This window comes from Streptomyces sp. NPDC001231 (assembly GCF_042896885.1).
GTDB lineage: Bacteria > Actinomycetota > Actinomycetes > Streptomycetales > Streptomycetaceae > Streptomyces.
On sequence record NZ_JBIAXS010000035.1, the window covers coordinates 1 to 57,042 of the forward strand.

Annotated in this window: 46 protein-coding genes and 6 pseudogenes (1 of these 52 only partly in view); 32 read left to right on the forward strand and 20 right to left on the reverse strand. The window is 70.5% G+C overall.

All coding sequences use genetic code 11. The annotated features are described in order from the left end of the window. Positions 1-410 precede the first annotated feature (410 nt). Positions 411-737 carry a GNAT family N-acetyltransferase gene (locus tag ACFY3J_RS32635; RefSeq protein ID WP_384180895.1) on the forward strand — a complete coding sequence of 109 codons (327 nt, stop codon included), beginning with the start codon at positions 411-413 and terminating at the stop codon, positions 735-737. Positions 738-1,492: 755 nt separating this feature from the next. Then, positions 1,493-1,846 (forward strand): hypothetical protein, encoded by a 354-nt coding sequence (locus ACFY3J_RS32640; RefSeq protein ID WP_390842333.1) that lies wholly within the window; start codon positions 1,493-1,495, stop codon positions 1,844-1,846. A gap of 68 nt (positions 1,847-1,914) precedes the next feature. Here ACFY3J_RS32640 and ACFY3J_RS32645 read toward each other — a convergent pair whose 3' ends face one another. Together ACFY3J_RS32645 and ACFY3J_RS32650 are read right to left on the reverse strand one after the other, a co-directional pair. Beyond that, positions 1,915-3,105, reverse strand: coding sequence for an SPFH domain-containing protein (locus ACFY3J_RS32645; RefSeq protein ID WP_384180901.1), 1,191 nt, complete (start codon positions 3,103-3,105; stop codon positions 1,915-1,917). Positions 3,106-3,146: 41 nt separating this feature from the next. Then, positions 3,147-3,374 (reverse strand): hypothetical protein, encoded by a 228-nt coding sequence (locus ACFY3J_RS32650; protein WP_100567418.1) that lies wholly within the window; start codon positions 3,372-3,374, stop codon positions 3,147-3,149. A gap of 684 nt (positions 3,375-4,058) precedes the next feature. On the opposite strand from ACFY3J_RS32650, the gene ACFY3J_RS32655 reads away from it, so the two are divergent. From ACFY3J_RS32655 to ACFY3J_RS32665, 3 genes and pseudogenes are all read left to right on the forward strand, one after another. Next, positions 4,059-6,296 carry an APC family permease gene (locus ACFY3J_RS32655; RefSeq protein ID WP_390842334.1) on the forward strand — a complete coding sequence of 746 codons (2,238 nt, stop codon included), beginning with the start codon at positions 4,059-4,061 and terminating at the stop codon, positions 6,294-6,296. 180 nt (positions 6,297-6,476) lie between these two features. Continuing rightward, a pseudogene (locus tag ACFY3J_RS32660) lies at positions 6,477-6,629 on the forward strand (serine/threonine-protein phosphatase); the annotation flags it as partial. 79 nt (positions 6,630-6,708) lie between these two features. Next, positions 6,709-7,977, forward strand: a complete 1,269-nt coding sequence (locus tag ACFY3J_RS32665) for an ATP-binding protein (protein WP_390842335.1) — start codon at positions 6,709-6,711, stop codon at positions 7,975-7,977. 51 nt (positions 7,978-8,028) lie between these two features. Here ACFY3J_RS32665 and ACFY3J_RS32670 read toward each other — a convergent pair whose 3' ends face one another. The 4 genes from ACFY3J_RS32670 to ACFY3J_RS32685 form a co-directional block, all read right to left on the reverse strand. Continuing rightward, on the reverse strand, positions 8,029-8,436 hold the full coding sequence (locus ACFY3J_RS32670; RefSeq protein WP_384183812.1) for a DUF5994 family protein: 408 nt from the start codon (positions 8,434-8,436) through the stop codon (positions 8,029-8,031). Between the two features lie 169 nt (positions 8,437-8,605). Next, positions 8,606-8,878 carry a hypothetical protein gene (locus ACFY3J_RS32675; RefSeq protein ID WP_384183809.1) on the reverse strand — a complete coding sequence of 91 codons (273 nt, stop codon included), beginning with the start codon at positions 8,876-8,878 and terminating at the stop codon, positions 8,606-8,608. Between the two features lie 143 nt (positions 8,879-9,021). Beyond that, positions 9,022-9,231: a hypothetical protein gene (locus ACFY3J_RS32680; RefSeq protein ID WP_390842336.1), complete on the reverse strand. Its 210-nt coding sequence runs from the start codon at positions 9,229-9,231 to the stop codon at positions 9,022-9,024. A 7-nt stretch (positions 9,232-9,238) separates the two neighbouring features. Continuing rightward, a complete protein-coding gene (locus ACFY3J_RS32685; RefSeq protein WP_390842337.1) occupies positions 9,239-9,850 on the reverse strand; it encodes a DUF5994 family protein in 612 nt (203 codons plus the stop codon). A gap of 279 nt (positions 9,851-10,129) precedes the next feature. Between ACFY3J_RS32685 and ACFY3J_RS32690 the strand changes: the two are divergent. Together ACFY3J_RS32690 and ACFY3J_RS32695 are read left to right on the forward strand one after the other, a co-directional pair. Continuing rightward, positions 10,130-10,363, forward strand: a pseudogene (locus tag ACFY3J_RS32690) (hydantoinase B/oxoprolinase family protein); the annotation flags it as partial. Between the two features lie 708 nt (positions 10,364-11,071). Next, positions 11,072-11,240, forward strand: a pseudogene (locus tag ACFY3J_RS32695) (acyl-CoA thioesterase); the annotation flags it as partial. A gap of 64 nt (positions 11,241-11,304) precedes the next feature. Here ACFY3J_RS32695 and ACFY3J_RS32700 read toward each other — a convergent pair. Both ACFY3J_RS32700 and ACFY3J_RS32705 read right to left on the reverse strand, forming a co-directional pair. Then, positions 11,305-12,297, reverse strand: coding sequence for a DUF6397 family protein (locus ACFY3J_RS32700; RefSeq protein WP_390842338.1), 993 nt, complete (start codon positions 12,295-12,297; stop codon positions 11,305-11,307). 139 nt (positions 12,298-12,436) lie between these two features. Continuing rightward, a complete protein-coding gene (locus ACFY3J_RS32705; protein WP_384183797.1) occupies positions 12,437-12,838 on the reverse strand; it encodes a roadblock/LC7 domain-containing protein in 402 nt (133 codons plus the stop codon). 94 nt (positions 12,839-12,932) lie between these two features. Between ACFY3J_RS32705 and ACFY3J_RS32710 the strand changes: the two genes are divergently transcribed. The 4 genes from ACFY3J_RS32710 to ACFY3J_RS32725 all read left to right on the forward strand — a co-directional run bounded on the left by ACFY3J_RS32710 (position 12,933) and on the right by ACFY3J_RS32725 (position 16,717). Further along, positions 12,933-13,361 (forward strand): PPOX class F420-dependent oxidoreductase, encoded by a 429-nt coding sequence (locus ACFY3J_RS32710; RefSeq protein WP_365429205.1) that lies wholly within the window; start codon positions 12,933-12,935, stop codon positions 13,359-13,361. A gap of 170 nt (positions 13,362-13,531) precedes the next feature. After that, entirely contained in the window at positions 13,532-14,131 is a 600-nt protein-coding gene (locus ACFY3J_RS32715) for a methyltransferase domain-containing protein (RefSeq protein ID WP_384183794.1), read from the forward strand. A 126-nt stretch (positions 14,132-14,257) separates the two neighbouring features. Further along, positions 14,258-15,142 carry a hypothetical protein gene (locus ACFY3J_RS32720; RefSeq protein WP_384183792.1) on the forward strand — a complete coding sequence of 295 codons (885 nt, stop codon included), beginning with the start codon at positions 14,258-14,260 and terminating at the stop codon, positions 15,140-15,142. A 180-nt stretch (positions 15,143-15,322) separates the two neighbouring features. Further along, complete coding sequence (locus ACFY3J_RS32725; protein ID WP_384183789.1) at positions 15,323-16,717, forward strand: tannase/feruloyl esterase family alpha/beta hydrolase; 1,395 nt, start codon at positions 15,323-15,325, stop codon at positions 16,715-16,717. A gap of 4 nt (positions 16,718-16,721) precedes the next feature. On the opposite strand, the gene ACFY3J_RS32730 is transcribed toward ACFY3J_RS32725, so the two are convergent. Further along, positions 16,722-16,904 (reverse strand): hypothetical protein, encoded by a 183-nt coding sequence (locus ACFY3J_RS32730; protein WP_141363527.1) that lies wholly within the window; start codon positions 16,902-16,904, stop codon positions 16,722-16,724. A gap of 286 nt (positions 16,905-17,190) precedes the next feature. On the opposite strand from ACFY3J_RS32730, the gene ACFY3J_RS32735 reads away from it, so the two are divergent. Together ACFY3J_RS32735 and ACFY3J_RS32740 are read left to right on the forward strand one after the other, a co-directional pair. Next, a complete protein-coding gene (locus ACFY3J_RS32735; protein ID WP_390842364.1) occupies positions 17,191-20,064 on the forward strand; it encodes a DEAD/DEAH box helicase in 2,874 nt (957 codons plus the stop codon). Continuing rightward, a complete protein-coding gene (locus ACFY3J_RS32740; RefSeq protein WP_384183786.1) occupies positions 20,061-21,326 on the forward strand; it encodes an SWF or SNF family helicase in 1,266 nt (421 codons plus the stop codon). Before ACFY3J_RS32735 ends, ACFY3J_RS32740 begins: the two co-directional genes overlap by 4 nt. Positions 21,327-21,422: 96 nt before the next feature. Here ACFY3J_RS32740 and ACFY3J_RS32745 read toward each other — a convergent pair whose 3' ends face one another. Continuing rightward, positions 21,423-21,749 (reverse strand): hypothetical protein, encoded by a 327-nt coding sequence (locus ACFY3J_RS32745; RefSeq protein ID WP_384183784.1) that lies wholly within the window; start codon positions 21,747-21,749, stop codon positions 21,423-21,425. A gap of 242 nt (positions 21,750-21,991) precedes the next feature. Further along, entirely contained in the window at positions 21,992-23,158 is a 1,167-nt protein-coding gene (gene xylA, locus ACFY3J_RS32750) for a xylose isomerase (protein WP_384183781.1), read from the reverse strand. 179 nt (positions 23,159-23,337) lie between these two features. Between xylA and xylB the strand changes: the two genes are divergently transcribed. From xylB to ACFY3J_RS32775, 5 genes are all read left to right on the forward strand, one after another. Further along, positions 23,338-24,783 carry a xylulokinase gene (xylB, locus tag ACFY3J_RS32755; protein WP_390842339.1) on the forward strand — a complete coding sequence of 482 codons (1,446 nt, stop codon included), beginning with the start codon at positions 23,338-23,340 and terminating at the stop codon, positions 24,781-24,783. 99 nt (positions 24,784-24,882) lie between these two features. Beyond that, positions 24,883-26,091, forward strand: coding sequence for an ROK family protein (locus tag ACFY3J_RS32760; RefSeq protein WP_384183775.1), 1,209 nt, complete (start codon positions 24,883-24,885; stop codon positions 26,089-26,091). A gap of 524 nt (positions 26,092-26,615) precedes the next feature. Next, positions 26,616-27,215 (forward strand): N-acetylmuramoyl-L-alanine amidase, encoded by a 600-nt coding sequence (locus ACFY3J_RS32765; RefSeq protein ID WP_390842365.1) that lies wholly within the window; start codon positions 26,616-26,618, stop codon positions 27,213-27,215. A 48-nt stretch (positions 27,216-27,263) separates the two neighbouring features. Beyond that, positions 27,264-28,577: a GAF domain-containing protein gene (locus ACFY3J_RS32770; RefSeq protein WP_390842340.1), complete on the forward strand. Its 1,314-nt coding sequence runs from the start codon at positions 27,264-27,266 to the stop codon at positions 28,575-28,577. Positions 28,578-28,701: 124 nt separating this feature from the next. After that, positions 28,702-30,225: an aldehyde dehydrogenase family protein gene (locus ACFY3J_RS32775; RefSeq protein WP_390842341.1), complete on the forward strand. Its 1,524-nt coding sequence runs from the start codon at positions 28,702-28,704 to the stop codon at positions 30,223-30,225. Positions 30,226-30,387: 162 nt separating this feature from the next. On the opposite strand, the gene ACFY3J_RS32780 is transcribed toward ACFY3J_RS32775, so the two are convergent. Beyond that, positions 30,388-30,834, reverse strand: coding sequence for a hypothetical protein (locus tag ACFY3J_RS32780; protein ID WP_390842342.1), 447 nt, complete (start codon positions 30,832-30,834; stop codon positions 30,388-30,390). A gap of 35 nt (positions 30,835-30,869) precedes the next feature. Here ACFY3J_RS32780 and ACFY3J_RS32785 point away from each other — a divergent pair. The 3 genes and pseudogenes from ACFY3J_RS32785 to ACFY3J_RS32795 form a co-directional block, all read left to right on the forward strand. Further along, positions 30,870-31,028, forward strand: a pseudogene (locus tag ACFY3J_RS32785) (2OG-Fe(II) oxygenase); the annotation flags it as partial. A 294-nt stretch (positions 31,029-31,322) separates the two neighbouring features. Continuing rightward, on the forward strand, positions 31,323-31,892 hold the full coding sequence (locus ACFY3J_RS32790; RefSeq protein ID WP_390842343.1) for a hypothetical protein: 570 nt from the start codon (positions 31,323-31,325) through the stop codon (positions 31,890-31,892). Positions 31,893-31,915: 23 nt separating this feature from the next. Further along, positions 31,916-32,407, forward strand: a pseudogene (locus ACFY3J_RS32795) (alpha-ketoglutarate-dependent dioxygenase AlkB); the annotation flags it as partial. A gap of 130 nt (positions 32,408-32,537) precedes the next feature. Here the strand turns inward: ACFY3J_RS32795 and ACFY3J_RS32800 are convergent. Then, a complete protein-coding gene (locus ACFY3J_RS32800; RefSeq protein ID WP_384183761.1) occupies positions 32,538-33,140 on the reverse strand; it encodes a TetR/AcrR family transcriptional regulator in 603 nt (200 codons plus the stop codon). 516 nt (positions 33,141-33,656) lie between these two features. On the opposite strand from ACFY3J_RS32800, the gene torT reads away from it, so the two are divergent. The 5 genes from torT (at position 33,657) to ACFY3J_RS32825 (ending at position 39,562) form a co-directional block, all read left to right on the forward strand. Next, the gene (gene torT / locus ACFY3J_RS32805; protein ID WP_384183758.1) at positions 33,657-34,883 is read left to right on the forward strand and encodes a TMAO reductase system periplasmic protein TorT; all 1,227 of its coding nucleotides are present in this window, start codon (positions 33,657-33,659) and stop codon (positions 34,881-34,883) included. Positions 34,884-34,897: 14 nt separating this feature from the next. Then, positions 34,898-36,451 carry a sugar ABC transporter ATP-binding protein gene (locus ACFY3J_RS32810; protein WP_390842344.1) on the forward strand — a complete coding sequence of 518 codons (1,554 nt, stop codon included), beginning with the start codon at positions 34,898-34,900 and terminating at the stop codon, positions 36,449-36,451. Beyond that, on the forward strand, positions 36,448-37,485 hold the full coding sequence (locus ACFY3J_RS32815; RefSeq protein ID WP_384183753.1) for an ABC transporter permease: 1,038 nt from the start codon (positions 36,448-36,450) through the stop codon (positions 37,483-37,485). The genes ACFY3J_RS32810 and ACFY3J_RS32815 overlap by 4 nt, the downstream gene beginning before the upstream one ends. Positions 37,486-37,577: 92 nt before the next feature. Next, positions 37,578-39,023, forward strand: coding sequence for an aminobutyraldehyde dehydrogenase (locus ACFY3J_RS32820; RefSeq protein ID WP_390842345.1), 1,446 nt, complete (start codon positions 37,578-37,580; stop codon positions 39,021-39,023). A gap of 53 nt (positions 39,024-39,076) precedes the next feature. After that, the gene (locus tag ACFY3J_RS32825; RefSeq protein ID WP_384183747.1) at positions 39,077-39,562 is read left to right on the forward strand and encodes a cupin domain-containing protein; all 486 of its coding nucleotides are present in this window, start codon (positions 39,077-39,079) and stop codon (positions 39,560-39,562) included. Positions 39,563-40,084: 522 nt separating this feature from the next. Here the strand turns inward: ACFY3J_RS32825 and ACFY3J_RS32830 are convergent. The 6 genes and pseudogenes from ACFY3J_RS32830 to ACFY3J_RS32855 form a co-directional block, all read right to left on the reverse strand. Next, the gene (locus ACFY3J_RS32830) at positions 40,085-40,660 is read right to left on the reverse strand and encodes a DUF6529 family protein (RefSeq protein WP_384183744.1); all 576 of its coding nucleotides are present in this window, start codon (positions 40,658-40,660) and stop codon (positions 40,085-40,087) included. Continuing rightward, on the reverse strand, positions 40,660-41,217 hold the full coding sequence (locus ACFY3J_RS32835) for a hypothetical protein (protein WP_390842346.1): 558 nt from the start codon (positions 41,215-41,217) through the stop codon (positions 40,660-40,662). Before ACFY3J_RS32835 ends, ACFY3J_RS32830 begins: the two co-directional genes overlap by 1 nt. A gap of 168 nt (positions 41,218-41,385) precedes the next feature. After that, positions 41,386-41,544 (reverse strand): annotated as a pseudogene (locus ACFY3J_RS32840) (transposase); the annotation flags it as partial. After that, positions 41,474-41,944: a helix-turn-helix domain-containing protein gene (locus ACFY3J_RS32845; RefSeq protein ID WP_390842347.1), complete on the reverse strand. Its 471-nt coding sequence runs from the start codon at positions 41,942-41,944 to the stop codon at positions 41,474-41,476. The gene ACFY3J_RS32845 and the pseudogene ACFY3J_RS32840, both read right to left, overlap by 71 nt. 22 nt (positions 41,945-41,966) lie before the next feature. Continuing rightward, entirely contained in the window at positions 41,967-43,244 is a 1,278-nt protein-coding gene (locus ACFY3J_RS32850; protein ID WP_384183738.1) for a vanadium-dependent haloperoxidase, read from the reverse strand. 1,093 nt (positions 43,245-44,337) lie between these two features. Continuing rightward, the gene (locus tag ACFY3J_RS32855) at positions 44,338-45,078 is read right to left on the reverse strand and encodes a GntR family transcriptional regulator (RefSeq protein ID WP_384183736.1); all 741 of its coding nucleotides are present in this window, start codon (positions 45,076-45,078) and stop codon (positions 44,338-44,340) included. 297 nt (positions 45,079-45,375) lie between these two features. On the opposite strand from ACFY3J_RS32855, the gene ACFY3J_RS32860 reads away from it, so the two are divergent. The 5 genes from ACFY3J_RS32860 to ACFY3J_RS32880 are packed head-to-tail and all read left to right on the forward strand — an operon-like array spanning position 45,376 to position 50,203. Continuing rightward, complete coding sequence (locus tag ACFY3J_RS32860) at positions 45,376-46,533, forward strand: ABC transporter substrate-binding protein (RefSeq protein WP_384183733.1); 1,158 nt, start codon at positions 45,376-45,378, stop codon at positions 46,531-46,533. Between the two features lie 8 nt (positions 46,534-46,541). Then, positions 46,542-47,522 (forward strand): ABC transporter permease, encoded by a 981-nt coding sequence (locus ACFY3J_RS32865; RefSeq protein ID WP_384183731.1) that lies wholly within the window; start codon positions 46,542-46,544, stop codon positions 47,520-47,522. Continuing rightward, positions 47,510-48,352: an ABC transporter permease gene (locus ACFY3J_RS32870; protein ID WP_390842348.1), complete on the forward strand. Its 843-nt coding sequence runs from the start codon at positions 47,510-47,512 to the stop codon at positions 48,350-48,352. Before ACFY3J_RS32865 ends, ACFY3J_RS32870 begins: the two co-directional genes overlap by 13 nt. Beyond that, complete coding sequence (locus tag ACFY3J_RS32875; protein ID WP_384183726.1) at positions 48,349-49,470, forward strand: ABC transporter ATP-binding protein; 1,122 nt, start codon at positions 48,349-48,351, stop codon at positions 49,468-49,470. The genes ACFY3J_RS32870 and ACFY3J_RS32875 overlap by 4 nt, the downstream gene beginning before the upstream one ends. 31 nt (positions 49,471-49,501) lie before the next feature. Further along, complete coding sequence (locus ACFY3J_RS32880; protein ID WP_384183723.1) at positions 49,502-50,203, forward strand: HAD family hydrolase; 702 nt, start codon at positions 49,502-49,504, stop codon at positions 50,201-50,203. A 404-nt stretch (positions 50,204-50,607) separates the two neighbouring features. Here the strand turns inward: ACFY3J_RS32880 and ACFY3J_RS32885 are convergent, their stop codons facing one another. Further along, a complete protein-coding gene (locus tag ACFY3J_RS32885) occupies positions 50,608-53,382 on the reverse strand; it encodes a PQQ-binding-like beta-propeller repeat protein (RefSeq protein ID WP_390842349.1) in 2,775 nt (924 codons plus the stop codon). A 615-nt stretch (positions 53,383-53,997) separates the two neighbouring features. Between ACFY3J_RS32885 and ACFY3J_RS32890 the strand changes: the two genes are divergently transcribed. Further along, a protein-coding gene (locus ACFY3J_RS32890) for a PQQ-binding-like beta-propeller repeat protein (protein WP_390842350.1) crosses the window boundary here: on the forward strand, positions 53,998-57,042 show its 5' portion. It continues 345 nt past the right edge of the window; only the first 3,045 of its 3,390 coding nucleotides appear in the window; the start codon lies at positions 53,998-54,000; its stop codon lies off the right edge, out of view.

The window sequence follows — 57,042 nt, forward strand, 5'->3', positions numbered from 1 at the left end:
GCTACGAACGCAAGGCAGAGCACTTCCTTGCCTTCACCAGCATCGCCTGCACCCTCATCTGCTACCGCCGACTCGCCAAATGAGATGACCTCTAAAAGCAGGGTCTCAACTCCGGCGTTGTGCAAGGCGCCCCCAGACCGCGCAGCGGGTGTTCTGACGGACCAGGGCACGGGGCGAGGCGTGCAGAGGAGCCAGGATCCGGTCTCCGGCCACGAGCGGTTCCGATTCGGACGGGCGCCATCGGGAAGAACGGATTCATCGCCTGCCGCACCGGAGCGCTCCGGTCGCAGGCGGACAGCTGGTCGTGTGGCAGGACCAGCGCGTACGCCGCTTCCTTGGAGGCCCGGTGACCGAGGACGAAATCGCAGTCCGGCATCGGGGGCTCCCCGGGACGCCGGGGGGCGTTCACCGTGAAGGACCGCCCGAAAGAACAGCCCGTCGGAATGGTCACCATCGAGCCGGACTCGGCCCGAGGCGGCACGGAGGTCTCGTACACGTTCCTACCGGATTGGTGGGGGCGGGGCCTGGGCCGAGAAGCTGTCGCTGCCGCGGTGGAATGGGCTCGCGATCTACCTGGCGGGAATCCAGTGGTGGCGGTGACGCAGAGCGCGAACACGGGCTCGCGGCGCCTACTGGAGGCGATTGGCATGGTTGCAGGCGCTGAGGTGGTCGAGTACGGCGAGCCGCAGACGGTATACCGCCTCCTCTCACAAGCGCACATGCGCCAGATGCAATAGCAGGTATGATGCCCTGCTTTCTCGGAGGACCTGATCGCCGCAGTTGTCCTGTGCCAGCGCACCTTGAGCGCGTGCCAACGAAGTCTGAGCGGCTCTGGTCGAGCGCCTGCGCACCGGCTCTCTCCGGTTGCCGTTGGCGTGTGCTCAGCGCTTTCTGGAAGAGCGGGTGGAACGGCCCGCTCTTCCAGGAGGAGCGGGTGGAACGGCCCGCTCTTCCAGGAGGAGCGCACCATGGCGCAAGTAAGTCGGCCAACGATCAGCGCTGAGCAGTTCAGCCGAGTGTGTGACGAGATCAGGAGCACGGCGGCGCCCGAGAAGGATGCTCAGTCCATCCGGGACTGTGCTCTGCGCATCGTGCAGACCCTGGGCCTGGCGCTATCCACGGATGACCTGAGCAGGCTCCTCACCGCACTCATGGCCCCTAGGGTGGCCACACCCCCAGGGAGCCCTCGGTACACCCGAGAGGCCATCCTGGACATGCCTGACGAACAGCCAGGAGAAAATGAAGGCCCGGTCAGGTAGACCGGGCCGTCGGCTTGATGCCGCTGCGAGCGCAGTACGCGGACGATCTACTAAAGCTCGGCCTGCTGGGCGAGGCCCAGCAGCTCTTCGACCCTGACCGTTACGCCTGCCCGGCCCGCCTGAAGCGTCTGCCCCCCGGCCGCCGCGGGCGGGCAGTGCAGTCACGACCCGACCGATGCTGACGGAGCACCCCAGGGGCCGCGGACGCCGGCAGCCAGGCCGAGGGCAACCGCGTGAATGTTGCGGCCGCGATCCGGTCGGCCAAGGCCCGTCTCAAAGAGATCACCAACTACATCGAGGACCTGGACGAGTCACTGGCCGCGCTCAAACTGCAGGCCGAAGAGGCGGCAATTCTTGAGGAGAAGGCTGCCCCGCGCTGGACGAAGGCAACTTCGCCCGCTGTATCGCCGTTCCTCCCCGCCCGCGACGACCTCCACCGTCGGCGGGAGCAGGCACTTCGCCTCATCGACCAGGCGGAAAGCACCGCAAAGCTCCAGGAGGGACTCGCCGAGCGCGCCGCCGCGGTGGAGCGGACTCGCGCGGCTCGATCCACGGCGACGCCGGCCACCCCACGCACAGCTCGGTAACACGCGGCTGTAGTCCGGTTCGGTCGGTGTGGGCGACCTTCGCGCACGCTGCCGTGGGGTTGTGCCGTTCATGCCTTTTCGGTGGGCCGAGGCCGGTCTCCGTTCACGCCGGGTGGCATCGTCGTCGACCTCTTGAGCGCGTCGAGGATCGCCATTCCCTGGCCGACGATCCCCGATGCCACCTCGCTGACCCCCGTCGCGCCGTTCAGGACGGTGAGGGTGGCGCCCGAGAGACCGCGTGCCGCAGCGTCTGCGAGGGCGGGCAGGTTTTCCACGACACGGTTGGCCGCGATCAGTTCCTGGTTGCCGTCCCTGAGAGAGGCGGCGCGGGCGTTGTTGGCGTCGGCCTGTGCCTGCGCGATGGTCCGCTCGGTGTAGGCGGCGCCGTCCGCTTCGAACTTGGCCTGATCGCGGTGGGCTTCGGCGAGGGTGCGCTGACGGTAGGCCTCCGCGTCGGCGGGGCGCCGCACCTCCGCTTCCAGCCGCTGCGCAGCTAGTTCTGCCTGGCGCCGGGCCAGGGCGGTCTGCTCCTCTGTGACCTCCTGGGTGGCCCTCGCCTGGGCGAGCGGGCCGGCTTGCGCGGCGCGGGCGTTGGACTGCTCGGTCTCGGCGAGGAAGCCCGCACGCTTGATGGCGGTGTCCCGTTCGTACTCGGCTTTCAGCGCTGCGGCCTGCTGTTCGCGTTCGGCGGCTTCCTGGTCGGCCTTGGCCTGCGCGATGCGTGCCTGACTGGCGACGGCGGCGGCGTGCGGGGCGGCCAGGTTGTCGATGTACCCGGAGACATCCTCGATCTCCTGTATCTGCAAGGCGTCGACGACGATGCCCAGCTTCTCCATCTCGGTGTGGCTCGCTTCCTTGACCTCCTGGGCGACGCGATCACGTTCGCGGATGATCTGTTCGACCGTCAGCCCGCCGATGATGGAGCGCAGGTGTCCGGCGAAGATCCGGCCCACGAGTTCCTCCATGGCGTTCTGTTCCGCCAGGAAACGGCGGGCGGCGTTGGCTATGGACGCGGGGTCGTCACCCACTTTGAACACCGCGACGGCTCGGGCCCTGAGGCGAATGCCCTGCTGGGTCACGCAGTCCTCGGTGATCTCGGCCTCGCGCAGCGCGAGGGACAGCAAGCGGGCCTTCTGTTTGACGGGGAAGACGAAGCTGCCGTGTCCGGTGACGATCCGGAATTGTGTGTCCTCCGCCCGGCGCTTCGACCCGGAAATGAGCATTGCCTGGTCGGGGGCGGGAACGTGCCAGAACAGCATGGAATTCTCCTGTCGGGGTCGTGATTCACCGGAAACGTGATTCACGGGTCGGGAAATTGCTCCACGACCACGGAGCGGGCCGAGGTGCGGTCCACGACAATGACGCGCTCGTGCTTGGGTATGGGATGCCGCGACCACGCGGCGAATGCCTCGGTCCCGCCGCGTACCGCCACGAGCACTTCCCCCGGGCCGTCCGGAGGGATGGACACGGTCACCCGGCCGATCGCCCCCACAGGGCTCTGGTCTTCGTCGTCTTCTCGGTCGGTCATCCGGTCCCTCCTGCGCCCCGGCCGCCCCTACGGCTTCGCGTTGCAGGTCAGGGCCCGCACCGCCCTCGTACTCCCAAGATGTCGTACGCGTCCTGTACGGCGGTCAGCGACCGTGGTTCACGGACCGGATCTCCCGCATGACGCCACTACACGCCGTCCGGTCGTCGCTTGTCTGTGTAGCGTGGCACCAAGGCCCAGATCAGGCGGTGGTACGGCCGTCTCGCATGCGCAGCGCCCGGTTGTTTCCACGGGATGCGGGCGTATGGAAAAGGTCGTTCATGGCGCAAACCTTCATCCGGGTGCTACGTGCGGGCACCCGGCCTCTCGTTCCCCGACGACAACGCCAACATGGCACTGACGTGCGGAATACCCTCGATGTTCCCAGCGTACTACCGGCGACCGGGGCCACCCTTGGGACGGCCGGCCCCTTTCGCCGGGGAAAACTGGCGGGTCGCTCCGAAAGGGACGGGCCATGGCTCTGTCCGGCACCGCCGGCCCAGAAGACGACACGCCACACGGCCCGCCCCTTTGAGCGCAGGTCGTGGAAGGCAGGGCTGCGGGCGCGGGAGTAGCACTCCAGCGCTGCGGCACGTGCCGCGGATTCACCTCGAGGGAGACAGTCGCACACGTCGGACCGGCATGTCATCGCCGCTCGGGTAGCACTGATCGACCACACTGCGCGGCGTGAAGGATACACACGGTAGTCGAGGCGGGGAGTCAACGGGGCCGCCCGGACCTGCCGCGCAACTGGCCGAACTGGACGAGGAACAGCTGCGCGTCCTGCGCCGGGTGGGCCGTGCCTGGGGCCGGGTGTCGGCGTCTCCCGAGACTTGGCGTCGCGCCCTGCCCGTCGACCCCGACCTGGGCGCGTTCCCCCCGGCGGCACAGCTCCGGCCGGCCCGGTTCGGGCGCCTGGTTCCCCTCTCGCCCTTGGGGGCGTCTTCGCCGGGCGAGCAGGTCGACACGGAGGAACCGCCCAGTGGTCGGCTGGGTCGTGCCGAGGAGTGGGCGCGGCGACTCGTCCTGGGGGTGCCGCTGAGGAGTTCCGCCCTGGTGTCCGAGCGGATGCGCAAGCTCGTGGCTCTGCCCGTGCTGTCGGCCGACGCGCTCTCCTCGGTCGCCTACGGTCCCGAGGCCATGCTCGCGGTCCTCGTGCTCGCGGGAACGGCCGGACTGGCGTACTCGTTCCCGGTCTCCGGCGCGATCGTGTTCCTCATGCTGGCGGTCGGGCTGTCGTACCGTCAGACCATCCGCGCCTACCCGCACGGCGGCGGCTCGTACATCGTGGCCGGCGACAACCTCGGACAGGTGGCCGGTCTGGTGGCTGCGGCGGGACTGATGACCGACTACGTCCTCACCGTCGCGGTGTCGATCGCCTCGGGCGTGGCGGCCATCACCTCGGCGATCCCGTCACTGGCCCCCGACACCGTGCCCATCGGCGTCGGGGTGATCGTGGTTCTCCTCGCCGGAAACCTGCGCGGCATCCGGCAGGCGGGCGCCCTCTTCGCCGCCCCCACCTACGCCTTCATCATCGCCATGTTCGCCCTCATCGTCTCGGGACTCGTCCACGCGGCAGGGCAGGACTTCCGGCCGCGCCCCACCCCGGCGGTCACGGTCACCGAGAGCGCGGGACTCTTCCTGATCATGCGGGCGTTCTCGTCCGGCGCCACGGCGATGACCGGTATCGAGGCCATCTCCAACGCGGTACCGGCGTTCAAGCCCGTGGAGTGGCGCCAGGCCCGTACGACGCTCACCTGGATGGTGGGACTGCTCATCGCCATGTTCGCCGGCATCGTCGTCCTGACCCATCTCGTCGGCGTGGTGCCCAGTACCCGGGAGACGGTGCTCTCCCAACTGGCCCACTTCGGCTTCGGCTCCGGGTGGATGTACGTCTTCGTCCAGGCCGCCACCGCGGCCGTCCTCCTCCTCGCCGCGAACACGGCGTACAACGACTTCCCCCGCGTCCTGTCCCTCCTGGCGCGCGACGACTACGCGCCCCGGGTCTTCATGCGGCTGGGCGACCGGCTGGCCTACAGCAACGGAATCACCCTGCTCTCGGTGGCCGCCACCCTGGTCTACGTGGCGTTCGACGGGCAGACGGCGGCCCTGATCCCGTTGTACGCGGTCGGTGTCTTCCTCGCCTTCACGCTTTCCCAGGCAGGCATGGTCGTGCACTGGTGGCGGCTGCGCGACCGGCACTGGCGCAAGAGCCTGCTCCTGAACGCCCTGGGCGGCCTCCTGTCGGCCGTCGTCTTCGTCACTGCGGGCATCAGCAAGTTCACGTCGGGTGCGTGGGTGGCGATCGTCGCCGTCGGACTGTTCCTGCTCGTGACGCTGCGGATCCGGCACCACTACGCCACCGTCCGGGCACGCCTGCGCCTGCGCCCGCACACCGTCGAACTGCCCGCGCACACCGCCGTGGGGCCGGGTACGGAGCCCGCCGTGCCGTACGCGGCCCCCGCCCCGCGACGGCACGCGGCGCGGCCGGAGACGAACGGGGAGAACGAGGAACTGCCCGGGGAGATCCGCCACCTCACCGTCGTCGCCCTCGCGACGCTCGACCTCGCGGGCATGCGGGCCCTCGCCTACGCGGCCTCTCTCCGCCAGCCCGTGCTCGCCCTCCACATCAGCCTCACCCCTCAGGAAGCCGAACGGGTACGCGCCTACTGGACGTTGTGGGGCGACCACCTCCCGCTGGAGATCGTGGTCTCCCCCTACCGGGCGACCGTGGCACCTCTCGTCCACTACATCGAGGCCCTGCACCGGCAGCACCCCGAACTCACCCTCACGGTGATCCTCCCCGAGATCATCACCCGGCACCGGCGCCACCAACTCCTCCACAGCCGCACCGCCCCACGCCTGCGCCGCGCCCTGCGATCCCTCCCCAAAATCGTCATCACCACCGTGCCCTTCCACGTATAGCGCTCCTGCACAGACCCGAAAATCCCTTACGTGTCTCAGCAGCCCGTCAAGAGGTGCCGGCTGTTACCAGTCCCCTCCAAGCCAACTGGCCGACTCGCCAACCAAGTTGGAAGAGGATCACGGACTGGGATTGGGAACCGTCACAACTTCGGACCGCTTCGCTGATCCGGCCTCGTGACCTCCGAAGCGGCCCTCGACCGCGGAGACCGGATCATGTGCTTCACCGACGGACTGGTCGAGGAGCACGAAGTCGACCGTACGGCGCAGGAGGTCCGGGCGGTGGTCCGCTCCCTTGCGACGCTCCTGCCGGTCGAGTGGCGCGGCACCGGTTGACCGGGGATTCGAGCCGGCCGTGCGCGTACGTCGGGCAGCGGCCGATGATGGGAGTACGACGGAACACGCGGAGCTGATCATGACGGGTTGGCGTGTCAGGGACTACTCCCAGGACGACCTCGAGGCGGTGGTCCGCGTCGATGCGCAGAGCGGCACGACCGAAGAGCCACCTCTCTTCCCGCTCGCGGACGCCGTGACGGCCCTCCAGGCCCTCCACCCGGCCGTGGTGGCCACGGCGGACGACGTGCTGATCGGCGCCGCGGTGTGCAGGGTGGAGGGCGACCGGGCTTGGATTCTGCGCATCTGCATGGCGCCCGGCTGGCGGCAGCGCGGGCTGGGCAGTGCCCTCATCACGGCCCTCGAGCAACGGCTCTTCGCCGACGGTGTCCGAGCGGTGCACGCCGTCCTGCCGGAGGGTGAGACGGGTGCCGCCGCTCTGCGCAACTGCGACTTCGCTGCCCGCTCCGGGCTGGTCTTCTTCGAAAAGCGCGGGCCGGTGACCCCGCGGTCGGCCGGCACGCTGTCCTCGCTCGGAGCGGAGCTGCCGCCCGGGGGACTTTGGCAGAAGGTCGCGGGCATGCAGCGGGAGAAGCAGCTCATCGAGCGGCGCCTGGTCCTGCCGCTGGCCCATCCCGGACTGGCCGCCCAGCACGGAGTGGAGCCGCCGCGAGCGGTGATGCTGTTCGGTCCGCCCGGGACCGGCAAAAGCACGTTCGCGCACGCGATCGCCAGCCGCCTGGCATGGCCCTTCCTCGAACTGTTCCCCGCACGTCTGGCCGCCGAGTACGGCCTGGCGACCGGGCTGAACCGGCGCTTCGACGAGATCGCCCGGCTTGAGCACGTCCTGGTCTTCATCGACGAGGTCGAGGAGGTCGCCGGCGAACGCGGCGGCGCGGACGCGACCGCGGTCGGCGTCGTGAACGAACTGCTCAAGGCGATCGTCCGGTTCCGACGTCAGGACGGGCGGCTGCTCGTCTGCGCCACGAACAACGTGACCACGCTCGACTCCGCGTTCCTGCGGCACGGCCGCTTCGACTACGTGCTGCCGATCGGCCCTCCCGACCACACCGCCAGGACGGCCTTGTGGGAAAGCTACCTGGCCCGAGCGGGCGCGGACGCCGACAGCGCGGCACTAGCGTCCGCCAGCGAGGGGTTCACCCCCGCCGACATCGCCCACGCGGCGCGCACCGTCTCCCAGGCCCAGTTCGAGCGCACCTTCGACACCGGAACCCGGACCGCTCCCACCACTGCCGACTACCTGGACACGATCCGCGACACCAAGCCCACGGTCAGCGCCGCCATGGCACACGAGTTCGCCCACCAGACGGAGAGGTTCGCCCGCATCTAGCGACCTGGCACGACGGGGGCGCTCCAACGCCCGGACCTCGAACAACCGGCCTCAGAACATAGGTGACACCCTCGTGCGTGTATGTGGCAACGAGGTGCCAGGTCGGCGGGCGCGGCGTGTCGCTGCCGGTGTCGATGAGGATCTGTTCGGGCCCGGCGACGCTGTCGGCCCGGAGGGCCCTGGCCATCCGGCGCGTGCCGCGTCGGGCGGCGTGTCCGGTGGGACCACCAGCAGGGAGAAGTGGTCGCGATCGCCTCGGGTGATGAGGACGGTGTTGTCACCGACCGGTAAGGAGTCGATACGCACGACTCGGTCGTCGACCAGCAGCCGGGTCGGCAGTCCCACCCAGACGCCGGCGTCCAGACCAAAACGGGTGACAAATCCGAGATGCTCGGCCAACACGGTGATCAGCGAAGGAAGGGAAGCTCGGAACCGATGTCCCGCGATCGCGGTCACCATGCGCCATTACGAAGAAAACGGCTCCGGCGTAGACCCGCCGGAGCCGCCCTTCCGGGCCATTGCACGTGAGCGTGCGCCGACCCGGTTCCACGTTACGCCGTAGGGACTGCTCTGACATAAGGAAATTTTCCCGAAGATTCACCTCAGTGCGGGAAACCGAAGCGGCGGCTCAGCCGCCCTCTTCCTCTTCTGTCTCCATCTGTCGGATTCCCTGGTGCGTCAGCGTGACCATCGCAGGCGTATTGCCCCTCGCCCAGTCGACGACGACCCAGCCTTCGCCCGCCAAATACGTACAGGCAGCAGCAAGATCCTGCTCAGGGATACCGAGGTCGTTGTGGAGCCTCGCCCCATCGACACCCAGGAGGCGATCGCCTTCGGTGGCCTGGTACAGAGCCCGCATGATCTTCTCGCGGTACGTCTTCCGCTCGCGCAGTGTCGCCATGACGTTCCGTCCTCATCCCCTACCTGCCGGTGTGCGCGGTGTGGCCTCGGCGGCAGCGGAGCAGCCCGAGCGCGAGGCGGCGTGTCGGTGGGTGTGACGCGTCGGCGTCACACCCACCGCCCCCAGTCGGGCCAAGGCCGATGTCATCCGCGTTCTCCGTCGTGTCGAGGCGTGTCGGCGGTCCCGTCTGCCGTCGGCCGGCGGTGCCTCCGGGTCCGGCAGCCGATCCCCGGCAGGGCATCGCTGTAGCGGAAAGCAGTGATCCGTGCGTTGTGCTGAGCGTTGAGCCGGTGGATCAGAGCGACTCCGACGGCGATCACGAGGAGCAACACAGCCACGGCGATGACGGTCATGGCACTCTCACCTCCCCCGGCCGGAGGAGGACGGACGCCCCGCCCCGCCCACGTGCCGGGCCAGGGGCGACGATGGCGCTGCCCCGCCATCGTTCTCCCACGTTTCTTCCCGGCTTCGGGCATCGACACGGTCTGCTTCTTCCCGGCCTCGGGCGTCGATACCGTCGCCGGTCGCGACCTCGTCCGCCATCAGCTCGCCGGCGGTACGAAGGCCGCCCACGGTAGCCGCGGCAGCCAGCAGCCGGGCGGCGGAAGCCGCACCGGTTTCCGGCGGAATCACCAACAGGTCCCAGCGGCCGACGGTGTAGGAAAGGAGGATCAGTTTGTGCGGATCCTGCTCGTCGGTGAACCATCCCACGCGCACGGTGTGCCCTGCGACGGGCACCTTGCGCGGGATGACGGGCCAGTGGGCCGGGTTCACCGTGACCCGCGTGATCCGGCCCCACAAGCTGTCCAGTGCGGCTGCCAGGGGCGGCAGCTCACGGGTGAGGTCACGGGAGCGGGGCCACCACGCGCCGTCCAGCCGGCCCGGAACCCGGCTTGCCGGTGTCAGGGACAGGCGGGCCGGCGGCGAGGGTGCGCGCTCACTCGATGTCGTACGGCCGATGGTCACAGTCATGGCGCGGACCTGCCTCCGGGCTCGTCTGCGACAGCCCGGCGTTATTGATCACCGGGAACGACACCCGCATGGGAATCCGTGTGCGAAGAACTCCCGGTCTTTTCACTCTACTCCGCTCCCTGGCTCAAGAATGTGCGCATGACCAGGTATTTTCTCGCCTTCGACGGTCGCGCCCGCCCCAGTGAACGGTGGCGGACCTCGCCGGAAGGCCGCCGATGCCTGTCAGTCGCGGGCGTCGGGCAGCGTCGACCAAGCGGGCCAGTACGCAGCGGACGCGGCATGGACTTCGCCTCGTGGTCGCCCAAGGCCACCGAGGTGTGGCAGGAGGGTCTGCGCATCCCGGCCGTCAAACTGGTCGACGGCGGTGAACTGCGTGAGGACGTAATCGAGATGATCCTCACGGCGTCGTTCCTTCCGGACGAGGTGGGCCTCGACATCCGGGCCTTCATCGCCACCCTGAACGTCGCGGCCGAGCGGCTCACCGAACTCTCCCGCCACTACGGCAAGTCCACCGTGCTCTCGGTGATGCACACGATGGTCGACGACGCCGAGGCTTTGGTGCGGGCCCCCCTGGGACTACGCGGCTCTGACCTGCAACTTTGCTCACAGCCTGGACCGGCTGGACGCTTCTGGACGGTCTCTACAACCTGTGCCAGGTGGGACCTTATGGCTCAGAGCGGGTGGCCACCGCTCTGCGGCCACGGCCTGCGGATTGCTGCCCTGCGCCAGCAGCCTGAGAGCTTCAGCTTGAAGGGCGGTGTTGGCCGGTGCCTTTCTCTGGCCGGGAGCTCGAGCGGTTGCCGCAGGGGCCGACCGCTGCATGCTGTCGGGCGGCCTCCCCGGGCAAGAGGTTCGCTTATCGGTGCCGACCATTCATCAAGGAAGGAGGCGAAGACCCGTCCAAGCCAAGCCGCAGTTCCTCGGCCCGCATCAATCAAGATCCGGACCACCCCCGGGCCAACGACTCCGACGAGCTGTCCATGGCTGCTATGTGCGCAGGTCAGCGATGCGTTGCCGCTGTACCACCAGCAGACCAAGAACCTGCTGGAGCCCCTCCACGCAGGAAACCGTCGGCATTCACTCAGCGTGCCTACAGCAACTTGTTGGATGGACTGGCTACCACCCATCGCACGATTGTGCGCATGGTGTGCTGAGCATGCGTCCAAGCACTCTCTACACCAAAAACATGCAGGTCACCGAGCACTCGCGGCTTCTATCTCCGCCCACGCCATGTGGTTCGACCGGCCGTTCCGTGCGGACGAGTGGTTCCTGTACGACCAGGAGTCTCCGATCGCGACGGGCGGCCGTGGTCTGGCCCGCGGGCGCATCTACGGCCTTCAGGGGCCTGCTCGTGTCGGTCGTCCAGGAAGGGCTTTTCCGCGCGGTGTAGGCGGACACCCTCTCCGCGGTGGTCCGTCGGGCGTTCCGACCAGTCCGGGGCCGGCGTGCGTGGCTCAGGTGGCTCTGCGCAAGAGCCTGCCCAGCAGGCCGCGTGACCGCCGGGGGTTCTCGGACTGCCGGAGTCGATCGCAGTGCCTGGGCGCGGGCGGACGCCGGTGCCGTACCGAGTGCGGGTGTGCGTCCAGCTGCCGGTGTGGGTCCTGGCCCGGGTGTGGGGCAGGGTGCCGCGAGGCCGGGCGGGGCGCGGGCCGGTGGGCTCGCGCCTCCCGCACCGCCCGTGCCAGGTCCGTGCGGAGCAGGTCGATCTCGTCGAGGTCCTGCGCCGTCGTGATCCGCTCGGTGAGGTGGGCGGCCGGCGAGCCGGGTGCGCCATGGACGGGTGGCGGCGGCCGGAAGCGGCTCAGATGGGAGCGCTCGTAGGGATCCGTGACGATCTCGGAGATCTGGACCGGGTCGAGCAGCGAGGCCACGCCGCCTGCCCGCTCCCATGGGTCCCCGGCCTGACGCAGCAGGAAGCCGAGGTTCCGTCCGCGCCAGTTGCGGGGGCGCAGGTCCAGGCCGGTGTCCAGTTGGCCCCGCAGTGCCTCCGGCAGGGGCCGGTTCAGTAGCGAGGCGTTCTTCGCGTCGACGGCGAACTCCCTTAGTTCGTCGGCCAGATACCGCCAGACCACGGCCCGGTACCGGTTGAGATGAAAGGTGACCGGAACCAGGAGGCCCAGTCTGGCAAGACGGGTGAACCGGGCGGCGGTCACCTCCATGATCGCCGAGCCCTCCCCGGTGCCCACGGTCGCCACCCGCTGCCGCAGCGCCTCCGGGAAGCCCTCCTGCCCGCGCAGCCGTTCGACCTCGGCGCGGTCGACATGCCGGCCGCCTCCTGCCTCAGCGGGACGGGTGCGGATGTGGCCGAGGTGCACTGCCAAGTCGAACTCGCTGCGTTTGAGTCCCAGTTCGCGGGCCGCCCGGCTCTGCGAGAAGGGCGCTCGGCCCCTGGTGGCGGCCGTCCGGGCGGTTGGCGTGACCTCGTGTGTGGCGGTGTTGCCGGACATACTCGTCTCCCCCGTGGAGTGTCGGGATCGCGCCGTTTGCGCTCACCTGCGAAAAACGGTAGCCGGTGACGGGAATCGGCGGCGCGAGCCTGTGGATAACTCCGCAAAGGATGACGAAGGACGCAGGTCAGAGGTCTGTCTACGATGTCCCTTCAGGCCGGCGGGCGTCCACGTCGAGGTGCTCGCCGACCCGGTTGACGAGAAGAGTCATCTCGTAGGCGATCTGCCCGATGTCGGCCTCCGCTCCGCTGAGGACGCACAAGCAGCTGCCCGCGCCTGCGGCCGTGACGAACAGCACCGCGTCGTCGAACTCGACCATCGTCTGGCGCACCCCGCCCGCGCCGAAATGGCGTCCCGAGCCCTTGGCCAGGCTGTGCAGACCGGACGAGACGGCGGCGAGATGTTCCGCGTCCTCGCGTCGCAGTCCCGTGCTCGTCCCCGTCACCAGCCCATCGGTGGACAGGACTAAGGCGTGGCGTACGTGTTCCACGCGTTGGGTCAGATCGTCGAGCAGCCAGCTCAGTGTCTGGTTCTGCGCCATGATGCGGTCTCCCCGTGTGATCTCTTCCCCCCTGACCGGAGGATCTGCCGCCAGCCTTCCCCACCGCCGCTGTCCCGGCAAGGAGGATGGGCGCATGGCAGACAAGATGACCGACGAGGAATGGCGGGCGTTCGTCTCGTACGGCACCCGCACCGGAAAGCTGTCGACCGTACGGGCCGACGGGAGCCCTCATGTCGCGCCGATCTGGTTCCTGCTCGACGGCGACGACGTGGTGTTCAACACCGGGAAGGAGACCGTGAAAGGGCGCAATCTGGCCCGGGACGACCGGGTGGCCCTGTGCGTGGACGACGAACGGCCGCCGTTCACGTTCGTGGTGCTGCAGGGCCGCGCCCGGCTGTCGGAGGACCTCGACGAGCTCCGGCAGTGGGCCACCCGCATCGGCGGCCGTTACATGGGCGAGGAACGCGGCGAGGAGTTCGGAGCACGCAACGGCGTACCGGGCGAACTCCTGGTCCGGGTCAGGATCGACAAGGTGTTGGCAGTGAAGGATGTCGCGGACTGACCCACCACCGGCGGGCTCCCGCCCGTCCGGCCGTACGCGGCCGGTTCCGTTCAGCCCGCGGAGTCGCGGAGCCGGGTGGTGCGCCAGCGATCTACCCGGCACACTCCACGCGCCGGACGAGCATCCGTTTCCCGGGCGCCCGTCGGCCCCGGTGAGGGATCATGCGGAACATGAGCGACGACCACACACACGTCCAGGAGTTCTTCACAGCCCGCGCCGCCGACTGGGACAGCCGGTTCCCGGACGACGGCCCCGCCTACGCGGCCGCGGTCGCCGAACTCGGGCTGCGCGAGGGCGACCGAGTCCTCGACGCGGGATGCGGCACCGGGCGCGCCCTGCCCCCACTGCGCGCCGCAGTGGGGGCGTCGGGCATCGTCGTGGGCGCCGATCTGACGTGGGCCATGCTGGAAGCCGCCGTACGGGCCGGGCGGGAGCGGGAAGGACTGCTACTGCTCGCCGATGTCGGCGTGCTGCCGCTCAAGTCAGGGTCCTTCGATGCCGTGTTCGCCGCGGGCCTCATCGCGCACCTGCCTCATCCCGCGGAGAACCTGCGGGAGTTGCGGCGCGTCGTACGTCCCGGTGGCACCCTGGCGCTGTTCCATCCGATCGGCCGTGCGGCGCTCGCCGCGCGCCAGGGTCGGCAGATCACGTCGGACGACCTGCGCGCGGAACCCAACCTCCGGCCCCTGCTCTCCCGTTCGGGATGGCGCATGACCTCCTACGTCGACGAGGACGCCCGCTTCCTGGCGTTGGCCGTACGCGAGGACTGACCCCCGTCCCACCGTACGGGCCCCACAGTGGAGAACCGCAGGTCCGGCTGCGCACGGGAGTCGTGACAACGGCCTTCCACTCGCACTAGGGTGCGCGCCGTTGGACGAACCGATGGGGAGGCTGAGATGGCCGGGACGGACGAGGAGGTCGCCGCCGCGGACGACGCTCTCTATGTGCTCACGGCGGTACTGCTGACGCCCGCACAGTTTCCGAGCGTTCTGGGCGACGACTACCCGGAGGCCTGCGCCGCGCTCGGCCTCGCACCGCTCGCCGACGGGTACGGTCTGGTGCTCGGTCAGGACGGCGACGGGGCGCGGTGGACGGTCGTCGTCGACGACGTGTCGCTGGTCGCCGTGGCCATCGCGTCCTGGGACTGCGGCATGGAGTACGACCTGTCGCCCGACGAGCGCAGTGTCGTTGCCGCCCTGCCGGGCTGGCCCCTGGCCCTCGCCGTGGCGGCTCCGGGCGTGCCCGCGCCGCACGACCCGGACCCGGAGTCCTCCGGCGGGCCCGCGCTGTCCCCGCCCGACACCAGCGTCTGGGGGCCGGCCCAGCGCCGTCTGGGCGCCGACGAGATCGCGCTGCAGTGGGCGGTGTGGCGTGAGCAGATCGACGACACGGAGTTCCTCGATCCCGCAGACCGGGCCGGGACCCAGGCCGGGAACGACGTCGATCCGTCGAGCGCGTCGACCGACGGGAGCGGCGAACCGCAGGAGGGGACGGGTGGCGAGGCTTCCCCGAGTCACAGCGGCGTCCGCCGCGTTCTGGCGGAGGCACACGCGTACGTGGACGCGCCGCCGCCGCTGGGCCGGGTCCGGTCGTCCTTCGCGCCCGGCGACGCGCGCACTCTGCGGGCCGACGGACCCGGCTGGTCGATGGTGGCCCGCACCGACGACATCGCCTTCGTGCTCCTCGACGACGAGCCCGGTGAAGTCCTGCCCGTCGGCCGGGGGCCGGAGCTTCCGGGTCTGCTGGAAGCCCTCGACAGGCTGGCGGTACGCCCCCTCTGAGATCCGGTGCCAAGAGAGCGCATCCTCTCGGCACATGTCTTGCTACTCCATTACGAGCCCCGGCTCCATGTGGTGCCGACCCATGGATGATGGGGTGGCCGGTCCGCACGATGGGGCAGCCCCGGGCGCTTCATACGCCCGTGCTGTACCCGCCGTCCCGTCGTGCCATTGGAGGCCGTCATGCGTCTGTCCCAAGGATTTCCGCTCGTCTCCGCCGCTCTGATGGCGGCGGCCGTCCTGTCGCCCGCTCCCGCCTCGGCTGCCGCCGGTGCCGGCACCGGCGGCCATTGTGCGCACCAGGAGCGCGTACGGGTGCCGGGCGCGGCCTTCCAACAGACCGCGTGTCTGCCCGATCTCACCACCACCGGGCTGGCCGGTACCCCGTACACCGATCCGAACGACCAGGCGGGGCTCACGGCCCGGGCGACGCGCACACCGTCCGGGGTGCCCGGGACGCAGATCGACGGCTACTTCCCGGACTCCTCCCACTTCAACACCACGCACGGCTGGGACCACGACGCCCAGTTCGTGATCAGGCTGCCGGACCGCTGGAACGGCGGCCTCGTGGTCACCGGGGCGCCCGGTACACGCAAGCAGTACGCGACGGACAAGGCGATCTCGGACCAGGTACTGGCGCAGGGCTTCGCCTATGCCGCGACCGACAAGGGGAACAGCGGAGCCGACTTCTACCGCGACGGCAGCCGTCCGGGCGACGCGGTCGCCGAGTGGAACGCACGCACCACCCAGCTCACGCGGGCGGCCGGGCGCGCGGTCGCCCAGCGCTACGGCCACGCGCCACGCCGTACGTACATGACGGGCATCTCCAACGGCGGCTACCTCACGCGCTGGCAGCTCGAGCACCACCCGGAGCTGTACGACGGCGGCGTGGACTGGGAAGGGGCGCTGTGGACGGCCGACGGCCCGAACCTGCTCACCTCACTGCCGACGGCCGTCGCCCGGACCCTGGGCTCGGCAAGCGACGCGGACCTGTACGCGGTGGGCTTCGCGCGGGGCTCGGAGTTCCTGTGGCCGTACCACGGGCAGGCGTACTGGGGCGTGACGCAGAAGACCTACCGAGCCGCGTTCGACCCGGCCTACGACCCTGCCTGTCCCGGGCCGTCCGCCGGGACCACACCGGCGCAGATCCTGGCGCCCTGCGCCTCGGACGCGGTGTACGACTACGCGGCCCGTCCCGCCTCCGTGCACCGCGCCGTGGCCCGCGTGGCCCTGACCGGACGGATCGGCAAACCCCTCATCACACTGCACGGCGATCTGGACGCGCTACTGCCCCGTGCGGCGGACTCGGACGAGTACGCGCGCATGGTCGACGCGAGCGGACAGGGCGGGCTGCACCGGTACTACACCATCCAGGACGGCACGCACGTCGACGGACTGTACGACACCCATCCCGACCGGTTGCGGCCGATCCTGCCCTGCTACCGGTCGGCGTTCGACGCGCTGGTGGCGTGGGTGGAGCGCGGTGTCCGGCCGCCCGCGGACCGGACCGTCGGCAGGCCCGCGAGCGGTGATGTGGTCGACTCCTGCGCGCTGGGCGGGAACGCGCGAGGGCGGTAGCGCTTCAGCGGCCGAGCTCCTTGCGGGTGACGCGGCGAAGCCGGCGTCGCTGCGAGGGGTCCAGGGCGAGGTACGCGGCGGCCGGGACTCCGAGCACTATCAGGACGGCGGCCCACCAGGGCAGCCAGATCAGCAGGATGAGTCCGACCGCCACTCCTCCTGCGGCGATCTTCGCGTTCTTCGACATCTGTCGCCTCCTTCGCGGCCACTGCCGCTCTCTGTCGTGAGAACGGGCCCACGCTCCCGGCGGTTCCGGACCGCGACCCTGAGTCGTCCCTGAGGCGCACCCCTACTGGTGGCGCGGGGCCCGCTCTCCTCGGCCCCGCGCGTCACCTCGGTCCCACTGCACCCTGGGACCTCCCGTTCTTGCGGTGGCCCACGCCACCGCACCGATCATTCCCGGTGGGCCGCCACTGTGCTGTACCCTCGGCGACCCGACTTCAAGTAGTCAAATTTGAGGAATCAGCTTGGCTGTGCAGAGAACTCCCGCGGCATCACCGTCCGAGACCTCCGAACTGGCCCGCTGCTGTGCGGTGTTCGTGCCCTCGGACCCCGCCCGCGCGGGCCGGGTCGCCTTCTGGCACCCCGACGGCCGTACTCCGCCGACCGTGGTCCCGGCGCCCGTCGAAGAGCTGACGGTCGTCCTTCCCCGCAGCGGTGGTGTGGAGGCAGTGACCAGGCCGGCCGTCCTGCTTCCCGTGCGTGCGGCCCTGCCGGTCCTCACGCACGCGCGTGTCACCGAGCACGGGCACCGCGCCACCGTGTTCTGGGGCGCTGCGTCCGTCCTGGGCCTGCACCTCGTGGCACGGGGTCTGCTGCTGCCCGGCCTGTCCGCCGGCGACCACGACGCCTGGCGCGCGGCACCGCTGCGCGGCCGGGACGCCGAGCACGTCCGGGCGCTGGCCGCCTCGATGCCACCCGAGGCGCATGCCTTCCCGCTCGACGGCACCGAGCAGCTGCGGCTGCCCGACCCCGAGCATCTGCTGCGGGGCTTCCTGGACGCGGTGGCCGACACACTGCCGCGCTCCCCTGCCGCACCCCTCCTCGCGGGCGGCCCTGCCTACGCCGCCAGGGAACCGCGGCGCGTGCCGGAGCTGCGGGCGTGGACCGCCGATGTCGCCGCGGGCCACGACGCGGGCACGAGGATCTCGCTGCGCGTCGAGGTGCTTGGGCTCGAGTCCGCCGAGCGGCACGGCGCCGAGCCGCGGTTCCGCGCGGTGCTTCAGGTGCACGACGTCGGCGATCCCGCGCGGGTCGCCGACGCCGCCGAGGTGTGGGCCGGATCGGGCCGCACGGGCGAGGCGTTCGGCCCCGGGGTGCGCACGGACGTCCTGCTCGCTTTGCGCCGCGCGGCCCGTTCGTGGCCGGCGCTGACGCCGCTGTTGTCGGCATCCGTGCCGGACGCCGTCGAACTCGGCTCCGAGGAGGTCGCCGAACTCCTCGGCGAGGGCGCCCGGATCCTGGCCGCCGCAGGGGTGGACGTGCACTGGCCCACGCAGACGGCCCGCGGACTGGTCTCCGGTCTCACGGTCGGACCCGTGGACGATGACGGCGGCACCGGCAGCACCGGCAGCACACTGCCGGATCCCGGAACGGCCCTGTCCGCGGACGCCCTACTCGCCTTCGACTGGTGGTTCGCACTGGGCGGCCAACGGCTCACACGCGAGGAGCTGGACCGCCTGGCAGAGGCCAACCGGCCCCTCGTACGGCTGCGCGACCGGTGGATCCTCGTCGACCCCGCCGAACTGCGCCGCGCCCGGGACCGACAGGACCGGAAGATCAGCCCCGTGGAGGCGCTGGGCGCCGCCCTGACCGGCTCCGCGGAGGTCGACGGCCGCCAGGTCGAGGTCCGCCCCACGGGATGGCTGGCGACCCTGCGGGACCGGCTGGCGGACCCGGAGGCCGGCGAACCGGTCTCTCAGCCCGCCGCGCTCGCCGCCCGCCTGCGCGACTACCAGCTGCGGGGGCTCGACTGGCTGGTCCGGATGACGTCCCTGGGACTGGGCTGCTGCCTGGCCGACGACATGGGGCTCGGCAAGACGATCACGCTGATCGCGCTGCATCTGCACCGCCAGAGCGAGCCGGCGTCCGCCGGACCGACCCTCGTGGTGTGCCCGGCGTCTTTGATGGGCAACTGGCAGCGGGAGATCGAGAAGTTCGCGCCCGGCACGCCGGTACGACGCTTCCACGGCTCCCGGCGCGATCTGGAGGCGCTGGGCGGCGGCGAGTTCGTCCTCACCACGTACGGCACCATGCGCCTGGACGCGCCGCGCCTGGCCGAGGTGGCGTGGGGCATGGTCGTGGCGGACGAGGCCCAGCACGTGAAGAACCCCTACTCGGCGACGGCCCGGCGCTTGCGCTCCATCGGCGCACGCGCGCGCGTGGCTCTCACCGGCACCCCCGTGGAGAACAACCTGTCCGAGCTGTGGGCGATCCTCGACTGGGCAACGCCCGGACTGCTGGGCCGGCTCGGCACCTTCCGCACCCGCTACGCTGCGGCCATCGAGAGCGGCCGGGACCCGGCTGCCGCCGAGCGGCTCGCCCGGCTCGTCGGCCCGTTCCTGCTGCGGCGCCGCAAGTCCGACCCTGGGATCGTGCCCGAACTGCCGCCGAAGACCGAGACCGACCGTGCGGTGTCGCTCACCGTGGAACAGACGGGCCTGTACGAGGCGCTGGTGCGCGAGACACTCGCGGCGATCTCCGGCGCCGACGACATGGCGCGCCGCGGGCTGGTCGTGAAGCTGCTGACCGGTCTGAAGCAGATCTGCAACCATCCGGCGCAGTTCCTCAAGGAGGACCGGCCGAGGATCGCCGGCCGGTCCGGGAAACTGGAGCTGCTGGACGAACTGCTCGGCACCATCCTCTCCGAGGGGGCGAGCGTCCTGGTGTTCACCCAGTACGTGCGGATGGCGCGCCTGATCGAGCGGCACCTGGCCGCACGCGGTGTGCGGTCGCAGTTCCTGCACGGCGGCACACCCGTCGCCGAGCGGGAGGCCATGGTCAGGCGCTTCCAGGCCGGCGAAGTACCCGTGTTCCTGCTCTCGTTGAAGGCGGCGGGCACCGGACTCAACCTCACGCGCGCGGAGCACGTCGTGCACTACGACCGCTGGTGGAACCCCGCCGTCGAGGCACAGGCCACCGACCGGGCGTACCGCATCGGGCAGAACCGGCCCGTGCAGGTGCACCGGCTCATCGCCGAGGGAACGGTCGAGGACCGTATCGCCGAACTGCTGCACCGCAAGCGGAACCTGGCCGACGCGGTGCTGGGGACCGGCGAGAGGGCGCTCACAGAGCTGACGGACGCGGAGCTCGCCGACCTGGTGGAGCTGCGAGGAGGATCGCGATGACGGAGCACCATGCCGACCAGGAGCGCACTTTCGCCGCGCTGCCGCCCGCGCGGGGGCGGGGTTTCGCCCGCACGTGGTGGGGCCAGGCCTGGCTGAAGGCACTCGAGGACACGGCCCTGGACGGCGAGCAGGTGAAGACCGGCCGCAGGCTCGCCCGCGCGGGCGCGGTCGGCGCGGTCTCGGTGCGCCCGGGCCGCATCACGGCCGTGGTGCACGACCGCGATCGTACGGCGCACCGCGCGGACGTCCTGCTGGAGGAACTGTCCGACGGCGAGTGGGACCGGTTCCTGGATGTCGTCGTCGAACGGTCCGGGCACCTGGCGGCGCTGCTCGACCGCGACCTGCCGCCGTCTCTCGCCGAGGACGCCGCGGCCGCGGGGATCGAACTGCTGCCCGGGATCGGGGACCTGGAACCCGAGTGCGACTGCGGCGCCTGGGACCACTGCGGGCACACCGCGGCGCTGTGCCACGTGGTGGCGCGGCTGCTGGACCAGGATCCGTTCGTGCTGTTGCTGATGCGCGGCCGCGCTGAGCGAGTCCTGTCCGCCGAGCTCCAAGACCGTGACACCGCGGACGACGACGGGCCGTCGGCGCCGGACGGCGTGGACGCCGCGGAGGCGTACGCGGCGGGGTGCGCGCTGCCCGCCCTGCCACCCCTGCCGGAGCTGCCCGCGGAGCCGGGCCTGCCGCCCGCCCTGGACACCGAAACCCCGCCGGCGCCGGGGGTCGATCCCTCCGCGCTGGAGATCCTGGCCGCGCGGACGGCGGTGGCGGCGCGCCAGTGGCTCGGCGAGACGCTGAACGCCGGGACGGCGGCGCACTCGCCGGTCCCGGAGCCGACCGTCGCCCAGGACGCCGTACGCCTGGCTGCGGGCGCCGCCGACAGCGCCCTGCTGGACCGGCTGGCCGAGGGCTCGGGCCGCAGCAGGGATGAGCTGACACGGGCCGTGTTCGCCTTTCGGCTGGGAGGCGCTTCGGGCCTGTCCGTGCTGGAGGAGGAGTGGGAGCCGGACGGCGACGACCACGCACGCGCGTGCGCCGCTGTGGAGTCGGCGTGGGAGGAGGACGAGAGGCCGTCGCTGCGGGCCGAGAACAACCGCTGGACCGTCGACGGGGAGGACCGCCAGCTCCGCCTGGGACGGGACGGCCGCTGGTGGCCCTACCGGAGGAGGCAGGGCCACTGGGTGCCCGCCGGGTCACCCGCCCAGGACCCGGCGACGGCGCTGGCCGTGACGGCCCGTGGCGCGGGCGGGGAGGAGTAGCCGGGAAAGGTGATCTGCGTACGGCAGCCCGGGCCGATACACGTGCGGCAGCCCCGCCCAGTCCGGCCGGCCGTGACGGCGGGCACCTCCGTCCGATCAGGGAAGCAGCGATTGGAGATCACTCGGGATCTCGCTCGGCAGACCGCTCGGGAACCCGGAGGGCAGGGAGCTGGGGAGCCGGGTCGGCAGCTCGGTGGGGAGGCTCAGGGTCGGGGCGGGTGAGGGGCTCGTGGCGGGTGACGGGCTCGTACGCGGGCTGCTGCCGGAGGGCGGGTGCTCGTCCCGTGAGCCACTCCCCGAGGAAGCGAGCACCAGCACCAAGGCGACCGCGCCGGCGGCGGCCAGCACGGTGAGGAGGAGGAAGAGCGGGTTCCTGCGCTTCGGCGGCCCGGGCGGCCGAGGCGGTACGGGCGGGATGGCCATGGCGCCCATCATCGCCGCCGGCCGGACAACGCGCGGGCCCCGCGCGGAAGTCGATACGGACCCATGCCATGGATCGCACGGTTCCGCGGCATTCCGCGCGGGGACCGGTCAAGGGCGGACGGACGGCGTGCCTCCCGGAGCGCCCACGGCGCACGCGCACGTGCGGCCCCCTCGGCACGCGCGCGCGTAGGGGCCCTCCGGGGCACACGTACGCGTGCCCCGGGAGCCGGAACGCCTCCGTGTCAGCCGCGTGCCCCCAGCAGGTGGTCCATCGCGAGCTGGTCGAGCCTCTCGAAGGCCATGCCGCGAGCGGCGGCCGCCTCGACGTCGAAGTCCTCGAAGGCCGAGCGGTCCGCGAGCAGCGCCTCCAGGCCGTCCGCCGCCGTGGGCTGCGCCAGCTGGTCGAGCCGGGCGGCGCGCAGGGCCTCCTGGACCTCCGGGTCGGCCCGGAAGGCGGCCGAACGCTCCTTGAGGATGAGGTAGTTGCGCATGCAGCCGGCGGCCGACGCCCACACGCCGTCCAGGTCCTCGGTCCGCGGCGGCTTGAAGTCGAAGTGGCGCGGGCCCGCGTAGCCGGCGCTCTCCAGCAGGTCGACCAGCCAGAAGGCGGCGCGCAGGTCACCGGCGCCGAAGCGCAGGTCCTGGTCGTACTTGATGCCGGACTGACCGTTGAGGTCGATGTGGAAGAGCTTGCCCGCCCACAACGCCTGGGCGATGCCGTGCGGGAAGTTGAGCCCGGCCATCTGCTCGTGGCCGACCTCGGGGTTGACGCCGTACAGCTCGGGGCGCTCCAGGCGCTCGATGAACGCGAGCGCGTGGCCGACGGTGGGCAGCAGGATGTCGCCGCGCGGCTCGTTCGGCTTGGGCTCGATGGCGAAGCGGATGTCGTAGCCCTGGGAGGTGACGTACTCGCCGAGGAGGTCGAAGGCCTCCTTCATACGGTCCAGAGCGGCCCGCACGTCCTTGGCGGCGCCGGACTCGGCGCCCTCGCGGCCGCCCCAGGCCACGTACGTCTTCGCGCCCAGTTCGACGGCCAGGTCGATGTTGCGGATCGTCTTGCGCAGCGCGTAGCGGCGCACGTCGCGGTCGTTGGCCGTGAACGCGCCGTCCTTGAAGACGGGATGGGTGAAGAGGTTCGTGGTGGCCATCGGCACGGTCATGCCGGTCGCGTCGAGCGCCTGCCGGAAGCGCTTGATGTGCGACTCGCGCTCGGTGTCGGAGGCCCCGAAGGGGATCAGGTCGTCGTCGTGGAAGGTCACGCCGTGTGCGCCGAGTTCGGCCAGGCGCTGCACCGTCTCGACCGGGTCGAGGGCGCGGCGCGTGGCGTCGCCGAACGGGTCCCGTCCCTGCCAGCCGACGGTCCACAGGCCGAAGGTGAACCTGTCCTCGGGGGTGGGCTGGTAGCTCATGCCGCGGCTCCTTGCTCGCTTGCGACTATTTCGTCATGGCGATTTACAAATTAGTATGCCGACGCATCCCTGGGAAGGGAACAGAGGGCCCCGACCGGAACGGCACCCGCGTCGCCGGGCCGTGTACACCATGAGAACCGCAGGTCAGATCGCGCGAGCCGCGGAAAGAGGGAGAGCCGATGTCAGCAGCCGAGGGTCCGCTCGTCGTCGGTGTGGACTCGTCCACGCAGTCCACCAAGGTGCTCGTCGTCGACGCGGCCACCGGGCAGGTCGTGGCGAGCGGGCAGGCGCCGCACACCGTCTCGTCCGGTGACGGCCGCGAGAGCGACCCGCGCCAGTGGTGGGACGCGCTGTGCGAGGCGCTGCACCAGTGCGGGGAGGCGGCCCACGAGGCCGCCGCCGTGTCGATCGCCGGCCAGCAGCACGGACTCGTGACCCTGGACGCGCAGGGCGCCCCGGTGCGGCCGGCCCTGCTCTGGAACGACGTGCGCTCGGCCCCGCAGGCCCGCCGTCTCGTCGAGGAGCTGGGCGGTCCGAAGGCCTGGGCGGAGCGCACGGGCAGCGTGCCGGGAGCCTCCTTCACGGTCACGAAGTGGGCCTGGCTGGCCGAGCACGAGCCGGAGGCGGCGCGCTCGACGGCGGCAGTGCGCCTGCCGCACGACTACCTCACCCAGCACCTGACGGGCGAGGGCACGACGGACCGGGGAGACGCCTCGGGTACGGGCTGGTGGGCGTCCACGACCGAAGCCTACGACGAGGAGATCCTCGCCCTTGTGGGGCTCGATCCGGCGCTGCTGCCCCGGGTTGTGCGCCCCGGCGAGGTGGCGGGGACCGTGCGCGACAGCCACGACCTGCCGTTCTCCAAGGGCACGCTGGTGGCGGCCGGCACCGGCGACAACGCCGCCGCCGCACTGGGCCTCGGGCTGCGGCCGGGGACCCCGGTGCTGAGTCTCGGCACCTCGGGCACGGTGTACGCGGTGTCGCGCCACCGGCCCGCCGACCCGACGGGAACGGTGGCGGGTTTCGCCGACGCGCGCGGTGACTGGCTGCCGCTGGCCTGCACCCTCAACTGCACGCTCGCCGTCGACCGGGTCGCCGCCCTGCTCGGCCTGGACCGCGAGGCCGTGGAGCCGGGTACGTCCGTCACCCTGCTCCCCTACCTGGACGGCGAACGCACCCCGAACCTGCCGAACGCCTCCGGGCTGCTGCACGGACTGCGCCACGACACCACGTCCGGACAGCTGCTCCAGGCCGCCTACGACGGCGCCGTGCACGCCCTGCTCGGCGCCCTGGACCTGGTGCTCGACCAGGACGCCGACCGCACCACCCCGCTGCTGCTGATCGGCGGCGGCGCCCGGGGCACGGCCTGGCAGCAGACCGTACGGCGCCTGTCCGGGCGGCCCGTGCAGATCCCCGAGGCCCGAGAGCTGGTCGCGCTGGGCGCCGCGGCCCAGGCCGCGGGGCTGCTCACCGGCGAGGACCCGGCTGCCGTCGCCCGCCGCTGGCGGACGGCCGACGGCCCGGTGCTGGAGGCGGTGGACCGCGACGAGGCGACCTTGAACAGGATCTCCGGGGTAGTCTCCGATGCGGCACCGCTCCTGGAGCGCGGGACGCGGACCCCCTGACGGACGCCTGCCGACGGACGGCCGTCCACCGGCCGTCCGCCCGCATCGCACCGCGCGGCGTGGATTCGCCGGCGGACACAGACCAAGGACGACGGAGGCATGACCGCACCGCTGCACGAGGCCCGCCCGGCCGGTCCGGGGCGCGCGCTGCCCGACACCCAGCAGGGCATGCGCCGCCGCAACCTCGCCCGGGTCATGCACACCGTCCGCGCCGAGGGGCCACTGTCGCGGGCGGCGGTCGCCTCACGCATCGGACTGACCCGGGCCGCGGTGTCGACCCTCGTCGACGAACTGGTCCGGACCGGGCTGCTGGAAGAGCTGGGACCCGAGCGGCCCGGCCGGGTGGGCCGCCCCGGTTCGGCGCTGGCCGTCAGCGGCCACGGCCCCGCCGGGGTCGGCGCGGAGGTCGGGGTCGACCACCTCGCGGCCTGCGTGGTCGACCTGCGCGGCCAGGTACGGGCACGGGCGGTACGGCACGGAACCAACCGCGGCCGCTCCCCTGAACCGGTGACGCGCGACCTCACCGCACTGATACGACAGGTCGTCGCCGAGGCGGAGCGGCAGGACCTGTGGCCCGCGGGACTCTCGGTCGCGGTGCCCGGACTGATCGCACGGGACGGCCGTACGGTCGTACGGGCTCCCAACCTCGACTGGAACGACACCGACCTCGGCGCCCTGCTGCCGCCCGGCCTGCCCCTGACGGTGGACAACGAGGCGAACTTCGGAGGGCTCGCGGAACTCTGGCTCGGCGAGGACACTCCGCGTGACTTCCTGCACGTGTCGGCGGAGATCGGCATCGGTGCCGCCGTGGTGGTCGACGGACGACTGCTGCGCGGGACGCGCGGTTTCGCGGGCGAGCTGGGACATGTGCCGGTCGAACCGGAGGGGCCCGCCTGCCCGTGCGGCGGGCGCGGCTGCCTGGAGCAGTACGCGGGAGAGGAAGCCGTACTGCGGGCGGCCGGCCTGGAGCCGGGCGAAGGCCGGGTAGGCCTGCTCGCCACCCGCGCAGCCGAGGGCGACGAGGACGTGCGGCGGGCCCTGCGCGACGCCGGCAGGGCGCTGGGCGTCGCGCTGACCGGGGCCGTCAATCTGCTCGACCCCCGGAGCGTCGTGCTAGGCGGTGCCCTGGCCGCACTCGCGCCCTGGCTGCTGCCCTCCCTGGAGGCCGAGTTGGCGAGCCGGACCGCGGGGCCCGCCTGCCCCGTGTCCGTGTCCCGGCTGGGCCCCGAGGGGCCGCTGCTGGGTGCCGCGCACGCGGTGGTGCGGGCCGTCCTCGACGACCCGGCGGCGGTGGCCGAACGCGCCTGATCGCAGGCCCACTTCACCCGATCGAGTGGCGGAGTTCTCCACATCTCCCCGGGCGTCCACCGAACCTCGCCGGGCTCTCCTTCCCAACCCGCCAGCCCCGTAACGTGATTCACGCGAGGTGCCGCCGTCGAGTCGGATCGACCGCGGATCTCATGTGGACGAAGGGGATCACATGACGGGGGAAACACGAGCTGTCCCGGACACGCACGTCCTGTCCGCCCGCCCGGCACACCGGCCGGTGGACGCGGTCCGGATATCCCGGGTCGCCGCGGTGGATTGACTCGTGCGCGACCGCGGGTTCGGCAGGCCGAACCCCGGCCACCCCGGCCAGTTGGCCACCCGGACCGACGAGTCCCCGTTGGCCGATCCGTGTGACACCGACTCCGTGCGTGGCCAAGCTCCGCGAGGAGCGGCCGTCGGTGAGCGAGACTCACCGCGGACCGCACGACCTCCCCACCGCCCTCCCGCACCACCTCCCCACCACCCTCCCGCACCACCACTCCCCCACAGAAAGGCCACCGCCCATGGAACGGGCACGACCTCTCCCCAGCCGACGACACCTGCTCAAGGGCGCCGCTCTGGCCGCCGTCCCCTACGCCCTGCTTCCCGCCGCGCAGGCCGGCGCGCGACCCAGGGCAGTGGACTACCCGAAGGCCGAGTGGCAGCCGGCGAGCAACTCCAACTACACCGCGTCCGGTCGGCCCATGAGCTACTCGGTGGACCGGGTGGTCATCCACGTCACCCAGGAGACCTACGCCAGCACCCTGGCGATCTTCCAGAACCCGAAGAAGGAGGTGTCCGCGCACTATGTCGTCCGGTCCGCCGACGGACACGTCGCGCAGTGCGTCCTCGAGTCGGACATCGCCTGGCACGCCGGGAACTGGGACTACAACACCCACAGCATCGGCATCGAGCACGAGGGCTGGGTGGACGAGCCCGCCTACTTCACCAACGCCCTGTACGAGAAGTCGGCCAGACTCACCGCGGCGATCTGCGACAGATACCGCATCCCCAAGGACCGCGCGCACATCATCGGGCACTATGAAGTACCGGGCACGGACCACACCGATCCCGGGCCCAACTGGGACTGGGTGCGTTACATCAGACTGGTGAACTTCGCCTGACGGCGAGCTCTGACGAAGAGGTTGTCCGGGGGCGCGCCGGGAGTGACGATGTCCCCAGCCGCATCGCCGTCCGGGGAGGCCGCGTTGACCGATCCGTGGGTGGCCCTGGAGCCGGGAGCCGACCCTGCCGAGCGTGTTCGGGCCCTGCGCCGGGCGCACGAGACGTTCACCGCGGTGGGCGCGGTGCCGCGCCCGGTGCGTCCGGTGGTGGCCGACTCGTGGCGGCGGTCCGCGCGGGCGGGTGTCGGGCCGGACGGCACCGCGAGCGTGGAACTCGCCGACAGCGACCTCGGCACCTACCGGGCGGAGCATCCACTGGCGCCGGTGATGCCACTGTTCCGGGAGTTGCTGGGCACGTTCGCCGCCGACGGGGAGCATCTGCTCGCGGTGTGCGACGCGCACGGCAGACTGCTGTGGGTGGAGGGGCATCCGGAGACGCGCCGCAAGGCGGACAGGATGAACTTCGTGCCGGGCGCGTGCTGGTCGGAGTCCGCTGTCGGAACGAACGCGCCGGGCACGGCGGTCGCCCTGGACCGCCCAGTGCAGGTGTTCGCGGCCGAGCACTTCATCCGGCGTGTCCAGCCCTGGACGTGCGCGGCGGCCCCGGTGCACGATCCGCGCACGGGACGGGTGCTCGGAGCGGTGGACATCACCGGTGGGGACGGGCTCGCCCACCCCCACAGCCTCGGTTTCGTGCGGGCGGTGGCGCGGGCCGCCGAGTCCGAACTGACGCTGCTCGCCCCGCGCCGGCCCCCCGCCGACGCGGCCGAGCTGACCGCGCTCGGACGGGACGAGGCCCGGCTGGTGGTCGGCGGTCGCGGTGTCCGCCTGAGCCGTCGGCACAGCGAGATCCTGTTGCTGCTGGCCCGCCACCCGGAAGGCCTGACCGGGGACGAGCTGCTGTGCGCGCTGTACGAGGACGAGTCGGTGACACCGGTGACGCTGCGGGCCGAACTGGCCCGGCTGCGCAGGGTGCTCGGTCCGGGGCTGCTCTCCTCGCGCCCGTACCGGCTGGCCATGCCGGTCTGCTCGGACGTGGCGGTCGTCCAGCACCGGCTGGAGACAGGGGCGGTCGCGGCGGCCGCCGCGGCGTACTCCGGTCCGCTGCTGCCCGGCTCGCAGGCTCCCGCGGTGGTGCGGCTGCGGCAGCGTCTCGCCGACGGCATGCGGAGCGCGCTGATCGCCCGGCGCGACCCCGACCTGCTGGCCGACTGGGCGCACGCGCCGTGGGGCGAGGACGACCTGGACGTGTGGCGGGCCCTCGTCGCCGTGCTGCCGACCGCGACGGCCCGGGCCCGGCTCGCCGCGCTGGAGGCGGAGCTGGCGGCGCCGCCCGGCTGGTCCCGTACGGCACCCCGCTGACGTCTCCGGCCCGACACGGCCCGGCGGTGGTCCGCTGCGCAACGTCCTTGCAACGTCGGCATGTCTAGCCTCGCGCCGAGAGCTGCCCAACGGCGGGCAGCGCTGCTGAGGGAGGCAGACCAGGATGACCCGTTACGCGGCGCCCGGCACCGAGGGCGCGATCGTCTCCTACCAGACGCGCTACGACCACTTCATCGGCGGCGAGTACGTGCCGCCGGCCCGCGGACAGTACTTCGAGAACCCGTCGCCGGTGAACGGACAGCCGTTCACCGAGATCGCGCGCGGAACGGCGGAGGACGTCGAGCGGGCGCTGGACGCGGCGCACGCGGCCGCCCCGGGCTGGGGCCGTACGTCCGTGACCGAACGCTCCGGCATCCTGCTGAAGATCGCCGACCGCATGGAGGCCAACCTCGAGTCCCTGGCGGTCGCCGAGAGCTGGGAGAACGGCAAGCCGGTCCGCGAGACGCTGGCGGCCGACATCCCGCTGGCCATCGACCACTTCCGGTACTTCGCGGGCGCGATCAGGGCGCAGGAGGGTTCGCTCGGGGAGATCGACAACGACACGGTGGCGTACCACTTCCACGAGCCGCTCGGGGTGGTCGCGCAGATCATCCCGTGGAACTTCCCGATCCTCATGGCGACCTGGAAGCTGGCACCCGCGCTCGCCGCGGGCAACGCGGTGGTGCTCAAGCCCGCCGAGCAGACCCCGGCCTCGATCCACTACTGGATGAGCCTGGTCTCCGACCTGCTGCCGCCCGGGGTGCTGAACATCGTCAACGGCTTCGGTGTGGAGGCGGGCAAGCCGCTCGCCTCCAGCCCGCGGGTGGCGAAGGTGGCGTTCACGGGCGAGACGACGACGGGGCGGCTGATCATGCAGTACGCCGCCGAGAACATCAAGCCGGTCACGCTGGAGCTCGGCGGCAAGTCGCCGAACATCTTCTTCGACGACGTCTCGGCGGCGGACGACGACTTCCGCGACAAGGCGCTCGAGGGCTTCACGATGTTCGCGCTCAACCAGGGCGAGGTGTGCACCTGCCCGTCCCGGGCGCTGATCCAGCGCGGTCACTACGCCGAGTTCGTCGAGGCGGCGGTCGCCCGCACCAAGCTCATCACGACGGGCCACCCCCTCGACACCGACACCATGATCGGCGCCCAGGCGTCCAACGACCAGTTGGAGAAGATCCTCTCCTACCTGGACATCGGCAGGCAGGAGGGCGCGCGCGTCCTGACGGGCGGCGAACGCATCGAGCACGACGGTGAGTTGAAGGGCGGCTACTACGTCCAGCCGACCATCTTCGAGGGCGACAACCGGATGCGGATCTTCCAGGAGGAGATCTTCGGCCCGGTGGTCTCGGTGACGTCCTTCGACGACTTCGACGACGCCATCAAGATCGCGAACGACACGCTGTACGGGCTCGGCGCGGGCGTGTGGACCCGGGACAACGGCACCGCCTACCGCGCGGGCCGCGCCATCCAGGCGGGCCGCGTCTGGACGAACTGCTACCACGCCTACCCCGCGCACTCCGCCTTCGGCGGCTACAAGCAGTCCGGAATCGGCCGCGAGACCCACAAGATGATGCTGGACCACTACCAGCAGACGAAGAACCTTCTGGTGTCGTACTCGGCACAGAAGCTCGGCTTCTTCTAAGGGCACGAGAAAAGGCGCCTGACCTGGGCTTTTGCACGTCAGGCGCCTTCCTCTTGCCCCGCTCAGACCTGTGCCTGATTTATGTCGCGACTCCCAATCTATCCCGCCGGTATCCCACGCCTGACCAGCTGTTCCGGACCAGTCGCGGACCAAAGCCCCGGCTCACCCGTCAGGAGCAACACCATGGCTGCCCCGTTCCCACTCCTCCATCGACTGCTCGATGAGACTGTTGGCCCGATCCCGCACACCGTCCAAGAACTTGGCGTAGTAGCGGAAGAGAACCTCGATGCTCCGACCCGCGCGGCGAGCACATTCGGCCGGCTCCACGCCGGAGTACAGCCAGAACGAGATCCCGGCATGACGGAGGTCATAGGGCCGCTTGGCCAGCCCAGAAGAGAGTTCCGTGCGGGTCAGCACATACTCCCGTGCCCTCGCCCACGTCAAGCCATACGCGGACATGTCGATGTAGTTGCCTCTCTGGTTCCGGAACAGCCGGCCGTCCGGCGCCACTCCGAAACGCTCAATGTGCGCACAGAGGACGCGCACCAACTGCCGCGGGATGGGCACAGGCCGGGTCGCGGTGGCCGCGCGGCGTTTGAGTGAGTGCACCTCGTGCTTCCTTTCCGCCCGGGCCGTTTGGGCCCTCCACCCTGACTCAGGGCCACGGCCTGGTTTTCACCACCCGCGATCGGCCGGTGGCCACCAAACGCGGCTGGTCGAACGGGCCGATGCGGCACGGCGTGAGCACCGTCCGCTCCGGCCATCGGCACACCCTCGGCCTCGTCTTCCACGACGCCGCATGACCCCCGCCCAAGCCGCTACCGACGAACCCGCACGCACCTACATCCTGTGCGGCGCGGACGGACAGTCTTACCAGAGCCCGGTACCCGGCACGCTCGGCGGACACCGCCGCGGCCGGCTGTACGGGCGGCTGGACTGCCCGTCCGCGCTGCGGGCCATCGCCCGCGGTCACTACGTCACACACCGGGTGTTCTTCGCCGACGAGGCCGCCGCTGTCGCCGCCGGATACCGGCCCTGCGCCGTGTGCGTGCCCAATACGCCCGCTGGAGAGACAACCGAGGAAGCACCACCACCCCATGAGCCCCCTCACCGAGCAGGGCGAGGACTCCCGCTCGCCCCTCATCAGCCCAGCCGAGCTCGCCGCCCACGTCGGCGACCTGCCCCTGCCCCGGCCGCACACCGGCGCCGAACTCGCCTCGCTCCACGGCCTGCTGACGGGGCCGAAGTCGCGGATCGAGACGGTCGCTATCGGGCACAGCCGCGACGACGCCTCCCGCGCCGCCGCCCAGGCATTCGCGCAGGCGTGGACGGCCCGCGGCGGACGTGTGCTCACGGTCGTCGGCTGGCCGGAGGCGGCCGCCTCCTGGCTGCGCCCGGCGAGGCGGCTGACCGTCGAGACCCCCGACGCCTGGGTGATCGCCGCCTCCGTGCTGGGCTTCGCCCAACTCGCGCGCCGCCTGCACAAGTCCACCGAATTCGACCCGGCCCGCACCGTAGCGTTCTCCTCGCTGAACACCTCCCGTCTGACCGCGCTCGCCGGCCCCAGCACACTGAGCGGTATGCGCGGCGCAAGCGCCGACGGCGGCACCTGGGACGTACGTGGGGCCTGGGTCACCTCCTGCCCACCGGCGGAGGTGACTGCGTGAGCGCGGTGATTCCCCGTCCCGCCATGGAGGTCGCACCCGGCGCGATGCACGTACCGGGCTGGCTCACCCTCGACGAGCAGCGCTAACTGGTCGCCGCCTGCCGCGCCTGGCCCGCTGGCCCGGCCCTCATCCGTCACACCCGGCTCCCGCGCGGCGGCATCATGTCCGTCCGGACCGTGTGCATCGGCTGGCACTGGCAGCCCTACCGCTACACCCGCACCGCCGGCGACGTGAACGGCGAACAGGTCGCCCCGTTCCCCGACTGAATGGTGATGCTGGGCCGCCGCGCCCTGCGCACGGCGTACGGCGACCAGCAGGCGGCGGACGGCTACACCCCGGACACCGCGCTGATCAACTTCTACGACGGGCAGGCCCGGCTCGGCATGCACCAGGACAAGGACGAACGCTCCTCCGCACCCGTCGTGTCCCTGTCCGTCGGCGACACCTGCGTCTTCCGCGTCGGCAACACACAGACCCGCACCAAGCCCTACACGGACATCGAACTCGCCTCCGGCGCGGTCCTGGCCCGGCCGGACCTGACAGTCGGGCGCACGGCCTTGCGGCAGCCGTCGACTGCGCTCGGCAGTCCGGCCGTCCTGGCCGTCGGTGGTCACGGTTGACCAGCCGCCCGTACCGCCCGGTCCATCACCGTTTGAGGATGCCCGCCCGCAGCAGCAGCGCCTCCACCATCAGATCGAAGATCTCGCGCGGGCGGGGGGAAGCGGGCTCCGAGATGTATTGGAGGACCGCGCCGTCCACAGCGGCGACGTAGCCGCGCGCCAACACCCGGGGGTCGACGTCGGAGTGCTCGCCTGCCGCGTCCAGCGTCCGGGCGAACACATCGCCGAGCGTCGCTTCGTAGCGCGAGTACATCGACTCGGCCAGAGCCGGGTGCGTGCCGTCCCGTACCGCCCAGGTGACCAGTTCGATCTGGGCTCGCAGGTCGGCCGGGGTGGTCTCGATCAGCGTCCAGAACGCCGCCGAGATCCTGTCCATGACCGCCCGTAGACCGCCCTCCAGGGGAACCTCGTCGGGGACTGGGTCGCGAACGAAGCGTTCCAGCCAGTGATCGGCCGCCGCGCGCATCAGTTCGTCCTTGTCGCGGAAGCAGTAGTGGAGCGTGGCAAGCGGTGCACCCGCCTGTTGCGCAATGGCGCGCAGCGTGACCTGGTCGACGCCGTTGCGCCGCATCAACTCAACAGCTGCCTCGATGAGTTGTCGCCGCCGCTCGGTGGTGGGAACCCGCACGATGCCTCGTTCCTTCTCATGTCCCTCATGCCCGCCCGCTGCGCGGACCGTGTCCACTGGGGGCGGAGGTGTCCGTCGCCTGACCATCCGTTCCCGGAGCGCTCCCGTCACCCGGTTCTCCCGTGTAGCCGCTCTCACGGTCCGGCGTTCGGCACTGTACCGGTTGGTAACACTCCGCGACATGGACGCTTGACTAAGACTATTGACCTAGACAGTTGACCATGTTTGACTCCGGCCCACAAGACGCCTCCAGCGAAGTTCTCCGGGCGGCTTCCTTCCGTGGTCAGCGGGCCAACGCAGCCCGATCGGCCATCCGTTGGACGCCGTATCCGACCGTCTCGCGACTTCCAAGGGCTACCGCCCGAGGCTGTGAGGACGGGCCCCCTACGACACGTTGAGCCATCACCGCCTCAGCGCCGCTACAGGCGTGCGGCTGCTTACCCCGCATGACCCACCGCGCGTGACAGCGCGTCCACCCCCGGGCTACGGCCCGCTGATCCACGAGGTGCACAGCACATGGCAATCAACCTTCCCCGCCGGCGGGCGCTGCTGGCCGCCGCCGTGGCCTGCTCACTGGGACTCGCTGCTTGCTCCCAGGAAGGTTCGGGGGCAGTCGGCAAGGACCAGCCCTCGCCCAAGCCCGCCCCGACCCAGGCGTCCGGCCTGTCCGCCGACCCCACGAAGAACACCCCGGACACGCTGCGGGCGGCTGTGACCAAGAAGGACTGGGCTGTTCCCGTCCAGGTGATCGACTGTGCGTCACCCGGCTGCGACGGCCACCGCACACCGGGTGTCTACACCCCGTTGCCCAAGGACCAGATCAAGGGCGACTGGACGGTGTGCGCCCTGCTCCCCCACGTCAAAGACCCCTACTGGCTGGGGCAGAACGAGGCCCTGGTCGCCGAGGCCAAGCGCACCGGCGTCCACCTCCAGGTGTATGAGGCGGGCGGCTACACCGAGGTCGGCAAACAGCTCGACCAGCTCTCCAACTGCGTGGCCAAGGGCGCCGACGCGGTGCTGATCGGCGCGGTCAGCAACGAGGCGCTGAACCCGAAGATCGAGGAGATCGTCGACCAGGGCGTCGTCGTGATCGACACGGTCAACGGCGTCACCTCCAAGAAGGTGCACGGCCGGGCCCTGTTCGACTACTGCACGCTCGGCGGCAGCCTCGCCAAGCACCTCAAAGCACAGGGCAACCCTGTCAGCGGCGTCTGGTTCCCCGGCCCTTCGGGAGTTGGTTCGTTGGAGCAGTTGATGTCCTGCTTCAAGGACCAGGCCAAGGGCAGCGACATCAAAGTGCTCGGCACCAAGTACGGCGATACCGGCAAGGACACCCAGCTCAACCTGGTGGAGAACGCCCTCGGCGCCTACCCCGGGATGGATTACATCCTGGGCAGCGCCACCACTGTCGACGCGGCCTACGGGGTGCTGAAGGAGCGGGGTCTGAGTCGCAAGGTCCGTACCGCCTCTTACTACTTCACACCCGATGTGTACGCGCTGCTGAAGTCCGGGGACGCCACCTGCGCCAGCGCCGGCAACGACCTGATCCTGTCCCGCATCGCGATGGACATGGCGCTGCGGGTACTGGAGAACAAGCCGTTCGTCGGCGGTCCTTACATCGGTACCAACGCCCAGGTGATCTGCGGTCCGGCTGCCGGAGCGAAGGCCGACAACCTCAGCGAGCTGGTCCAGGAACTGAACCTTCCGTCGGCGGGTTTCCGGCCCGTTTTCAACGTCAACTGAAGGGACGTTCGTCCATGACCACTCAACCACCGTCGCCGATGGCGGGAGGCGGCCCGACGCACGTGGAGCCCAGGTCCACGCTCTCCGTAAGAGATCTGACGAAGCGTTTTCAGGCCGTCACCGCGCTGCGCGACGTGAGTGTGGACTTCCTGCCGGGACAGGTCCATGTCCTGTTCGGGGAGAACGGCGCCGGGAAATCGACCCTCATCAAGATCCTCGCCGGGGTACACAGGGCCGACGAGGGCACGGTACTCATCGACGGCGCCGCAACCAGCGCGTCGAGCCCCCAACAGGCCCGGGAGCTCGGCATTACCGCGGTATTCCAGGACCCGGCTCTGGTTCCGCAGCTGACGGTCGCCGAAAACCTGACCCTGGGCCGGGAACCGGGCCGCGCCGGGATGATCTCCCGGCGCGAGCGGCGGAGCGTCGCGGAGCAGGCGCTGCGCCGCGTCGGCTCCGCCATCCGGCCCGATGCGCTCACCGGCGATCTACGCCGAGCCGAGCAGCAGATCGTGGAGATCGCCCGTGCCCTCCAGGACTCGGCGAAGGTGCTGATCCTCGACGAGCCCACCGCATCCCTCACCGACGAGGAGGCCGACCGGCTGTTCACGCTGGTACGCGAACTGCGCCGGGAAGGGCTCGCCATCATCTACATCACCCACCGGATGAAGGAGATCCGCGCCATCGGGGATGTGGTCACCGTCCTGCGCGACGGCGTCCATGTGCGAACCTGTCCGCTCGACGAGATCGATGACGACGGCCTGGTCACCCTGATGACGGGCCGCAGACTGGACGCCCTCTTCCCGGAGATCCGCCAGCGACCGGGCGCCCCCGCTCTGGAGTTGCGCGGCGTCAGCGGCGAAGACGTGCGCGGCGTAGATCTGACCGTGCGGGCCGGGGAGATCGTCGGACTCGCCGGCCTGGTCGGATCGGGCAAGGGGACGCTCGGGCGGCTCTGCTTCGGTCTGGCCCGCCTCGACGCGGGCGAGGTGCTGATCCGGGGCAGATCCCTTGGACCCCGGGCAACCCCGGCCCGGCATATCGCCGAAGGCGTCATGTACTACCCGGCGGACCGCAAGCGCGACGGTCTGATCGGCGTCCGACCCGCCGCCGAAAACGTGTCACTGTCGGCGCTGGGCAGTTGGACCGGCCGCGGATTCCTCCAGCGCCGCGCGGAGCGCCGGGACACCACCGCCGTCCTCGACCGCCTCACACTGCGCCCGATGCGGCCGGAGGCACTGCCGCTCACCTTCTCGGGCGGCAACCAGCAAAAGATCGTACTGGCCCGCGGCTTCACCCGCCCCTACAAACTGCACGTCTTCGACGAGCCGACCGCCGGCGTGGACGTCGGCGCCCGCGCCGACATCTACGCGGCTATACGGGATCTCGTCGACTCTGGCGCGGGTGTCCTGCTGATCTCCTCCGACCTGCCCGAAGTGCTCAACCTCGCCCACCGCCTCTATGTGATCACCGAGGGCCGGGTCGTCGCGGAACTCTCCGGCGACCAGCTCACCGAGGAGATCGTGCTGCCCCACTTCTTCCCTCAAGAGACCGGAACGACATCGTGACCGAGACCCAGACACCGCCCCTCCAGGAGCACCCGACAGCACCCGCCGTACCGCCGCCCATCAGAGCGGGTTACCTGCTCCGACGTCTCTTCGTCCGCTGGGGCATCCTGCCCGTGCTGCTGCTGGCGCTGATCATCACCTTCGCCGTGATCGAACCCCGGTTCATCGCCTCGGCGAACATCACCAACGTCGCCCGGCAGCTCAGCTTCCTGGGCATCGTCACCATCGGCCAGATGCTGTACCTGATCACCCGCCACTACGATCTGTCGAATGGCGCCTGCGTCGCGCTGTCCTCCATCGTCAGCGCCACCGTGATGACGTCGGTCGCTCCCGGCGACCCGGGGACGGCGATCCTGCTGGGCTGCCTCGCGGGCATGGCAGTCGGGCTCGTCGTCGGACTCGTCAACGCCCTGCTCATCGCCGTGTTCCGGATCTCCGCGTTCATGGTGACCCTGGGCATGGCCTCGGTGGCCTCCGGCACGGCCCTGATGCTGTCCGGTGGAACGCCCGTGGTAGGTCTTCCCCGCGAGTTCTCCCGGCAGTTCGGAACCTCGATGGTGCTCGGCGTGCCGTTCCCCACGATCATCCTGCTGATCGCCCTCGGCGCGGCCTACGTCTTCCTCAACTGGACGCGCATCGGCCGCCAGGCGTACGCGGTCGGCGGCAACGAGAGCGCCGCGTTCCAGTCCGGCGTCAACGTGCGCCGCACCCTCCTCACCGTCATGATCATTGGCAGTCTGCTCGCCGCGCTGGTCGGGCTCATGCTGACCGCCCGGATGTCCACGGGCGAGGCGAACGTCGGTGTGCAGTACCCGCTGATGTCGATCATCGCAGCCGTGCTCGGCGGGGTGACGCTCGACGGCGGCGAGGGCCGGGTGTCCGGCGTACTCATGGGCGCCCTCTTCCTCGTCCTCCTCAGCAACGGCATGGACCTGATCCGGGTCCAGAGCTACGTCCAGCAGATCCTGCTCGGCGCCCTGCTGGTGACCGCGCTGCTCGTGGACCGGCTCAGAAAGCGGATGCGACTCGCCTGACCCCGCGAGTCCATCCAACCGCGCCCCGACGCGGAACACCCGACCGTACCGCCGTCACCGGCGGAACGTTTCGACACCTTACGGAGAATCCCTTGAGCGAGAAGCAGCACCTGCGCAACTTCGTGGACGGCGCGTACACCGACACCGCCGACGGCGTCACCAGCGACCTGGTCGACCCCACCACCGGCGCCGTCTTCGCCACCGCGCCCGTCTCGGGCCGCGCCGACCTCGACCAGGCGTACGAGGCCGCGTCGGCCGCCTTCACCGACTGGCGCCGCACCACGCCCGCCGAACGGCAGAAGGCGCTGCTCGGGATCGCCGACGCGGTGGAGGCCCGGTCCGCCGACCTGGTCGCCGCCGAGTCCCGCAACACCGGTAAGCCGATCCCGTTGACGGCCGCCGAGGAGATCCCGCCGATGGCCGACCACCTGCGCTTCTTCGCCGGGGCCGCCCGCCAGCTCGAAGGCAAGGCGGCCGGCGAGTACATGGCCGACCACACCTCGTGGATCCGCCGGGAACCGGTCGGCGTCATCGGCCAGGTCGCCCCCTGGAACTACCCGATGATGATGGCCGTCTGGAAGTTCGCGCCCGCGATCGCCGCCGGGAACACGGTCGTCCTCAAGCCCAGCGACACAACACCGGCCTCCACGCTGCTGCTTGCCGAGATCGCCGCCGAGTTCCTGCCGCCGGGGGTGCTCAACGTGGTGTGCGGTGACCGTGACACCGGCCGCGCGCTGGTGTCCCATCCGCGCCCCGAGATGGTCGCCATCACCGGCTCGGTCGGTGCTGGGCAGCAAGTGGCAGCGGCAGCAGCCGGGGACGTCAAGCGCGTTCACCTCGAACTCGGCGGCAAGGCACCGGTCGTCGTGTTCGACGATGCCGACATCGCGGCCGCGGCCGAGGCCATCGCCATCGCGGCGTTCTTCAACGCGGGACAGGACTGCACGGCCGCCACCCGGGTCCTGGCCGCGCCGTCCGTCCACGCCGACCTCGTGGCCGCCCTCACCGAGCAGGCCAAGAACATCGTCACGACGCACGCGGCCGGCGTGCACAGCGAGGACGCCCTGATGCCGGCGCTCAACAGCGCCCGCCACTTCGAGCGGGTCGCCGGCTTCCTCGACCGACTTCCAGACCACGCCACCCTGCACACCGGCGGCCACCGGCTGGGCGAAGAGGGCTTCCACTACGCTCCGACCGTGGTCTCCGGACTGCGACAGGACGACGAACTGGTCCAGCACGAAGTGTTCGGACCGGTCATCACCGTGCAGGAGTTCCCCGACGAGGCGTCCGCCCTGGCGCTGGCCAACGGCGTGCCGTACGGCCTGGCGTCCTCGGTGTGGACCTCGGACATCGGCCGAGCCCTGCGGTTCAGCCGTGACCTGGACTTCGGCTGCGTCTGGATCAATACCCACATCCCGCTCGTTGCCGAGATGCCGCACGGCGGCTTCAAGCACTCCGGATACGGCAAGGACCTGTCGCAGTACGGGTTCGAGGACTACACCCGCATCAAGCACGTGATGGCCTCCCTCGCGGGCTGAGCCGACGACGACCCGGCTCACCCGTGAGAGACACAGGACAAGGAGGCACACCCATGACCCAGCAAAACAGCACGCGGCCGGCCAACCGCCCGGGAACCACGCCACGCGAACCCCGTGCGGCCCACGAGGACCGGCTGGCCACCGCGACGGAGAACGACGGCATCGCGGTCTGGCGGCCGAGCGAACTGCGTCCCCTCAACTCAGCGACGGGAGGGATGCTCAGCCGCTGGATCATCCCACCGGTCGACGACGGCAGCGACTACTCGGTGTCCGAGTGGAGCCTGACCCGAGCGGGCTGGTCCGACCGCCACCCGCACGACGAGCTCAACTACGTCATCGAAGGCGAGCTGTACGTCGAGAGCGGGGGGAAGACAGTGGTCCTGCGTCCCGGTGACGCGGCACTGGTCGCCAAGGGCGAGACCGGTCGGTACTGGGCACCGGAGTACGCCCGCATGTTCGCCGTATACGGTTCCAACCCCGAAGGGGAGACCTCGGACTACCTCGACTACTGGGACATCGCGGAGGCCACTGGCAGCTGACCGGCCGGCGCGTACGGCCCATGAACAGGCATACAGGTGGTACTGGGAGCCACGGCTCCCAGTACCCAGCCAAAACCAGCGGCCAACTGCCTGGCCAGACCCGCCGCCTCCATGCGCCCGTAACCACCCCGTCTAAATGGCAGAACCGGGAAGTTAGGGGGGCTGGTGAGGGTGATGGTGGTGGTTACGGTGCCCTTGTGGCCGACGCTGCCCTTGGTCTTGTTGTAGGCGTAAGGCGACAGGGTCCCTTTGACGCAGCGTGGGCTGGTGCGGGATCGGCGCCTGGCGGGTGCGAGGTTGCGGGCGCGGACCAGGACTACGTGCCGGGAGAGGTCGGTCTTCTTCGGCAGGTCCTGCCTCAGGAGCTTGTTGGTGTTCTCGTTGGTTCCCCGCTGCCAGGGATTGCGCGAGTCACAGAAGTAGGAGTAATCGTCAAGACCGCGCGATGGCACGGGGCAACGCGATGTCCGATCTGCACCAGGGCTGCCGTGCAGGCCATGGCGGGCCTCGTTGACAGCGCGGTCAGAAGCCGGGGGCGGAGCGGGTGAAGAACCACAAGGCGGCTGTGTACCACATCACCGCGATGGCGGTGACCAGGGCGCCGCCGGCGGCCGGAAGCGCCCAACCGGGCAGTCGGCGGCTGTGTACCACCAGCACCTTGGCGACGAACGCGCCGTACAGGACGCAGCCCGTGATGGAGTGCACCGCCACTCGGCTGCTCGTGAACTCAACTCCGTAGGCGGTGATGCAGTGGTAGGCGATGGGCAGCGAGAGCAGAAAGGCAAGGAGGCCGATGAGCCGGTGTGTGGGGTGCACCCGGTGCGGCGCGGCCCCCGCCCCCGGTAGGCGCCGGTACATCCACAGCCCGAGCAGCAGTTGGACGACCGCGAGTGCCATCAGAGCGCTACCCAGGCGCGCCTTGAGATCGTTGACGCTGACGCGGCCGTGCCGCCCGAACAGGCCGCTGGTGTAGTCGGGGGTGTGCGTGCGGCCGAACGCATACACCCCCACCGCGACCGCGACCGGCAGCAAAGCAGCCAAGAAGCCCGCCACCGTTCGTGCGGGACGCCGCATCCGCGCGCCCGTGTGCCCGGTCATCAGTCCCCGATCAATCGGGTTCGACCTTGCTGCCGGATGCGTGTACGACGTACCACTGTGGCGCCGGACGCGCTGGTTTCCTCGCCGTTGGTGTCACCGGCCGTCGTGTCACCCGCGAAGCAGTGCAGCGGGTGCCGGGTGTAGGTCCCTTGAGTGATGCGGTTGGAGCGCTTCGAGGTGCTGATCAGGTTGCTCCTGGCAAACAGGGCCGCCTTGGGCGTGCCGGAGGTGAGCGGCGGCAGCCAGGCAAACGCGCATGCTCCGCCGCCGGTCGGCGCAGTCGACTTGGCGGCCTCGGAGAGGTAGAGCGTCCGCCCCTTGGCGTCATCCAGGATGGGGCCGAGCTTGCTGAAGTGCACCGTGGCCGTGCCAGTGCCAGTGCCGGTGGCCGCGCTGCCGTGTGCGGCCGAGCCGATGTATACGGGGATGCCCGCTGACAGCGCTCCAGATGTGGCCCCGGCGCAGGCGGACGCGATCGTCCGGCTGGGACAGCCAACTGCAGCGACAAGCGGCACGGCGGAAACCGCCGACACTGTCGCCGCGGCCATTCCTTTCATGAGCGCTCCACGGTATCGGACGGCGCATCCAGGCAGCCGCGGGAAACAACCCCAGCGGACCTCCTCTCCCAGTAGGCCCCGGATGCTCGGGTCCTGTCCACTTCAACTGGTCCGCCTGGGCAGTCGCTGCTCCATTGGTGAGGTCCCCGTTTACCTGACTTTGGCCCGTCAGGGTGATCGAGTCGTCGAGGGCCGGCCGGTTCCGGCGATGAAGCCGTCGAGGACCTCGGGCCGGGACTGGAGGCGTTTGAGCCGGTTACGGACGAGCGTCTCCAGGCGGTCGAGTGCGACAACGGCGAAGTTGGCCAGACTGCGTTTGACGTGCGCGCTGGTACCACTGGTAAGCCGATTTCCGGCTCACTCGCAGGCGCCGTGCGACCTCCGGTGGCTTGAACTTCTGCTCGAACAGCTCGGCCGCCTGCATCAGTACCGCTTCCTGGCGCTGACGTCCCGCAGCGGTCAGCCCGCCCCATCCGGATACCCAATGGGAGCTACGGAGCCGGGGAATGCAACCAACACCCCAGCACCATCGGGGGCTTGGAGAAGGATCACCCTGACGAGCCGAGGTCAGTAGGAAGCCAGGACTTCTTGCGGGTGGACATCCGGCCTGCCGGCCGGCAGCTGCGGGCCCTCGGCGTGGAGGATGGCTGCTCTCTGAGCGTGGTCCGAGCCAGTGGTACCCGATGCGCCGGAACCACTGGCTTCTGGCCACTGCCATGCTGTGCATGGTTGTCGCGCGCTGGGGGCGGTCAGAGATGACGTGCCACGAAATCGGCCACCTGGGTGCCGAGTTGCTGGCCCACGCGGTTGTCGAGAGAGGTGTGCTGGCCGGACCAGATCCGGCTGAGCCACGCTTCGGTGGCGGCGTCCTGGAAGCCGGCGAAGGTTCGGGGGACGCCCTTCGACGTCACCGCGAGATGATGCCGCGCACCGTAGAACCCGGCGAGCGTCGTTGCCGCCGCCTGGCTGAGGGCGCCGTGAGCGCCGGGGTAGGACGGATCCGGGGCGGTCGGCAGCAGGGGGGTCCAGTCGGGATCGCCGACGATGCTCGGGTTGTAGTGCGAACCGCCGAGCCGGATGGCGGTCACGGGCCGCCAGACGCGGTAGGCGTACTTGGCGTCGTACATCGCGATCGCGGTGTCGGCGAGGGACAGGTCGAGCCGGGCGAAGACCTTCACCGCCTTCTCCAAGCTCGCGTTCTGGGAGGTGACAAGGCCCTGCGCGACCTGGTTCCAGACGTTCCAGACGGGCGCCGCCGCCCAGAACTTCGCGGCCGCGGTCTGATCGGGGGTGCGGGTGGTACTGGTCTTGCTCCCCAGGCTCTTGACCTCGTTCAACGCGGTGGCGTACGCGGCGCCGCTCACGGCCGGCGGCGCTGCCGGGCGGAACTGGCGTCCACTGGCCAGCACGAACGGCTTGACCGAGCCCCAGTTGGTGAACACCGGTGTCGGGAAGTCGGGAGGGGTGGGCCGGTAGTCACCGGCCTTGTCGCCGGGGCGGAACCGCGGCGGCTTCGCTGAGGACCCGTCGTGGGACCGCAGGCTGATCAGTCGGCGGGCTACCTCGGCTCCCACATTCATGCCCGCCTGCTTGCCCGGGCCGTTGGGAATCGCGGACAACTGGCTGCTCAGCCGCTGGTCCACGCCTGCGCGCTTGGCCGGGTACAGGGCGACCAGCACATCGTGGGCTGCCTGGTCCGCTGCGGCATCCGCACGAGCGCCTCGCGGCGCCGACACCGAGAACATGTAAGCGGGGCCGGCCCGGGTGATCGATACCACCGCGTCGTACTCGGCAGCCTGGAGGAGCGCGAAGCTGCGCGTGGGGTGGACGGTGGCCGGCTGCGCCTTCGGATCGCTGAGGATAGTGATGAGCTCGCGGTTCCACTCCACGACCGACTTGCCCGACCCCGTGGTGGCGGTGCGCAGGGCCGGTGAGTGAGCGGCGGTGGACCCGAAGGCCGGGCTGGTGAGTCCGGCTGCCAGCGCGGTTCCGGTCAGTATGGCGAGTGTCTTCTGCTTTCCACCCATGCTCTGTGACTCCTTGTCGCTGGTGGCGGGCTGCGGCGACCGGTGGTCATACATGTCGCCCATTTGGACCAGCCACTGCGGACCACACGGTCAGCGGACACCACGGATCGAGCGGGGAGGACCGCAGCGCGTGCCGCAAAGAAGTACTCCGGACACCTGCTCCGGAGTAGGACGGGGATTGCAAGGCCGGTTCCCGTCTCACTGATTCCTGTGCTGGATCCGGTCGTTGGAGATCCGCGACTGGACTCACCGGGATACCGGCTCATGAGGCGGCACGCGTCACCCACACCAACGTTTCGGAGGGCTGACCGGGCGCGCATGGTCCTGCAACCCGATCACCTCTTCACGTCATCAAGGTCGCTTGCCAGATACAGCCTGCAAGGACCCGATCCACGCCGCAACTCCGGCATTGTGGTCGGCCCGCGCCGGGTGACGTCACACGCGAGCAGCCCGTTGCGACGAACAGCGGAACGATTCCAGGTCAGTCGCACCACGTCCGCGCGCTGGTCAGGCCAGTGACATCGGCGAGATCGGCCAGCAGGCGGGATCCGACGTGGCTGACCACCCCGTGACCGTCGGCCGTAGGGCCCGACTGCTGCCTGCCATCGAGCGGCCGCCGCCCCGGGCAAAGCAAGATCCGGACCATTCCCGGGCCAACGACTCCGACGGGCTGTCCATGGCCGCCATGTGCGCAGGTCAGCGATGCGCTGCCGCTGTACCACCAGCAGACGAAGAACCTTCTGGTGTCGTACTCGCCGAAGAGGCTCGGCTTCTTCCAGACACGCGAAAAGAGGCGCCTGACCTGGCTTTTCGATCGTCAGGCGCCTCTTGTTCGACCCTCTCACGGGAGGGACCGGTTCACGCGGTAACTCCCAGTTCCTCCCGCAGATCTCCCGCTCCCGACCACTGCCTCCGGACCAGTCACGGACCAAGAGCCCGACTCAGCCATCCGAAGCTTCCCCTTGGCTGCCGCGGTCCCACTCCTGCAGGGACTGGCGACGAGGCCACGAGGGACGGGGCAGAACCGCGGACAGGCCCGAAAGTCGCCCCGGACGACGCAGGCGGCATCCGCCGCTGAACGACCACGTCGCGGTCATGCACCGGGCTGACGGACGAGCGGGTTGACACCGATGGAGTTGTGGATGCGGAAGGTGACCGTACCCGGCCGGTAGCGGTCGTCGGACCACTCCACGGGGCGGCCGGCGTGGGTGGTGGTGACCCGGCGGACCCGCAGCAGCGGGCTGCCGCGGCGTACGCCGAGCAGTTCCGCATCGCGGGTGCCCGCCGCAAGTGCGTCGATGACGTGCTCGCCGTGCGCGAAGACCACGCCCTCCTGGTCGAGCAGCCGCTGGGTGACAGACTCGCAGTCGGGCTCGATACGCTCGACCGCGGCCGCGATCCAGTCGGCGTAGACGGTGCGCTCCAGCAGGGCCGGCTGCCCGTCCAGACCACGCACCCGCAGGACGTACAACACCTCTGCTCCATCTGGGAGTTGGAGACGCAGCATGTCCTCCGTGGTGGCCGGGCGCCGGAGGGCCTCCACGACGCTGCCGGTGGCCTCGTGTCCGGCTGCCCGCGCCCACTGGGCGAAGCTGCGCAGTTCGGTGAAGCTCTGGCTGCGGCGGGCGCCGAGCACCACCCGTCGGGTGCCCTGTCGTGAGCCGACCAGCCCCTCGGCCACCAGGGCCGCGAGCGCCTGACGGACGGTGCCGCGGGATACCTGGTACCGCTCGGCGAGTTCGCCCTCGGTCGGGAGCCGGCCCCCCACCGGGTAGTCGCCGCGGTCGATCGCAAGCCTCAGCTCGCCGGCGATCTGCTCGTGCCGTGCCGTCACACCCAGCCCTCTCATCCGCGATACCGACTCCGCTCTGCGCGGCACCGGCGTGTGCACACAGGGTAGGCGATCCCGCCGCGCCGGGCACGCTCGTCCTGCACACAGCGGAGGCCGCACCCCCATGCGGCCGACATCACCTCAAAGAGCCTTCAAACCGAGAGCGAGCATCTGTTCTCCGTTCACTGAAAGGTCATCGCGCTCCGAGGTACTTGGGCCATCTTGTTTGGACAAGTTGCCTGGGCCTGGGTAGCACCCGATCACTTTTCCCGCGCAGCTCATGCACCCTCAGGAGACCTTGTGAAACTGCTCACTGCCCGATCGGCCGGCCTTGCCGGCGTGCTGACCGCAGCCACGCTCGCGCTCAGTGCCTGCGGCTCGGCACCCGACTCCGTCGCGACCGGCAGCGCGGGCGGCCCGCACGCCGCCACCGCCACCTCGGCGCAGGACCTCGGCGGTATGGACGCACTGGTCGCGGCGGCCAAGAAGGAGGGCGTGCTCAACGCGATCGCGCTGCCCCGCGACTGGGCCAACTACGGCGCCCTGATCGACGGGTTCACGAAGAAGTACGGCATCAAGGTCAACGACGAGAACCCGGACGGCGCCAGCCAGGACGAGATCAATGCCATCACCTCGCGCAAGGGCCAGGACCGTGCCCCTGACGTGGTGGACCTGGGCCAGTCGTTCGCGCTCAGCGCGGCGCAGCAGGGGCTGCTCGCCCCGTACCGGGTCGCGGCCTTCGACGACATCCCGGCCGCGCAGCGCGACGCCCAGGCCCGCTGGTACAACGACTACGGCGGCTATGTCTCGATCGGCTGCGACGCCAAGCACGTCAAGGAGTGCCCCCAGTCCTTCGCCGACCTGCTGAAGCCGCAGTACAAGGGCCAGGTCGCCATGAACGGCAATCCGACCAAGTCCGGCTCCGCCTTCGGCGGCGTCTTCGCCGCGGCCCTGGCGAACAAGGGCTCCTTCGACGACATCCAGCCCGGCCTGGACTTCTTCGCGAAGCTCAAGAAGTCCGGCAACTACAACCCGGTGGAGTCCACCCCGGCCACGGTCGAGAAGGGCGAGACCCCGATCAGCCTCGACTGGGACTACCTCAACGCCGGCTACGCCGACGAGTTCCGCAGCAAGGGCGTGGACTGGAAGGTGGTCATCCCGAGCGACGGCCAGTACGCCCAGTACTACTCGCAGGCCATCAACAAGGACGCCCCGCACCCGGCGGCCGCCCGGCTGTGGGAGGAGTACCTCTACAGCGCCGAGGGCCAGAACCTCTTCCTGAAGGGCTACGCCCGCCCGGCGCTCATGCCCTCGATGACTCGGAGCGGCACGGTCGACAGCGCGGCCGCCGCCCATCTGCCCCAGGTCGCCGGCACCCCCTCCTTCCCGACCGACGCCCAGCTGGACAAGGCCAAGCAGGTCGTGGCCCAGGGCTGGGGCAAGGCCGTGGCCGGGTGACCCAGCCCATGGCCGACTCCTCCGCCACCGTTTCCCCCGTCGACGTGCCCGTCGGCGGGGGGCCGAACGCCGCAGTGCGGGGCCCGGTACCGGCTCCGCCCGGGTGCCGTACTGAATCCCGGCTGTCCCGCCCGGCCTCGCGACCGCGCCGTCGCTCGGCGGCCGCGCTCGCGGCCGTACCACTGTTCGCCTTCACCGCGCTGTGCTTCGGCGTCCCGGCGCTGGCCATGCTGAACGGCGCGTTCACCGCGCAGGACCCGACGACGGGCGCCTCGCACTACACCACCGCCAACCTCAGCGCCTCGTTGCAGGGCGCGTATCTGACCGCGCTGGGCGGCAGCGTCAAACTGTCCGCCGTCTCCGCAGGTGCAGGCGCGGTGCTCGGGCTGCTGCTCGCGCAGGCCGTGGTCACTGCCCGGTTCCGGGCGCTGCGCGAGGCGGTGCTCGCCGCCTCCGGGGTGCTGGCCAACTTCGGCGGGGTGCCGCTCGCCTTCGCCTTCGTCGCCACCCTGGGCAACGCCGGCGTGATCACACAGCACCTGCACCTGGCCGAACACGGCTGGAGCCTGTACAGCTTCTGGGGCCTGGTGATCACATACCTGTACTTCCTGATCCCGCTGATGGTGCTCACCGTCGTGCCCGCGCTCGACGGCCTGCGCGTCCAGTGGCGGGAGGCAGCGCAGAACAACGGCGCCACCACCTGGCAGTACTGGCGGTACGTCGCACTGCCCGTACTCGCCCCGTCGCTGCTCGGCGGCCTGGTGCTGCTTTTCGGCACCGCCTTCGCCGCGTACGCGACCGCCGCGGCCATGGTCGGCAGCTCGGTGCCGCTGGTCACCCTGCAGATCGCCGACGCCCTCTCCGGCAACGTCCTGGTCGGCCAGGCCAATACGGCGCTCGCGCTCAGCCTGGACATGGTCCTGGTGGCCGGTCTGGTGATGGCGGTGTACCGACCCCTACAGCGACGGAGTGCCCGATGGCTCGACTGAACCGCCTGCGCGTCTGGCGGGGCCTGGTCCTCGCCGGCGCGGCACTGTACTTCCTGGGGCCGCTGGCAGCCTCCGCGGTCTTCACCGTGGACGTCCCCGGCCAGGGCCTCACCCTGGGCGCATACACCCGCATCGTCGGCGCCGACGGCTTCGGCGACGGCGTGCTGCTCTCCCTCGAACTGGCCGCCGCCACCATCGCCCTGGTACTCCTCCTGGTGGTGCCCGCACTGCTCGCGGTACGGCTGGGAACGCCCCGGCTCCGTCCGGTGGTCGAGGTGGTGTGCTCACTCCCGCTGGTGGTGCCCGCGGTCGCGCTGACAGCCGGGATCAGCACCGTCCTCAAGTGGGCGCCCGACCACCTGGCGAGCACCCCGTTCTTCGCGACCTTCGTTGCCATCCAGAACCCGGCCTTCCCCGTGGTGCTGGTGCTCGCGTACACGGTGATGGCGCTGCCGTTCGTGTACCGGGCGCTGGATGCCGGGCTGAGCACGATCGACGTACGCACCCTGGTGGAGGCCGCCCGGAACTGCGGCGCCGGATGGCCTCAGGCGGTGCTGCGGGTGGTGCTGCCCAACCTGCGGGCACCGCTGCTGGCCTCGTCTTTCCTCACTTTCGCCCTGGTGCTCGGCGAGTTCACCGTCGCGCAGCTGCTCGGCTTCCAGCCCTTCGCGGTGTGGATCGCCGGGATCGCAGGCGCCGACGCCCAGCTGTCGGTGGCCGTGTCGGTGCTCAGCCTGCTGCTCACCTGGCTGCTCCTGCTGCTGCTCACGCCGGCCGGAGGGCGCCGCCGCACCGCTCGTACTCCCCGGAAGGGGGTCGTCTCCGCATGATCGATCCGCATACGACCGACCTTGGCTCGACCGGCCGGACCCTGCCAGAGGCCCGGGAGACCGGCGCTGCCCTGGAGTTCGTCGAGCTGCGCCGGTCCTTCGGGACCACCGTGGCTCTCGACGGGCTGAGCCTCTCGGTACGGCCTGGTGAACTGCTCGCTCTGCTGGGCCCGTCCGGCTGCGGCAAAACCACCGCGCTGCGGATGCTCGCGGGCTTCGAGCAGCCCGAATCCGGCCAGGTGCTGGTGGACGGCCGTGACGTCACCCGGGTGCCGGCGCACCGCCGTGACGCAGGCATGGTCTTCCAGTCGTACAGTCTCTTCCCGCACCTCGATGCCCGCGACAACGTCGCCTTCGGGCTGCGGATCCGCAAGGCGGGCGCCGCCGAGCGGCGGGCCCGCGCTGCGGAGCTGCTGGAGCTGGTCGGCCTGCCCGACCATGGCAGCCGCTACCCGCACCAACTGTCGGGCGGCCAGCAGCAGCGCGTCGCGCTGGCCCGAGCGCTGGCGCTGCGGCCTCGGGTGCTGCTCCTGGACGAGCCGCTGTCGGCACTGGACGCCAAGGTACGGCTGACGCTGCGCGAGGAGATTCGCCGGCTCCAGCAGGACCTCGGCATCACCACCCTCTTCGTCACCCACGACCAGGAGGAGGCGTTGTCGATGGCCGATCGGGTGGCGGTGATGCGCGACGGGCGGCTGGAGCAGTGCGCCCCGCCCGAGGAGCTGTACGCGCACCCGGCGACCGCGTTCGTCGCCGAGTTCGTCGGCACCATGAACCGGCTGCCCGGCCACGCGGCCGGCGAGGGCAAGGTCGAGGTGCTGGGCCGCCGGCTTCCGGTGGCGGGCGGGGCGGCGGCGGGCGCCGAGCTGGACGTGCTGGTGCGGCCCGAGGCCGTTGCCGTGCGGTCCGACGCCGACGGCGGGGCGAGGGTGGTGGCGGCGACCTTCCTGGGCGCGATGACCCGGCTGACCGTACGGCTCGCCGACGGCACCGAGATCAAGGCCGACCTGTCCACACCAGAGGCGGCCGCGCTCGGCGCGGGTGCGTCGGTCTCCGTGGCCCTCCCCGACCGACCGGTGCTGGTGGACTCCCGCCGCACCTCACGGAATGTTCGTTGACGCCACATCACTTCAACCGGAAGAACAGACCTTGCCTCCGCACACCGCCGAGCCAGTCCGGCTGCAGGCCGTCCTTTTCGACATGGACGGCACCCTGGTGGACACCGAGTGGGTCTGGTGGGACACCGTCGAGTCGGTCGCCTGCGGCCTCGGACACGCCCTCGGAGAGGCCGACACACCTGACGTACTCGGCCGATCCGTGGAGCACACCGCGGGCCACCTGCACCGCACCACCAACGGGCGGATACCCGCGGCGCACGTCGCCGACGAGCTCCTGAGGGAGTTCGCGGACCGGGTCGCGGCGCAGGTGGTGCCGCGACCCGGCGCCCTGGAACTGCTGGACGCGCTCCGCGAGGCGGGCATCCCCACCGCGCTGGTGTCCGCCTCCCCGCGCGCGGTGATGGACACCGTGCTGACGACCATCGGGCGGCACCGGTTCGACGTCACGGTCGCCATCGAGGACACCCCGCGCACCAAGCCCGCCCCCGACCCCTACCTCGCCGCCGCCGCGGCACTGGGAGTGCCGCCGCGCGCCTGTGTCGCTGTCGAGGACACCGCGGTCGGGGCCGCCTCCGCGGAGGCGGCCGGTTGCCCGATCCTGGTGGTGCCGTCGCTGGTCCCCGTACCGGCAGGACCCGGGCGGCACATCATCGCCGGTCTCGACCACGCCGACCTGGCGCTGCTCCAGGACCTGGCGGTCGGGGCCGACCGACCGCCGGCCCGGACCACCTGACACATCACCCCATGATTGACCCGGGTCCTGGCCGCCGACGGCGGCCAGGACCCGATTCGTATTGCTGCGCAGCGACAGCCCGGGAGTCGACTGGGCGGCGCGTCGCGAAGGGATCTGCGCTCCCCTGGGGGCCTGCTCCCAGCGTCCCCTCACCTGTCCACGGCCGTCGTCCGCGGGTGGCGCCGCCGCTGGTACCGATCGCTGTCTCCGGGCTCAGCGAACTGTGTACCGCCCGCACAGCATCCGCCGCGTCGCTCCTCCGGGACCCGGTCGGGGCTGCGGGCTGCGGACTGCGGGCTGCGGGCTGCGGGCTGCGGGCTGCGGGCTGCGGAACCGAACAGCCGACTGCGGCCCCGGCGGTGTGCCGGGACCGCAGTCGGCTCGGGTTCGGTGCGACGGGAGCGTCAGTCGCGGGCGGTGAAGGCGTAGAGGTTGCCGTCCCAGGCGCCGATCAGCAGCGTGTTACCGGTGACGGTCGGCGTCGACAGGATGGGAGCGCCGAGGTCCAGGTCCTGGAGCTTGGCGCCGGTGGTCTTGTCCAGGCCGTACAGGTGGCCGTCGGTGCCGCCGATCCACAACGTGTCACCGCTGATGGTCGGCGAGCCGACGAAGGCCCTGCCGCTCTGGAAGTCCCAGAGCTTGGTGCCGGTGGCGGCGTCGAAGGCGCTTACGCGGCCGTTGGTGAAGCCGGCGTAGACGGTGTGGCCGTCGACCGCGGCAGAGCCTCCGGGCTGGGCGGCGTCGTCCTTGGAGACTCCAGTGCTCTGGTAGCGCCACAGTTCCTTGCCGGTGGTGGCGTCCCGGGCCAGGAGGACGTTACTCATGTCGGTGGTGAACGCCCGTCCGTCGGCCACCACGGGAGTGGAGTGGTGGACACCCCCGACGCCTCCGGCGGAGACGAGCTGCTTGCCGGTGGCGGCATCGTAGATGCGCAGACCACCGCGGCTGTCGTGGACATAGACCTTGCCGTCGACCACGGTGGGGGTACTGCTGTCCCACCAGCCGCTGTCCACCGGGGAGTTCCAGAGCTCCTTGCCGGTGGCGGTGTCCACGGCGACGAGGTGGCTGCCCGTGGTGGTGTAGCCGAAGTAGTAGACGGTGGAGCCGGAGACGGTCGCGCCGCCGTAGGCGTAGCCGTCGTAGCGGCCGGTCTCCGAGGATCCGGGGAGGGTGTAGCTCCACTTCTTCGCGCCGGTCGCCGCGTCCAGCGCGGTCAGGGTGCCACGCATCTCGGTGACGTAGACGGTCCCGTCGTGCACCACGGGCGTGGACTGGACCAGGCTGTCGGTGGCGAAGTGCCACTTGGTCCGGCCGGTGACGACGTCGACGGCGTCCACGCCGTTGCCCTTGGCCCCGTCGGTGTCCCAGGTGCCGATGTACGCGGTTCCGTTCGCGACCACCGGGGAGGACATGCCGATGGTGGCGCCGCTGCGGTGGGTCCAGGCGTTGGTCAGGCTGCCGGAGGCCAGACTCCCGGGCTGCACGCCGGTGTGCAGCGCGTCGCCGTGGAACTCGGGCACGTCCGCGCCGGGTCGCACCTGCTCGGCCTTCGGTGCAACGGTGAACCGGCTCGTGGTGGACCAGCTGTTGCCCGCGTCGTCGAATGCGGTGACCTTGGCGGTGTGGTCGCCGAGCTTCAGCTCGCGGGTGTCCCACGGCGCCGACCACGAGAACTTGCCGGTGCGGCGCAGCTCTTCCTTCTCGCGGCCGTCGACGCGAACCTCGACCCGCACCACATGGCTGGAGGTGTTGTAGGCGTCCACCTGGAACTCGGTACGACCCTGGCCGACCTGGGAGCCAGGTGCGGGCGAGGTGACCGCGACCGTGTGCTCCTGGTTGAACATCCGGAACTCGGCGGTCAGCTTGCCGTCGCGCATCGCGATCTCGCGGAAGCCGATGGGCGAGTGGTCGTCGTTGTAGGTCGCCGAAGCCGTGTTGTACTCCACCGCGCCGTCCAGCAGGTGGGGGTCGGTGAAGTTGGTGTGCATGTGGCCGTTGAGGATGGCCTTGACGTCGTACCCCTTGAGAAGTCCGAGCAGGGCGTTGATCTGCCCGGTGGAGCCGCCGGGGTCGGGCGTGTCCAGCGGCTCATGGGTGTTGACCACGATCTGCTTGCTGGTGCCGTCGGCGTTCCTGCCGTTCAGCTCCAGGTCCTGCTTCAACCAGGCGAGCTGCGCCGGATCGCCGAGCCCGCCGTTGTTCTCGAGCTGGATGAAGTGGGTGTCGCCGTAGTCGAAGGAGTACCAGGAAGGCCCGAGCAGCGCACGGTAGTTGGCGAGGCCGCTGTCCCCACCGCCGTGGTCGTGGTTGCCCGTCAGCGGCCAGATCGGGAGCTTGGAGTCCGCCGAGCCCTTGAGCCATGCCTCCCAGTGGGAGGGTGCGCCGTCGCCGCTGAGGTCTCCGGTGGCCAGGACGAAGGCCGGCTTGGTCGGCAGTGCGGCCATGTCGTCCAGCTGCTTGGCGAGCTTGCCCGGGGTGACGCCGTCACCGTCCGCGGGCGCCTCCGGACCGTTGGGGCTGGTCACGTGGGTGTCGGTGATCTGGGTGAAGGTGAAGTCGGGCCGCTCGCCGGCCTTGTCGCGCCGCAGATCGAAGTTCTGGGTGATGGTGGTGTCGGCCTCGGGTGAGCCGAGGTCGCGGTAGAAGCGCGGAACCCGGTTGCTGCCGAGGGTGGCCGAGTAGCCGCGCGGCATGGTGATGTTGACGATGGTGCGGGTCCACTGGTTGAGGTCAGCGGAGAGCGTGTAGTGGCCGTTCCGGTCGGTGCGGACGATGGTCGCGCCGTCCGAGACGGACACACCCGCCAGCCCCTGCTCACCCTTGTCCTGGATGCCGTTGCCGTTCTTGTCGTCGAATACGGTGCCCTGGACGGTGGCATGGCGCGGGGGACGAGGGGCCATGTCGAAGTTCACCGGCGCGGCGAGTGCCTGGTACCCGTCGTTGGCCAGCAAGTAAGCGGAGTAGGAGCCGGCCGGCAGGCCGGAGGTGTCCAGGGTCACGGTGCCGCCGGCGTTCGGGACGTAGAGCCAGGTGAGCGAGGCCCCGTCGCCGGGCTTGCGGCTCGCCGGGTATATGCCGATCCAGTTCGTGGCACTGGGAGCGTCGGTGGCGTAGCTGAAGCTGAGCTTCTGACCGACTTGGGGCTGCTGGGTGTTCAGGGTGAGGGTGGATGCACTCACGGCCGACTGGGTGCTGCCGGCCGGTGCGGCGGATGAGACCGGCGAGCCGACGACAGCGAGGACAACGGCGCAGGACCCGGCCAGTACTGCGGACCGAATGCGGGAAGAGGGCACGCTGCACTCCTTGAGACAGGAGAGTTGTCCATACAACTCTGCTCCCCGCAGCACACTCCGGGCAGGTGTCCACCAGGTGTTGCAGCAACGGACCAGACACGATGATTGCGTGTCCCCACGGGGGGGCTTCCCGGCTGAGCGCAGCTCCTCTCCGTCGAGCCCGAGCGGCCGCGGGTGTACGGCCGGCACAGGCTCTTGCGCTGCGCGCAGTCGAGCTCGGTTGCCTGCTTGGCGGTGGGAAGCTCGACGATCCACTCGGGGCCGGTGAGGAACCCGCCCCGTTACGCCGGACCGAATCCCCTGCGTGGGCGACGGTGGCATCGCCTGCTGCCGGACGACGTCGAATTCGCCGGGCCGCTGGCCCTCATGCCGCTCACCGACGCCGGGCGGCGCCGCCATGGGAGGTTTCACGCGCCCTCGCATGAACTCCCGTGGACCCTTCAATGAAGATCACTCTTTCCCCAACCGGCAAGCTGTCCAGTCAAGCTAGCCTCCTTGCCCATGAGATTCCTCAGCAAAGCAGCTGGTCTAGGCCTTGCGCTGCTCTACTTCATCCTGGGCTTCTGTGCGCAGCCCGCCGCGGCGCATGTGTCGCCGCAGCACGGCGAACTCGTCATCTCCACCAAGAACGACGTCACCAGCGGTCGGCTGATCGTCCACCGTGACGTGGTGTCACCGCAGAACGCAGGGGCCTGGGCCGCGCACCGGCTGAGCGCGAGCTGCCCGGCCACCGGATCCGGCGTCGCCGGGGACACCGGCGGCGTCCCTGGCGGCGTCGTGGTCGAGCTCGCGTGGAACTGCCACGTCGACAAGCTCGACCTGAGCGCCCTGCTGAAGCAGGGCGGGCTGACACAGGTCGTCGCCGAGTTCGACGGCACCACCGTCAACGCCAACGCCCAGACCCCCGTCGTCGACGCATCGGGCGCCCACGCGCTCCCCACCTTCCCGTGGGCAGTGGTGGCGCTCGGCATCGCGCTGGCCGCCGCGCTGCTGCTCGCGGTGTGGCAGATCCGCACCGGGCGGCTCCAGCTCGCCCAGCTGGCCGCCAAGGTCGGCGCCAACCGCAAGCGGGTCAAGCTGGCCGCCGTCGGCGCGGTCGCGCTGTCCTGCCTGGCTCCCCAGGTAGCCGCGGCGGCGCCGCTCCTCGAGGAGGCAGCGGCGACCGCCAACACGGTCACCGTCACCGGCACGGTCTTCGAGGACACCAACGGCAACGGCAAGCGCGACGCCGGAGAGGCTCCGATGCCCGGCGTCGACGTCACCGACGGCTCCGTCTGGACCACGACCGGCCCCGACGGCTCGTACAGCCTGCAGATGGACCCGACCCGCCGGGAGACCGACCTCATCAACATCGTCTCCCCGAACGGCTACACCCCCGCACTGCGCGACGACTACATCCCGCAGTTCTTCCACAAGGTCCCGGAGGAGGGCGGCTCCGGCATCGACTTCGCCCTCGTGCCGGACAAGAACGCTGCCAACCCCACCGAAAAGTGGGTGATGAACTCCGACATCGAGGTCAGCAACACCACGGACGGCGCCGCCGAGAGCGCGTCGAAGTGGTGGCCCAAGCAGGTCGAGGCGATGTCCGAGGTCGACGGCGCCACCATGGCGATCACGACCGGGGACAACACCGTGACCGACTACGCGGCGGAGCCGCGCCGCCAGCGCGGCTACGACATCCTGCGCAAGGGCCTGACCGAGGGCAAGCTCGGCATGCCCTTCTACCCCGTGGTCGGCAACCACGACGTCGGCGGCACCGCAACCTCGCAGGGCTACGGCGGCAGCATGGAGTACTACCGCCGCAACCTCGGCCCCGAGTGGTACAGCTTCGACCGCAACGGCCGTCACATCGTCGTCCTTGAGGACAACTACGACTCCAGCGGACTGAAGCCGCAGCTGGACTGGCTGCGCGAGGACCTCAAGCGCCACGCCGTCGGCAAGCAGGTGCTGGTCTTCGCACACCGCTCGCTGTTCACCCAGTGGGGTCCGGGGGCCGGCATGCAGCCGACCGTCGACGAGCTGTCGAAGTACGACGTGCGGATGTTCGCCGCGGGCCACAACCAGCAGGCCGAGTACCGCCGTGGTGCCTTCAACCGCTCGGTTGAGATCAACAACCAGGGCGAGTACGGCATCGACGGTGCCCGCGCGGACTTCAAGATCCTCGACTTCAAGGGCATCTACGATGACCCGAACACGAAGCAGAACGAGGACACCGGCTATGTGATGGGCACCCACCGCCAGTTCGACGTCCGCAACGCGGTCGGGCTGGTCAGCCCCGCCCAGGGCAGTGTGCACGGCAACAGCGCCGGAATCCCGATCGAGCTGTACACCGAGGACGCCGGCCGCACCCCGGCCACGGCCTCGCTGACCATCCGCGACTCGCGCGGCCACGTTGCCTGGCACAAGGAGCGGATGGAGTTCGGCAGCAAGGTCCGCAAGACCGGCATCGAGAACTGCTACACCGCCCCCGGCGGCACCCCCGAGCCCTGCCCGGCCGCCCGGACCTCCTGGACGCGGATCAGCGGCAGCCTCCCCGGCATGCGGCCGGACACCTACTCGGCCGAGATGACCGCGATCGACACTCGCGGCAAGGCGTGGCCCACCGTCACCAACACCTTCACGGTGGTGTCCGAAGGTAAGATCGCCGAGCCGAAGGCCGGCCAGGACTGGCTGCGTCAGGGGCGCGACGAGGCGGGTCGCTCCGCCAGCGCCGACGACCCGGGCACCGAGCTCGACCTGCAGTGGGCGGCCAACACCGGCGAGCAGTTCAACCTCAACGGGTCGGTCGTCGTGGACGGCAAGGTGATCGTCTCCTCCCGGGCGTTCGACTCGCCGCACCACATGATGCTGGCCTACGACATCAAGTCCGGCCGCGAGATCTGGCGCACCTACCTGGACGGTGACGCCGAGTCGGCGCCGACCTACCACGACGGCAAGGTCTACCTGACCACCGCTGTCGGCCGGATCTACGCTCTGGACGCCGAGGACGGCCACGTCGTCTGGCAGAAGATCGAGGACGAGAAGCAGTACGGCGACACCGTCCGCCGGTACGGCCGGGCCGGTGGTCCGGTCACCGTCTTCGACCTGAACGCCGAGCAGCGCACCGTCGCCGTCTACCAGAACTGGAGCAAGGTCGAGTGCCGTGACTCCAGGACCGGCGACCTGCTGGGCGGCTTCAACGGCGCGACGAGCTGGGGCCAGTTCCACAGCACGGCGGTCCGCCGGCCCGGCTCCGACATCGCCTACCTGCACACCGGTTCCAGCAACACGGTGGTCGCCATGGACCTCGTCGGCTGCCGCCAGCTGTGGGCGAAGGACACCAACGGCGACATCGCCAGCCACTCCTCCCCGGCCCTGACCGACCCGGCCAACGGGGACCCGCAGCTGGTGACGATGACGAACAGCGGCGTCCGCGGGCACGACGTCAGCACCGGTGCGGTGCAGTGGCAGTCCCCGCTGGGCGGCGGCAGCGGCTGCGGCGAGAGCGGCCCCGCACCGCTGACCAGCCCCGCGATCTGGGGCACCACCGCCTACATCGCCGGCCGC

Bases quoted from the DNA above. Each gene is read 5' to 3' on its own strand.
- ACFY3J_RS32645 (WP_384180901.1), bottom strand. From the start codon at position 3,105: ATGCTGTTCTGGCACGTTCCCGCCCCCGACCAGGCAATGCTCATTTCC.
- ACFY3J_RS32650 (WP_100567418.1), bottom strand. From the start codon at position 3,374: ATGACCGACCGAGAAGACGACGAAGACCAGAGCCCTGTGGGGGCGATC.
- ACFY3J_RS32665 (WP_390842335.1), top strand. From the start codon at position 6,709: ATGACGGGTTGGCGTGTCAGGGACTACTCCCAGGACGACCTCGAGGCG.
- ACFY3J_RS32670 (WP_384183812.1), bottom strand. From the start codon at position 8,436: ATGGTGACCGCGATCGCGGGACATCGGTTCCGAGCTTCCCTTCCTTCG.
- ACFY3J_RS32675 (WP_384183809.1), bottom strand. From the start codon at position 8,878: ATGGCGACACTGCGCGAGCGGAAGACGTACCGCGAGAAGATCATGCGG.
- ACFY3J_RS32680 (WP_390842336.1), bottom strand. From the start codon at position 9,231: ATGACCGTCATCGCCGTGGCTGTGTTGCTCCTCGTGATCGCCGTCGGA.
- ACFY3J_RS32685 (WP_390842337.1), bottom strand. From the start codon at position 9,850: ATGACTGTGACCATCGGCCGTACGACATCGAGTGAGCGCGCACCCTCG.
- ACFY3J_RS32700 (WP_390842338.1), bottom strand. From the start codon at position 12,297: ATGTCCGGCAACACCGCCACACACGAGGTCACGCCAACCGCCCGGACG.
- ACFY3J_RS32705 (WP_384183797.1), bottom strand. From the start codon at position 12,838: ATGGCGCAGAACCAGACACTGAGCTGGCTGCTCGACGATCTGACCCAA.
- ACFY3J_RS32710 (WP_365429205.1), top strand. From the start codon at position 12,933: ATGGCAGACAAGATGACCGACGAGGAATGGCGGGCGTTCGTCTCGTAC.
- ACFY3J_RS32715 (WP_384183794.1), top strand. From the start codon at position 13,532: ATGAGCGACGACCACACACACGTCCAGGAGTTCTTCACAGCCCGCGCC.
- ACFY3J_RS32720 (WP_384183792.1), top strand. From the start codon at position 14,258: ATGGCCGGGACGGACGAGGAGGTCGCCGCCGCGGACGACGCTCTCTAT.
- ACFY3J_RS32725 (WP_384183789.1), top strand. From the start codon at position 15,323: ATGCGTCTGTCCCAAGGATTTCCGCTCGTCTCCGCCGCTCTGATGGCG.
- ACFY3J_RS32730 (WP_141363527.1), bottom strand. From the start codon at position 16,904: ATGTCGAAGAACGCGAAGATCGCCGCAGGAGGAGTGGCGGTCGGACTC.
- ACFY3J_RS32740 (WP_384183786.1), top strand. From the start codon at position 20,061: ATGACGGAGCACCATGCCGACCAGGAGCGCACTTTCGCCGCGCTGCCG.
- ACFY3J_RS32745 (WP_384183784.1), bottom strand. From the start codon at position 21,749: ATGGCCATCCCGCCCGTACCGCCTCGGCCGCCCGGGCCGCCGAAGCGC.
- xylA (WP_384183781.1), bottom strand. From the start codon at position 23,158: ATGAGCTACCAGCCCACCCCCGAGGACAGGTTCACCTTCGGCCTGTGG.
- xylB (WP_390842339.1), top strand. From the start codon at position 23,338: ATGTCAGCAGCCGAGGGTCCGCTCGTCGTCGGTGTGGACTCGTCCACG.
- ACFY3J_RS32760 (WP_384183775.1), top strand. From the start codon at position 24,883: ATGACCGCACCGCTGCACGAGGCCCGCCCGGCCGGTCCGGGGCGCGCG.
- ACFY3J_RS32765 (WP_390842365.1), top strand. From the start codon at position 26,616: ATGGAACGGGCACGACCTCTCCCCAGCCGACGACACCTGCTCAAGGGC.
- ACFY3J_RS32770 (WP_390842340.1), top strand. From the start codon at position 27,264: ATGTCCCCAGCCGCATCGCCGTCCGGGGAGGCCGCGTTGACCGATCCG.
- ACFY3J_RS32775 (WP_390842341.1), top strand. From the start codon at position 28,702: ATGACCCGTTACGCGGCGCCCGGCACCGAGGGCGCGATCGTCTCCTAC.
- ACFY3J_RS32790 (WP_390842343.1), top strand. From the start codon at position 31,323: ATGAGCCCCCTCACCGAGCAGGGCGAGGACTCCCGCTCGCCCCTCATC.
- torT (WP_384183758.1), top strand. From the start codon at position 33,657: ATGGCAATCAACCTTCCCCGCCGGCGGGCGCTGCTGGCCGCCGCCGTG.
- ACFY3J_RS32810 (WP_390842344.1), top strand. From the start codon at position 34,898: ATGACCACTCAACCACCGTCGCCGATGGCGGGAGGCGGCCCGACGCAC.
- ACFY3J_RS32825 (WP_384183747.1), top strand. From the start codon at position 39,077: ATGACCCAGCAAAACAGCACGCGGCCGGCCAACCGCCCGGGAACCACG.
- ACFY3J_RS32830 (WP_384183744.1), bottom strand. From the start codon at position 40,660: ATGACCGGGCACACGGGCGCGCGGATGCGGCGTCCCGCACGAACGGTG.
- ACFY3J_RS32835 (WP_390842346.1), bottom strand. From the start codon at position 41,217: ATGAAAGGAATGGCCGCGGCGACAGTGTCGGCGGTTTCCGCCGTGCCG.
- ACFY3J_RS32845 (WP_390842347.1), bottom strand. From the start codon at position 41,944: ATGCACAGCATGGCAGTGGCCAGAAGCCAGTGGTTCCGGCGCATCGGG.
- ACFY3J_RS32850 (WP_384183738.1), bottom strand. From the start codon at position 43,244: ATGGGTGGAAAGCAGAAGACACTCGCCATACTGACCGGAACCGCGCTG.
- ACFY3J_RS32865 (WP_384183731.1), top strand. From the start codon at position 46,542: ATGGCCGACTCCTCCGCCACCGTTTCCCCCGTCGACGTGCCCGTCGGC.
- ACFY3J_RS32870 (WP_390842348.1), top strand. From the start codon at position 47,510: ATGGCTCGACTGAACCGCCTGCGCGTCTGGCGGGGCCTGGTCCTCGCC.
- ACFY3J_RS32875 (WP_384183726.1), top strand. From the start codon at position 48,349: ATGATCGATCCGCATACGACCGACCTTGGCTCGACCGGCCGGACCCTG.